We start from the raw sequence: 47,958 nt of genomic DNA on the forward strand, positions 1-47,958 counted from the left end.
CGTCGGCGGTGACGCCGAAGCCGCCGATGGTGCCGGCGACGTGCGTGCCGTGCTCACCGCAGGCCAGCGGGTTCGGGTCCGGCTTCGGGGTGGTCTTGCCGGGCGTCGCGGCGTCGTAGTCGTCGCCGACGAGGTCGGTGCCGCCGACCACCTTGGCGCTCGGGAACAGCGGGGTCGGCTTGGTGCTGTCGACGCTCTTGTAGGCCGCCTGCGTGCCGGGGCCGCCGAAGTCGGCGTGGGTGTAGTCGATGCCGTCGTCGATGACGCCGACGCGGACGCCGTCACCGAACTTGCCGGTCTGCTGCCACGCGGCGAGCGTGTTGGTCAGCAGCTCGGCGCTGGCGTTGGTGCGGGTCTTCGGCACGACCGTGCGCACCGAAACGACGTCCGCGCGCTTCGCGACCTCACGCAGCTTCGCGGCGTCCGCGGTGACGACCACGCCGGGGACGGCGTTGGCGGTCTGGGTGACGGCCTGCGGCTGGGCGCCGGCCGTGCGCAGCTGGCCGAGCACGGAGGTCACCGCGGCGGCGGTGTCGTCCTTCGCGGCGCGAGCGGCCCGCTTCGCCTGCTCCTTGCCCCGCGGCTGGGCGTCGGTGAACGCGTCGACGGCGGGCTTCTTGGCCAGCTCGACGAACGCGGTGACGCGGCCCTGCGCGGCGGCCAGCCGCGGCGCGACCTTGCCCTGCAGCTTCGTGTCGTCGATCTTCGCCGAGCTCACGCCGTCGGCCAGCGGTACATCTTGATTAGGCACAGTGGCCGCACTCGCCACCGGCGCGCCGAGCGCGGCGGCCAGCACCACGGCGAAGGCCGCCGTCGTGGCGCGGGCGGGTAAGCGGGATCTGCTCATGAGTCGGCCCCTTACTCGAGGTCTGGACCCGAACCTGCCAGCCGCTCCTAGCACCCCCGACGGTGAAGCACGGCGACCGCGCCGTGCCCTCGACGGCGCGTGGTTCAACCTCGCGGAGAGAACCTAATGCCCCAAAACACCTACTTAGGTAGGCAAAGAAGTCCGTTATGTGAATGTGATTGCCGATGGGCTCGGCAGTCGTGCACCGCAACGACCTCGCGTTAAGTCCGCTGCGCGACGGTCCGGTGACGCTGTTCTGGCGGCCGCGGCTGTGGACGTCCGATCGCGACATGCATGCCGCCGGGCTCGCGATCGTCTTCACCGGCTACGACGCGTACGTCCTCTTCGAACAGGTCGGCGCTTCGCCGGTGGGCTGGAACCGCGCCGAGTGGGCGAACGCGAACCGAGGGCCCGGAAAGCGCCGGAAGGCCCCCGCACCTGACCGGGTGCGGGGGCCTTCGGAAAGCGCGGAACGTCAGCCGAGGTCGACGGCGCGGATCGTGTGCGCGCCCACCGAGGCGCCGATCGGCTCCAGCAGGTGCGCGTCGATGTGGCGGTCGACGCGCAGCAGCATCACGGCGTCGGAGCCGTCGGTCGTCTGGCTGATCTGCGCGGCCTCGATGTTGATGCCGGCCTCGCCGAGCAGCGTGCCGACGCGGCCCATCACGCCCGGGCGGTCCGGGTACTCGACCAGCAGGACGGTGCCTTCGGCACGCAGGTCGAAGCCGCGGCCGTTGACCTCGACGAGCTTCTCGACCTCGTCCAGGCCGGTGACCGAACCGGACACCGTCAGCGCCGTGCCGTCGGCGTACGCCGAGCGGACGGTGACCAGGCTGCGGAACTTGGGGCTCTCCGGCTCGGTCGTCAGGTGCACCTGGACGCCGAGCTTCTCGGCGAGCTGCGGTGCGTTGACGAACGTGACCTGGTCCTCGACCACACCGGTGAACACGCCGCGCAGCGCGGCGAGCTGCAGCACGCCGGTGTCCTCGCTGGAGATCTCGCCCTTGACGACGACGTCGACCGTGCTCGGTGCCTTCGGGTTCAGCGCGGTGAGCAGCATGCCGAGCTTCTGCACGAGCGACAGGTACGGGCGGACGTGCTCGCCGACCGCGCCGCCGCCGGAGACGTTCACCGCGTCCGGCACGAAGTCGCCGCGCAGGGCCAGCAGCACCGACTTGGCGACGTCGGTGCCCGCGCGGTCCTGCGCCTCGGCGGTGGAGGCGCCCAGGTGCGGGGTGACGACGACGTTCTCCAGCTCGAACAGCGGGCTGGACGTGGTCGGCTCGGTGACGAAGACGTCGACCCCGGCGCCGCCGACGTGGCCCGAGCGCAGCGCGTCGGCCAGGTCCTGCTCGACGATCAGCCCACCGCGGGCGGCGTTCACGATGATGACGCCCGGCTTGGTCTTCTTCAGCGCCTCGGCGTCGATGAGGCCCTTGGTCTCCGGGGTCTTCGGCAGGTGGATGGAGATCGCGTCGGCGCGGGTCAGCAGCTCGTCGAGGGTGACGAGCTCGATGCCCAGCTGCGCGGCGCGGGCGGCCGAGACGTAGGGGTCGTACGCGATGAGCTTGGTGTCGAACGCGGCGAGGCGCTGCGCGAACAGCTGGCCGATCTTGCCGAGGCCGACCACGCCGACGGTCTTGCCCTGCAGCTCGACGCCGGAGAACGAGCTGCGCTTCCACTCGCCGCCGCGCAGGCTCTGGTCGGCGGCCGGGATGCGGCGCGCGACCGAGAGCAGCAGCGCCACGGCGTGCTCGGCGGCGGAGACGATGTTCGACGTCGGGGCGTTCACGACGAGGACACCGCGCTCGGTGCCCGCGGGCACCTCGACGTTGTCCAGGCCGACACCGGCCCGGGCGACGACCTTGAGCTGGGTCGTGGCGGCGAAGACCTCGGCGTCGACCTTGGTCGCGGACCGGACCAGGAGCGCGTCGGCGCTCTTCACCGCCTCCAGCAGCGCGGCTCGGTCCGTGCCGTCGACGTGCCGGACCTCCACCTCGTCACCGAACACACTCAGCACGGAGGGGGCGAGCTTCTCCGCGATGAGGACGACGGGTTTGCTGGGCTTGCTCACGATGCGGCTCCCACTATCTGGTCATTTCCAGGACGCTCTGTGGTGACAGACGGTCTCAGCACGTCGTTGTGCCCCGGTCGAGCGGGAGTTTAACGCGCAGGACCACGTCCTGGCTTCCCATGGTGTTAACTCGCCCGTAATCCCTCGAAAACAAGAGCCAGGAGGCGCTGCATGCCCGCGTCGCCGGGCAGGTGCGGCCCCGCCCAGGATGCCGCGTGCAGCAACAGAAGCAGCTCGTGCGTGGTGACGTCGGCGCGCAGCTCCCCCGCCGCCTGCGCACGTTCCACCAGCTGGGACGCCGCGTCCCGCATGGCGTGACACGAAGCGTACAAGCGGGACGTCTCGTCGTTGAGCGCGTCGGCGGTCAGCTCGGCCAGGCCGCGGAAGGTGCCGGTGGTGTCGCCGAGCCCGAGCAGCCACGCCTGCAGCGCCTCGAGCGGCGCCGGGTCGGTGAGCAGCTCGCGCGCCCGCTCGGCCTGACCGTCGAACCGGGCCCGCAGCAGCGTCTCGAGCAGGGCGTCCCGGGTCGGGAAGTGCCGGTAGAGCGTGCCGATGCCGACGCCGGCCCGGCGGGCGACGTCCTCCAGCGACGCCTCGACGCCGTGTTCGGCGAAGGCTCGCTGCGCCTCCTCCAGGAGGCGTTCGTAGTTGCGGCGGGCGTCCGCGCGCATCGGCTTGACTTCGGTCATCGCCCTTCCGAGCCTACCGGGTAGCCAATCGGAGGCTGCCTCCGTATATTAACCGGAGGCAGCCTCACATTACTGGAGGGAACGAGGATGACCCTGATCGAAGACACCCGGGCGCGGCTCGGCGCCATCGGCGCCTGGTTGCCGAGCGCCCCGCTGGCCCCGCCACCCGACGTCGAGCGCGCGGCCACCCGCCGGCTCGCCGAGCTCGGCTACCGCTCGGTCTGGAGCGGCGAAGGCCCCGGCAGCCGCGAGGTGTTCGCCCACTTCGGCGACCTGCTCGCGTCGGTGCCGGACGTCGTGCTCGGTACCGGCATCGCCAACCTCTGGGCCCGGCCCGGGATCACCGCCGAGAAGGGCGGCGCCACGCTCGCCCAGGCCCACCCCGGCCGGTTCGTACTCGGCATCGGCGTCGGGCACCGGTTCCAGGCCACGAAGCTCGGCGAGGAGTACCGGCCGCTCGACCGGATGCGGGCCTACCTGTCCGAAATGGACGCGGTCGCCGCGGAAAACCCTTCCCCGGTGGCGTTTCCGCGGGTGCTGGCCGCCGTCGGGCCGAAGATGCTGGCCCTATCCCGCGACCAAGCCGACGGCGCACACCCGTTCGCCCAGCCCGTCAGCCACACGCCGTACGCGCGGGAGATCCTCGGACCGGACAAGCTGCTGATCCCGCAGCAAACGGTGCTGCTCGGCACCCGCGAGGACGCGCGCGCAAGCGTCCGGAAGCGCGTGGCGCTCTCGCGCGAGCACCGCATCGAGGCCTACCTCGCGGGCTGGAAACGGCTCGGGTACACCGATGCCGACATCACCGGCCCGAGCGACCGGTTCGTCGACGACCTCGTCCTGTGGGGTGACGCGGGAACCATCGCGAAACGCCTGGACGAGCTGCTCGACGCGGGCGCGGACCACGTGCTGCTGACGCCGTCCGCGGCCACCTTCGAGTCCACTGTGGACGTCCTGGCCGAGCTGGCCCCGGCGGTGGTCCGGTGAGCGTCGGAATCTGGCAGTTCTTCGACGGCGACCCGATCGGCGCCGTGCGCGAGACGGCCGCCGAGGTCGAAGAACTCGGCTTCACGCAGCTGTGGTTCGGCGAGTACGCCGGGAGGGAGGCGTTCACCCAGGCGGCGCTGCTGCTCGCGGCGACGTCGGAACTCGTGGTGGCCACCGGGATCGCCCGGTTCGACCAGCGTTCCCCGCTCGCCGCGGAAGGGGCCGTCCGGGCGCTGGGCGAGGCCTATCCTGGCCGGTTCATCGCGGGCATCGGCGGGCACCGCCCGGGCCCGCGGCCGCTGGCCGCGATCCGCGACTACCTGGACGGCATGGACGCGGCCGAGCTGCCCGGGCAACCACAGCCGTCACCGCGGCCGCTCAGGCTGCTCGCCGCGCTCGGCCCTCGCGCTCTCGACCTGTCGGCCGAGCGGGCGGACGGCGCCCACCCGTACTTCGTCCCGCCGGAGCACACGGCGCTGGCGCGGGAGCGGCTCGGCCCGGGCAAGTACCTGGCCGTCGAGCAGGCCGTGGTCCTGGACGGCTCGCGGGAGGTGGCCCGCGAGCACGTCGCCGGGTACCTGCAGCTCGCCGCGCACCACCGGTCGAACCTCCGCCGGCTCGGCTTCACCGACGAGGACCTGACCGGCGGCGGCAGCGACCGCCTGGTCGACGCCCTGGTCGCGACGGGCGAGCAGGCCGCGGCCGACCGGATCCGGGCCCACCTCGACGCCGGCGCCGACCACGTCTGCGTCCAGGTCCTGGCCCGCACGGAAAAGTCCTACCGCCACCTGGCCACCCTCGTCCCGTAACCGAACGGACGACACGCGTACGCGCGCGGACGACACGCGTACCCGGCTGGACGACACGAGGCAAGCGGGCTCGCGGACCGTGTCGTCCGCCTGCGTACGCGTGTCGTCCGGTCAGGTGCGCGTGTCGTCCATCGGGGTACGCTGGCGGGACGCGGTGAGGGCCGCGTCCCGTCCGCGGAAAGGGCCGAGCCCACCCCCGCACCACCGCACCACCAGCTCCGCACCTCCTTTCCTGCCCGGTGCCGGCGGACCACGGGCGTCGAGGGAAGGAAGGCACCATGGGCACGCTGCCCGCCAAACCCAGCCTGGATCAGCTGCGCAAACGCGCGAAGGACCTCGCACGCGCCGAAGCCGTGAAGCTGTCCGAAGCGCAGTTCCGGATCGCGCGGGAGCACGGCTTCCCGAGCTGGCCGAAGCTGCAGGCGTACGTCCGGCGCGTCATCGAGCACGGCGAAACCCTGCAGCACCCGTACCACGAAGACGTCGAGTACTACGCCGGGCGCGCGGTCGGCCTGCTCGCGTCCGCCGAGGACGAGACGCCCGGCGCGCGCGAGCCGTTCGACCGCTGGAACCAGCCACTGACCCGGGACGGCGCCCGCGTGGTCGTCGCCCGCGAGCATGGTTTCGTTTCCTGGAAGACACTCCGCGAGTACGTCAAGTCTCTTGTGGACAGTGGCGAGCCGTTCGCACGGGCGTACCGCGCGGTCGAGGCGAAGGATCCCGAGGCTCTCGAAACGCTCCTCGGCGAGTTCCCGGGCCTCGTCACCGCGCGCGGCACCAACGGCAACGACCTGCTCGGCATGGCCGGCGCGACCGGCGACGAGCGGCTCAGCCGGGTCCTGCTCGACCACGGCGCGGACCCGTCGCACGGGAACGTTCACGGCTGGACGCCGCTGCACCAGGCCACCTACAGCAACCAGGCGCGGCTCGTCGACCTCCTGCTCGACGCGGGCGCGCCGGTCGCCGTCTCCGCGCGCGGAGACGGCGGCACTCCCCTGGTCGTCGCGTTGTTCTGGGGGCACCGCAGGGCGGCGGAGAAGCTGGCGGCCCGGGATCTCGCCCCCGGCAACCTGCGCGTCGCGGCCGGGCTCGGCCACGCCGCGCTCCTCGACGAGCTGCTGAAACCGGACGGGACGCTCAGCCGTGCCGCGGGTGAGCACCGCGGGTTCTACCGCCCGCACAGCGGCTTCCCGGCCTGGCGCCCCGGCGACGACCCGGCGGAGGTCCGCGACGAAGCCCTGGCCTGGGCGGCCCGCAACGACCGCGCCGACGCCCTGCGCACGCTCGTCGCCCGCGGCGCCCGCCTCGACGCCGACGTCTACCGCGGCACGGCCCTGACCTGGGCAGCCGCGTTCGGCAAGCTCGCGGCGGTCCGGACGTTGCTCGACCTCGGCGCCGACGTGAACCACGCGGGCACGTTCGGCGGCCCGAGCCACGGCGAAGGCGCCACCGCCCTGCACCTGGCCGCGCAGTCCGGGCACCTCGACGTGATCCGGGTGCTCGTCGAGGGCGGCGCCGACCTCACCGTGCGGGACGCGCTCTTCGACAGCACGCCGGAGTCCTGGGCCGAGCACTGCGACCAGCCGGCCGCGAAGGAGCTGCTGCGGTCCCTGTAGACAACCGGAGTCTGTAGTCCGTATCGTCGAGACGGACTACAGACTCCGTTTTGCCCACTGGGAGGACCCATGACCACACCCCGCGACGTGTTCGCCGCGCTGTCCGACGGCATCGCCGAAGGACGGTTCAGCGAGCTTTCCGCGCTCTACGCCGAGGACACCGTCGTCGAGCACCCCCAGGCCGTGCCGCGGCCGACCCGCCTCGACGGCCGCGCGGCCGTCCACGAGCGGTTCACCGGCGCCCTGGCCGGGGCGGTCCGGCTCAAGCGCAAGAACGTGGTCGTCCACGAGACCACGGACCCCGAGGTGATCGTCGCCGAATACGACTACGACGCCGAGTCGGCGGAAACCGGCAAGACCGACGTCACGGCCAACATCCAGGTCCTGCGGATCCGCGACGGCCTGATCGTCCATTCCCGCGACTACCACGACTACCTGCGGCTCGCCGCGATCCGCGACGGCGTCGGCCAGCTGCCGATGGCCTACGAACAGGCGCCGCCGCGCGAGCTCTCACCGGTCACCCCGGAGAGCGCGAACAGCGTGTTCGAGCAGCTCGTGTTCGGCGTCGCGGGCGCCCGGTGGGACGAGCTGCCCGAGCTGTACGCCGAGGAAACCCACGTGACGCACCCGTTCCTGCCGGGCTCGGGCGTGGTGCGGACGCGCGACGAGCTGCGCGAGCACTTCGAGGCGGGCAAGAAGCTCAACCCCGGCTTCTCGGTGGCGGACCTGGTCACCTACCGGACCACGGACCCGGAGGTGCTGGTCGGCGAGTTCGCCTACCAGGGCGAACACGCGGGCCGGCCAGTGCGGATCGCGAACATCTTCGTCCTGCGGATCCGTGACGGCCTGATCGTCGAATCCCGCGACTACGGCGACCACCTCGGCATCGCCGGGGACCTCGGGCAAATCCCCGAGCTGGCCGCCCGCCTGGGCGCCTAGGCCTCCGGGAGCTCGAACTCGCCGTCGCGGACGCCCAGCACGAACGCTTCCCACTCCGAAGGGGTGAAGACGAGCACCGTGCCGTCCGGTTCCGTCGACTTCCGCATCGCGACGTAGGTGACACCGTCGGTGTGCGGGACGAACGCGTATTCGACGACCTCGTCGAGGGTGACGCCCTCGGGCTCGGCGCGGATCCACTCGGCCTCGGTGAAGTCCAGGTGGTGCCGGATGTGCGCCTTGTCGTCGGCCGGCTGCTCACTCATGCCACCAGCGTAACCACCCGGGCACCGAACGCAGTGAAGGGGACGCCCGACCCGGACGTCCCCTTCACCGAGCTACGACACTCAGGCGGTCTCGGTGATCGGCCGGTCCACCCACGACATCAGGTCGCGCAGCTTCTTGCCGGTCGCCTCGATCGGGTGCTGGTTGCCCTGCTCCTCGAGCTTGGTGAAGTTCGGCCGGCCGGCCTCGTCCTCGGCGACCCACTCGCGGGCGAACGTGCCGTCCTGGATCTCGCCGAGGATCTTCTTCATCTCTTCCTTGACCGCCGGCGAGATGACGCGCGGGCCGCGGGTCAGGTCGCCGTACTCGGCGGTGTCGGAGATCGAGTAGCGCTGGCGCGCGATGCCGCCCTCGTACATCAGGTCGACGATCAGCTTCAGCTCGTGCAGCACCTCGAAGTAGGCGATCTCCGGGGCGTAACCGGCCTCGGTGAGCACCTCGAAACCGGTCTGCACCAGCGCGGACGCGCCACCGCAGAGCACGGCCTGCTCGCCGAAGAGGTCGGTCTCGGTCTCCTCGGTGAAGGTCGTCTTGATGACGCCCGCACGCGCGCCGCCGATGGCCGCGGCGTAGGACAGGGCGAGCGCCTGCGCGTTGCCGGTGGCGTCCTGCTCGACCGCGATGAGCGCCGGGACGCCCTTGCCGTCGACGAACTGGCGGCGGACCAGGTGGCCCGGGCCCTTCGGGGCGACCATGGCGACGTCGACGTTCGCCGGCGGCTTGATCAGGTCGTACCGGATGTTGAAGCCGTGCCCGAAGAAGATCGCGTCGCCGTCCTTGAGGTTCGGCGCGATGTCCTGCTCGTAGATGAAGCGCTGCTTCGTGTCCGGCGCCAGGATCATGATCAGGTCGGCCTCGGCCGACGCCTCGGCCGGGGTGAGCACGCGCAGGCCCTGCTCCTCGGCCTTCGCCCGCGACTTGGACCCCTCGGGCAGGCCGATGCGGACGTCGACGCCGGAGTCGCGCAGGCTCAGCGAGTGGGCGTGGCCCTGGCTGCCGTAGCCGATGACAGCGACCTTGCGCCCCTGGATGATCGAGAGGTCGGCGTCGTCGTCGTAGAAGATTTCCACTGCCATGGGGGTTACTGCTTCCTTTCCTGACTTACTTTCTCAACGCGGTGATGTGGCGGTGATGGAACGGGCGCCCCGCCCCACCGCGACCATGCCTGACTGCACCAGCTCGCGGATGCCATACGGCTCCAGCATCCGCAGCAGCGCACCGATCTTGTCGGACGTCCCGGTGGCTTCGACGGTGAGTGCCTCCGGGGAGACGTCGACCACCTTGGCCCGGAAGAGCTGGACGGTTTCGAGGACCTGGCTACGCACGGTGTTGTCGGCGCGCACCTTGACCAGCAGCAGTTCGCGCTGCACGGCGGTCGACTGCTCCAGCTCGACTATTTTGATCACATTGACCAGTTTGTTGAGCTGCTTGGTCACCTGCTCGAGCGGTAGCTCTTCGACGGCGACCACGATCGTCATGCGGGACACCTCGGGGTTCTCCGTGGGCCCGACGGCGAGGGACTCGATGTTGAAACCGCGCCGGGAGAACAGGCCCGAGACGCGCGCGAGCACACCCGGCTTGTTCTCGACCAGGACACTCAGCGTGTGGACGCTCATCTCAGCGCTCACCTTCCCCAGCGGCTTCCGCGGCGGCCTCGGTCGTCTCCACCGAAACCTCGTCGTCGTCGAACAGCGGCCGGATGCCCCGGACCGCCATGATCTCGTCGTTGCCGGTCCCGGCCGCGACCATCGGCCACACCTGGGCATCCTTCCCCACGACGAAGTCGATCACGACGGGGCGGTCGTTGATCTCCATCGCACGGCGGATGGTGGCGTCGACGTCTTCCTTCGTCTCGCAGCGCAGGCCGGCGCAGCCCAGGGCCTCGGCCAGCAGCACGAAGTCCGGGATCCGGTGCTTGTGCGTGCCGAGGTCGGTGTTGGAGTACCGCTCCGAGTAGAAGAGGTTCTGCCACTGCCGGACCATGCCCAGGTTGCCGTTGTTGATGACGGCGACCTTGATCGGCGCGCCCTCGATGGCGCAGGTGGCCAGCTCCTGGTTGGTCATCTGGAAGCAGCCGTCGCCGTCGATCGCCCACACCGGGGTGCCGGGGACGCCGAACTGCGCGCCCATCGCCGCGGGCACCGCGTAGCCCATGGTGCCGAGGCCGCCGGAGTTGATCCAGGTGCGCGGGTTCTCGTACTTGACGAACTGCGCGGCCCACATCTGGTGCTGCCCGACGCCGGCGGCGTACACCGCGTCCGGGCCGACGAGCTGGCCGATCCGCTCGATGACGTACTGCGGCGACAGCGAACCGTCGTCGGGCCACTCGTAGCCGGCCGGGTAGTTGGTGCGCCAGTCCTCGGCCTGGGTCCACCAGTCGGCGAGGTCGGGCTTGCCGCCGTGGTCGAATTCCGACTGCACGGCGGTGATCAGCTCGCCGATGATCTCCTTGCAGTCGCCCACGATCGGGACGTCGGCCTTGCGGTTCTTCGAGATCTCGGCCGGGTCGATGTCGGCGTGCACGATCGCGGCGTCCGGCGCGAAGGAGGACAGCTGGCCGGTGACGCGGTCGTCGAACCGGGCCCCGAGCGCGATCAGCAGGTCGGCGCGCTGCATCGCGGCGACCGCGGCGACCGTGCCGTGCATGCCCGGCATGCCGAGGTGCTGCGGGTGCGAGTCGGGGAACGCGCCGCGCGCCATCAGCGTGGTGACGACCGGGATGCCGGTCAGCTCGGCGAGCTCCTTCAGCTGCTCGTGCGCCTCGGCCTTGATCACGCCGCCGCCGACGTACAGCACCGGGCGGCGCGACTTCGCGATGAGCTTCGCGGCTTCGCGGACCTGCTTGCCGTGCGGGCGCAACGTCGGGCGGTAGCCCGGCAGCCGCAGCTCGGTCGGCCAGGAGAACGAGGTCATCTCCTGCAGCACGTCCTTGGGGATGTCCACCAGGACCGGGCCGGGCCGGCCCGTGGACGCCAGGTGGAACGCCTCGGCGATGGTCCGCGGGATCTCCGCGGGGTCCGTGACGAGGAAGTTGTGCTTGGTGATCGGCATGGTGATGCCGCAGATGTCGGCTTCCTGGAACGCGTCGGTGCCGATCAGCGCCCGGCTCTGCTGGCCGGTGATGGCCACGACCGGGACGGAGTCCATGTTCGCGTCGGCCAGCGGGGTGACCAGGTTGGTCGCGCCGGGGCCGGAGGTCGCCATGCAGACGCCGACCTTGCCGGTGGCCTGCGCGTAACCGGTGGCCGCGTGGCCGGCGCCCTGCTCGTGGCGGACCAGGATGTGGCGGACCTTCGTCGAGTCCAGCAGCGGGTCGTAGGCCGGCAGGATGGTGCCGCCGGGAATGCCGAAGACCACCTCGGCGCCGACCGCCTCGAGCGAGCGCACGAGGGACTGCGCGCCGGTGACGCGCACCGGGGTTCCCGCCGGTGGCGCCGGCTTCGGACGTGCTCCGGGCGCGCCGGGCGTGGGGCCCGGCTTCGTCGGATTTGTGGCACTGGTCATCGGGTCTGCCTCGTGGGTCTCGGTGTCACTCGTTCGGGTCGGTTTTGTGCGGTGGGGCCAGGAATCTCTTGCCTCGGGCAACAAAAAACCCTCGCCGACCGTAAGGTCGCACGAGGGTCGCGCGTCGACGCAGCGGAAAGTCTTCCCTAAGCGTCGACGCGCTTGGGAAGTACGAGGCCGGTCAGCGGTGTCACGCTGGTGACGCTAGTCCGAAGGTCTCTCAGGTGTCAACTCTGCGGGACGGTGAGTCCGCATGGTGGACACGAGCGCGGCGCGTGTCACGTCCGCGCCGACCCGGTTCCCGGTGCTCAGGCCGGGCGGTGCACCATTTCGGCGTGGCCGAAAAAGAGCAGGACGAAGGCCGGAAGGCCGTCTTCCGCATCCCCCGCACGTCGTTCATGGCGATCGCGCTCCTCACCGTCTGCGTGACGCCGATCGCGCTCGGGGAGATCCCGTACCTGCAGTGGCTGTACGTCTTCCCGATCGCGCTGGCGGTGTTCGTGATCCGCACCCGCACCGTCGCGACCCGCAAGGGCCTGGCGACGCGCACGATGTTCGGCCACCGAGACGTGCCGTGGTCGGCGTTGAAGGGCCTGGCGATCACGAAGCGGGCGCGCGTCCAGGCCGTGCTGACGGACGACACGAAGGTGCCGCTGCCGACCGTCCGTACCCGGCACCTGCCGGTGTTGTCGCTGGTGAGCGAGGGCCTGGTCGCCGACCCGAGCGGCCTGCTGGACGCGCAGGACGTCAAGCCGGCCAAGCCCGAGACGTCGCCCAGCGAGTAACCCCACGGCGGGGCGGCCTCGCCCGAAGGTCTAAATTGGTAGGACCAGTTTCTGCGGAGCGTCCCGAACCTCCGCCTGGCCACCATCCGACCTGGGAGTTCGCCGTGCCGCCTCTCCGTTCCCGGACCACCACCCACGGCCGCAACGCGGCGGGCGCGCGCTCGCTCTGGCGCGCCACCGGCATGACCGACAGCGACTTCGGCAAGCCGATCGTGGCGATCGCCAACTCCTACACGCAGTTCGTGCCCGGCCACGTGCACCTCAAGGACCTCGGCGAGATCGTCGCCGGCGCGGTCAAGGAGGCCGGCGGCGTCGCGCGCGAGTTCCACACCATCGCCGTCGACGACGGCATCGCGATGGGCCACTCCGGCATGCTCTACTCGCTGCCCTCGCGCGAGATCATCGCCGACTCGGTCGAGTACATGGTCAACGCGCACCAGGCCGACGCGCTCGTCTGCATCTCCAACTGCGACAAGATCACCCCGGGCATGCTGAACGCCGCGATGCGGCTGAACATCCCGGTGGTGTTCGTCTCCGGCGGGCCGATGGAGGCCGGCAAGGCCGTCGTCGTGGGCGGCGTCGCGCAGGCCCCGACCGACCTGATCACCGCGATCGCCGCGTCGGCCAGCCCCGAGGTCGACGAGGACGGGCTCGGCATCGTCGAGCGTTCGGCTTGCCCGACCTGCGGTTCGTGCTCCGGCATGTTCACCGCGAACTCGATGAACTGCCTGACCGAGGCCCTCGGGTTGTCGCTTCCCGGCAACGGCTCGACGCTGGCCACGCACGCCGCGCGTCGCGCGCTGTTCGAGGAGGCCGGCCGGACGGTCGTCGAGCTCTGCCGCAGCTGGTACGAAAACGACGACGCCTCGGTGCTGCCGCGCTCGATCGCGTCGAAGGCGGCGTTCGAGAACGCGATGGCCCTCGACATGGCGATGGGCGGCTCGACCAACACGGTGCTGCACATCCTCGCCGCCGCCCAGGAGGGCGAGGTCGACTTCACGATCGACGACATCGACGCGATCGGCCGCCGGGTCCCCTGCCTGTCCAAGGTGGCACCGAACTCCGACTACCACATGGAAGACGTCCACCGCGCCGGCGGAATCCCGGCGATCCTGGGCGAGCTGTACCGCGGCGGGCTGCTCAACACGGACGTCCGCTCGGTGCACTCCCCCGACATCGAGTCCTGGCTTTCCGCCTGGGACATCCGGGCCTCGTCGCCTTCTTCTGAAGCCGTGGAGCTGTTCCACGCGGCACCGGGCGGCGTCCGCACGACACAGGCGTTCTCGACGTCGAACCGCTGGTCGTCCCTGGACACCGACGCGGCAGGCGGCTGCATCCGCGACGTCGAGCACGCGTACACGAAGGACGGTGGCCTGGCCATCCTGCGCGGCAACCTCGCCGAGAACGGCGCGGTGATCAAGTCCGCGGGCATCGACGAAGAGCTGTGGCACTTCGAAGGCCCGGCGCGGGTGCTGGAGAGCCAGGAGGAGGCCGTGTCGGCGATCCTCAAGAAGGAGATCCAGCCGGGCGAGGTCCTGGTCATCCGCTACGAAGGCCCCGCGGGTGGCCCGGGCATGCAGGAAATGCTGCACCCGACGGCGTTCCTCAAGGGTTCGGGCCTGGGCAAGAAGTGCGCGTTGATCACGGACGGCCGCTTCTCGGGCGGCTCGTCGGGCATCTCGGTCGGCCACATCTCCCCGGAGGCGGCGGCGGGCGGCCTGATCGCGCTGGTCGAAACCGGCGACAGGATCGTCCTGGACGTCCACGAGCGCCGCCTGGAACTGCTGGTGGACCCGGAAATCCTGGCGGAACGCCGCTCGAAGATGGAGACGTCCGAGCGCCCCTGGCAGCCAAAGGAGCGCGAACGCCCGATCACGGCCGCCCTGCGCGCCTACGCCCGCATGGCCACCTCGGCCGACACGGGCGCGGTCCGCGACCCGAACAAGTAAGCCTCAGCTGCGTGAAGGCCGTCCCGGTTCCCTGGGGCGGCCTTTGCTCTTTCTCGACCACTCCTGGAGCCGCGCAGTCCGGCCGCCCCTGGCCAACGGGGCGGCCTTTCGCAGTGCCCGAGCTTGTTCCTCGGCCAGCCTTCGCGGGTTCCAACCGCCGTCACGCCGCCCGGGCACCCTCCTCGGCCGAATTCTCAGCCCGGCGCCGGGGGGACCCCCGTTTTCCACGCTACCGGCGACCACCGACGAATCCGCGCCCAGCAGCCGAGTTGTCCACAGCCCGCGATCGCGACCCGGACTTGTCCACAGGGCTACCGGGTCAGCACGATGACCACGACCGAAGCCGCGGCGGCGAGCAGCAGGCTCACCAGACCCAGCGGCAGCGGCCGTCGGCGCCACGGCGTGTTCCGCTCCAGCGAGATCGGCCCGGCCCCGGTGAACAGCAGGCCCAACGCGCTGAGACCGAGCACCAGCTCGAGTTCGAAGCCCTGGCCCTGTCCCTCGAAGAACCCGCCGTGGAACTTCGCGTACACGGCGTTCGCGGCCACTCCCAGCAGGCCCGCCGCGGCCAGCGGCGTGAACAGCCCGACGACCACGAGCACCCCGCCGCCGAGCTCGGTGATGCCGGTGATCCACGACAGCAGCGTCGTCTGCTTGTGGTAGCCGAACGTCTCCAGCATCCGCGCGAACCCGCCGATGCCCGGCCCGCCGAACAGACCGAACAGGTGCTGCAGACCGTGCGCGCCCATGGTCACGCCGAGCGCCAGCCGCAGGATCAGCAGGCCGAGCCCCAGCCCGCCCTGGCGAGGACCGTCGTCGGCCGGCCCGTTGTCCTCGACCCCCGACAGGACGCTGGTGGGCTGCTGCGAGTAGTCGTCTGCACTGGTCACGCGCGAAGGGTAGGGGATCCGCGCGGGCCTGGCGAGGCAGCGCGCCGCGCTCAGTACTCCCCGTGCACGAGGTTGTCCGGAAGTTCACCACCGGCGTACCGCGCGATCTCGGCCGCGGCGACGGCGTAGGACCGCCCCCGCACACCGCGCACGGACCCGCCGATGTGCGGCGTCAGCAGTAGTCCCGGAACGGTCCACAACGGGTGCCCGGCGGGTGGCGGCTCCGGATCCGTGACGTCGAGCGCGGCCCGCAACCGGCCCGTGGTCAGTTCGGCGACCAGGGCGTCGGTGACTACGACGCTGCCTCGCGCGACATTGACCAGCACCGCGCCGTCCCGCATCTCGGCCAGGAACCCGGCGTCCACCATCCCGCGGGTCCGCGAGGTCAGCGGCACCATCAGCACGACGGCGTCGTGGAGCCCGAGCAGCCCGGGCAGCTCCTGGACGCCGTGCACGCCCTCCCGGGCGGTCAGCCCGACCATGGTGCAGCGCGCGTCGAAAGGTTTCAGCCGGCGCCGCAGGTGCTGCCCGAGGTCGCCGGCGCCGATGACGAGCACGCGTTTGCCCTGCAGCGTGTCGGCGGTCTGCCGCGCCCAGCGTCCCTCGCGGCGGGCGTCGGCGAAGACGTCGAACTTGCGATAAATCGACAACAGCGCGGCGACGACCCATTCGGCGGTGCTGCCGCCGTGCGCGCCCCGGCAGGTGGAGAGCAGGACGCCGTCGGGCACGTTGCCGATCCAGTCCTCGGCACCGGCGGACAGCAGCTGGATCAGCTTCAGGTTCGGCAGTGTTCGCCACAGCTCGTCGCCGGCGCGGTGCTTGCCCGGGATGAGCACCTCGGCCTTCGCGGCTTCTGGCGGCACCGGCTCGCCCCACTGGTAGCGAACCGGGAGCACGCGCGGCACCTCGGCCAGCACGGACAGCCCTTCGTCGTCGGGCACCAGCACGGTCAGCGTCATGATCGCCACGGTAATCGAGGAGTACTCACCCATGGTTCACGCACCGGCACCTAGGCTTGGGGATCATGCGAACCCCGTACCGGTCGGCTCTGCTGGCGATCCTGGCTTGTGGCGCCCTGCTGCCCGCCGGTTGTGCGCGGTTCGACGACACCGCGGCGGGCCAGACGTTCAGCCCCGCCCCCGTGGCCAGCCCCGAATCACCCCCCGAGGTCCAGGGCCCGGGCGCGGACTCCGGCGGCGACGGCAGGCAGAGCCGCCCGGGCCAGCCGTCCGCGACGATCCCGCCGCCGCAGGGTTGCAAGGATTTCGACGAGACGGTGATCGCGACCTGCCTGGACACGGTGGCCGCGGTGGCCGGCCTGCCGGGTGACGGGTCCACGCCGAGCGCCCTCGCGGGCGAGCGCAAGAGCGGCCGCGTCATGCTGGCCACCGCCGGCAAGGACGCCACGGAGTTCGCGAAGCTCGACGTCCAGGCGGCCGGCGACGGCGGCCTGACGGGCCTCGCCCTTTCGCCGTCGTACGTCGAGGACCAGCTCGTGTTCGCTTATGTGACGACGGCGACGGACAACCGCGTCGTCCGCTTCGCGAAGGGCCAGGCGCCGAAGCCGGTGCTCACGGGCATCCCGAAGGGCGCGACCGGCAACCGCGGCACGCTGGCGACGGACAATCGCGGCGCCCTCCTGGTCGCGACGGGCGACGCGGGCAACCCGAATGCGGCGGCCGACCCGGCGTCGCTGGCGGGCAAGGTCCTGCGGATCGACACGTCCGGCAAGGCAGCGGCGGGCAACCCCAGCGGGGCCTTGGCGGTGGCCGCGGGCCTCCATGCCCCCGGCGGCCTCTGCGCCTCGGCCGACGGCGGCCGCGTCTGGGTCACCGACCGGCTCGCCGACAAGGACGCCCTGTACCGGGTCCAGGCCGGCCGGCCGCTCACGGCCCCGGCGTGGACGTGGCCGGACAAGCCGGGCGTGGCGGGTTGCGCGGATTTCGTCGACGCCAACGGCTCGGTCTCGGTGGGCATGTCCCTGGCCGGCAACCTCCAGAACCTCCCGGTGACGGCCGACGGCGCGGTCAGCGGCAAGCCGACGATCAGCCTCGACGGCAAGACGGGCAAACCGCCGGTCACGTACGGCCGCCTCGCGGGGATCAGCATGATCAACCCGCAGATGGCCGTGGCGGGAACGGTCAACAAGGACGGCGGAACCCCGGTCTCGAGCGACGACCGGGTGGTCCTGATCACGCCGTCCACCTCCGGCGGCGGCAACGGCAAGGACTGACCCGTCCGGGCCAGATCACTGCACCAGCAGCGGTGCGGAACACCCCAAGCGACCTCGTCCGCACCATCGTCGGCTAAATCGGTTCGGCCTGCGTTCCCGGCTTCGCAGCGGCCCACCGCGCGGCGGCGGGATACTGCCTCAACGCCGTCCAGTACGACCGATGGGGCAGCGAGCTGGCCGACAAGGCGTACGAAATGCACCACCGGCCCGATGTAAGGTGCCTCGGTGACCGACCCGTTCCAGTTCGAGAAGGCCGCACTCCTCACCGACGACCCGATGTTCTGCGCGCCGGACGAGGCGGTGTCCGCCTGGCGGGAACTGGCCGAGGCAGCACGGGCGGAGCTCACCAGGATGGGGTTCGCGGCAACCGTCCTCGACCGGTTCAGCGCGGGCCGGCCGCCGGCCGGCGCGCAGATCCTCGTCAACGACATCCAGCCGTTCGGCGTCACGCTGGATTGGCACGCTCCGGTCGAAGACGAGGAGTCCTACCGCACGCACCTGCTGCGGCAGGACTCCGAAGATCCGTTCGTCGGCTACGTGATCACGGCAGGCGAACTGATCGCCCGCTCGTTGCTGGAAGTCGTGCGGGCGGCCGGCTTCCGGACGCTCGTCGACCATGAAGAGCGCCAGACCTACCACTACCGCGTCCTCGAAGCACCGCGGTTCCCCCTGCACTGACCTACGCCAGCGGCTTCAGCTCTACGCGCCGTCCCTCCGCCGACGACGTCAACCCGGCCTCCGCGAGCTGCAACCCGCGTGCCGCCGAGAAGAAGTCGTAGCGGTGCTGCCGCCCGGCGACGACGTCCCGGACGAACTCCTCCCACTGCGCCTTGAAGCCGTTGTCGAACTCGGCGTTGTCCGGCACCTCCTGCCACTGCTCGCGGAAGGGCTCGGTGGCCGGCAGATCCGGGTTCCACACGGGCTTCGGCGTCGCCGAGCGGTGCTGGACGCGGCAGCGCCGCAGCCCGGCGACGGCGCTGCCCTCGGTGCCGTCGACCTGGAACTCGACCAGCTCGTCCCGGAACACGCGCGTCGACCACGACGAGTTGATCTGCGCGATCGCCCCCGATTCGAGTTCGAAGATCCCGTACGCGGCGTCGTCGGCCGTCGCCGCGTACTCCTCGCCCTGCTCGTCCCACCGGCGTGGGATGTGCGTGGTCGCTTTCGCGGTCACGGCCGAAACCCGGCCGAAGAGGTTCTCCAGCACGTAGTTCCAGTGGCAGAACATGTCGAGCACGATCCCGCCGCCGTCCTCGGCTCGATAGTTCCAACTGGGCCTCTGTGCATCTTGCCAGTCGCCTTCGAACACCCAGTAGCCGAATTCGCCGCGAACGGAAAGAATCCGCCCGAAAAAGCCGCCATCCACCAGTCGCCGCACCTTCCGCAGCCCGGGCAGGAACAGTTTGTCGTGCACGACGCCGTGACAGATCCCGGCGTCCCGCGCCAGCCCCGCCAGCTCCAGCGCCGCCGGCAACGTCTCGGCCAACGGCTTCTCGGCGTAGACGTGCTTGCCCGCGGCGATCGCCGCGCGGACCGACGGCTCACGCGCCGACGTCAGCTGCGCGTCGAAGTAGATCTGCACGTCGTCGAGGGCCGAGGCGACGTCGGTGGTCCACGCGGTCAAGCCGTGCCGGTCGGCGAGCTCCTTGACCCTGGCGGCGGTGCGCCCGGCGAGGATCGGCTCGAGCTGCACCCGGGTGCCGTCCGGCAGCGCCACGCCGCCCTGTTCGCGGATCGCCAGCACCGACCGCAGCAGGTGCTGCCGGTACCCCATCCGGCCGGTGACCCCGTTGAGCAGCACTCCGATGGTCTGGTTCATCAACTACGGCCTTCCACGTCGATGGCTGAACCCCCGCCGTACGGCGCGGTCACACCGGGTATGTCGTATTCGGCGCGCCGTCCGCACATGCCGTAGCCGTCGGGATTGGACGGCGTCGCGACCCGGACCCCCGACTGCTCGAGGTGGCTCCCGTCGCCGTCGGCGAGCGCCTTGAGGTGCGCGCCGGTCAGCTCGGCGGCCTTCAGCGCCCCGGCCTGCCACCGCGGCACCCACTCCCCGATCTTCGGCGCGACGAGCGCCACGGCCGCTCGGTGGAACGCCCGCAACGGCTCCGAGTCGCCGTCCAGCAGCGCCTCCCGCAACGGCAGATAGCCACGAATCGCCAGGTCACGGCGTTGCCGAGCCGCGTCGTCGGTTTTCGGCAACGCCGCGGCCTCGGCGTAGGCGGCGGGGTCGGCGAGCACCGTGGGCGAAAAGGTGAACACGGCGTCGCCGGCCTCGGGCAGGCCGCTGTTCTGCATGAGCACGGTGACGCGCAGGTCGCCGCCCTGCACCATCCGGTGCACGGTGCCCGGCGCGAACCACGCGATCACCCCGGGCTCCAGCGCCGTTTCGTCGTAGCCGCCGACGCTCAGCGTCTGGACGGCGCCACGCCCACCCGTGACGACGTACGCCTCGGTGCACGCGAGGTGCAGGTGCGGGCTGCCACCGCAGACGCCGTCTTCGGCCGCCCAGTCGTAGGCCCGTAGGTGGGAGACGCCGATGCCACCCGGAAGGGGGAATTCGTCCATGACTGCCTTTCAGAACCCGTGGGTGTCGAGATAGCCGGTGACGCGGTCGCGGTCCCAGGCGCCGTCGGCGACGACGACCCGGTACCGATAGGCGAAGCTCTCCCCCGGCGGCAGGGCGAATTCCTCGAAGAACGCCCACGAGAACGCCACGGTGGGCGTGTCCCGGGAACGGACGAACCAGTGCGACTCGTGGATGGCGGCGTCGTTCTCCGGCGCGTGCGCGAACACGAGCGTCGAATGCGCGTCGACGTCGTCGTGTTCGCCGACGAACGCCAGCCACGGCGCCTGCCGGCCCATCATCTCCTCGCCGCCCAGGTCGCCCGGCCCGAGGATGCGGCCGCCGCTGAACTCGCGCGGCCCGCGCCAGTGCAGCCCGGTGTATCCGGCCATCTCGCGGCCGGCGGTGGTCGGGCTGCCGAACGCGAGCGGGGTGTCGCGGATGTTGGTCAGCTCGATCGCCCAGTCGATGGCCCAGGCACCCTCGTCCGGCTCGACCGAGTGGACGACGATGTCGCGCCGCTCGCGCGCCCACTCCTCGCCGCTGTTGGCGACCCAGGTGAGCTGCTCGGTGAAGGTCAGCCGATCGCCGTCGACGGTGAAGCCGGCGAACCCGTCGTGCCGCATCGAGCCGACGCGTTCCGGCAGGTCCTGGTACCAATCGCCGGGCACGTAGGTGTGGCCGCCCCAGAAGTTCTGCCCGGACAGGTGACTCGACGTCATCTGCAGGCCCTTGTGCCAGCGGTGATCGGCGGGGCGGTACCCGCTGACGCGCCGCCCGCCCAGGGTGCGCAACGGGTGGGTGTAGGGCTTTCGGGACTCGTAGGCCACGGGGTCGGGCTTGTACACATAGGACATCAGCTGGACCCCGCCGGCTTCGACGGCGACGTGGTCGCCGTGCCGATGGGTGACGGTGATCGCCGCACTCACACGCGCGCTCCTTCCCTCTCGACTCCCTGACCGATGCCGGCCATCGACCGGTAGAAGGGATCACCGGGCACGATCTCGCCCCGGCACACCCCGGCTCCGGTGAAAGCCGACTTGTAGAGCGCCGCGACGAGCTCCAGCACCTGCCGCCCGTCCGCCCCGCTACAGGGCGGCCGCCGCCCGGCCCGGTAGGCGGCCAGGACCGGCGCGAACGCGGCGGTGTGCGAGCTGGCGACGTCGTCAGGCGGGCTGGACCAGCGTGTCGTCCGATCGGCGACCACGTGCGGCGCCGGGGTGTAGCGCCAGTCCTTGCCGCGGTAGCCGTAGAGGTGGGTGAGCTCGACGGTCGCGTTCTCACAGTCGATCCGGATCCGGCTCACCTCGTCCGGGGACAGCACGCTGTTGACCACGGTCGCCAGCGCGCCCGACTCGAACCGGACGAGCGCGGTGGAGACGTCCTCGGTCTCGACGTCGTGCACCAGCCGCGCGGTCATCGCCCGCACTTCGGCCCAGTCGCCGAGCAGGTGGAGCAGGAGGTCCATCTGGTGGATCCCGTGGCCCATGGCCGGACCGCCGCCCTCGGTCGCCCACTTCCCCCGCCACGGCACGGCGTAGTAAGCGGCGTCGCGGTACCAGGTCGTCTGGCAGTGCGCGACAAGCGGCCGGCCGAGCTCCCCGTCCGCGAGCAACGTCCGGAAGTGCGCAGCGGCAGAGCCGAACCGATGCTGGAACACGAAAGCGGCGTACGGCCCACCTTCCCGCTCGGCGGCGACGATCTCGTCGTACTCGGCCAGTGACCGGCACGGCGGTTTCTCGCACCACGCCCAGGCGCCGCTCTTGAGCACCTTCTTGACCTGCTCGACGTGCAGCCCGGGCGGAGTGCAGACCGAGACGAGGTCGGGCTCCTGCTCGGCAAGCAGGGTGTCGAGGTCCTGATAAGGCACGGCGCCCACGGCCTCGGCACAGAACGCGGCGGCGCGCGTTTCGTCGACATCCGCGACAGCCACCACATCGACGTCGTCACGATGGGCTTCGTAAGCAGCCCAGTGACTTTTCGCGATCCCACCAGCACCGACGACGGCGACGCGTAAGCGCTTTCCGTCGGGCATCTCGGACCTCCTCCCTCGACGACGACGTCCGGCAGACACACTCCGCACTCCCCGCAGCGCAGTCCCTTCGACCGTCGCAGAAAGCGCTTTCTCACGCAACAGCCCAATACACTGTCAACGTTGTCAGCACCTGCCGCACAACCGGAACGGACGAGACCTGACCCGAGCGTGATCGACCGGCCACGGCTCCAGCGGCAGAAGCTATGTCCGGCGATCACCGACGCATGCAGCGGACGGCGTTTTGCGAGCCGTAAGGACGTCTACGTGAGCTGGGAAAGGCCGGGTCGCCGGCCACTTGTCGTGCTGGCTGAACTCCCGGCTCGTGCGTCCAGCCACACTCGCGGTGCCCCACGATCCGATCTCTCGGGCGTTTGCGGGTCATCCAGCCAGCCACCGCGGTCCGTCTCATCGACAGTCAGCGACGGCTACCCGCGAGAAGGCACCTTGGCCGTTCAGCGGCTCTTGCCGCGCAGGCTACGTTTCCGCGGCTGCCGGCTTTCGGCGCGCATCGCCCGCATGTCCAGGAAGGCGACCACGCCAGACGCGACAGCGGCAAACATCCCGAGGAACCGGCCGAAGCCGGGGCCGATGGCGATGCCGGCGGCGTCGAAGATGCCGCGCTGGTCGGCGTCGAACTCCCAGTCCAGGGTGAGCCAGCCGATCACCATCAGCAGCACCGACGCCGCGGCGACGACCAGCCACAGGTGCGGCAGGCCGCTGATCCGCACCCGCCGGACTCGCCCGAAAACGACCACGGCCAACCCGGCCAGAAGTAACGGCAGTGGCGGGCACCAGGCGAAGAAGCTCGAGTCCCACGCGTCGCGGACGACCTCGTTGTGCGGCAGCTGCGAGAGGATGTCCTCGATGTCCGGCTTGTTGGTGCTGAGCGTGGTCCACGGCAGGAACGTCGAACCCAGCGCGAGCAGCCCGGCCGCCAAGCCGAGCCACTCGCGCCAGGTGACGCTTTTGACGGAAAACGGCTGTGTCATGAAGCGGTCAGGAACCGACGCGCTCGATGATCAGCTCGCGGACCCGCTTGGCGTCGGCCTGCCCCTTGGTCGCCTTCATGACCGCGCCGACGATCGCGCCCGCCGCGGCCACCTTGCCGCCGCGGATCTTCTCCGCGACGTCCGGCTGCCCGGCCAGTGCCTCGTCGATCGCCGCGAGCAGCGCCGAGTCGTCCGAGACGACCTTCAGCCCGCGCTTCTCGACGACCTCACGCGGCGAACCCTCGCCGGCGAGCACGCCCTGGACGACCTCCTTGGCGAGCTTGTTCGTCAGCTCGCCGGACGTCACCAGCCCGATGACCTCGGCCACTTGCGCCGGGCTGATGGCCAGATCGGCCAGCTCGACCTCGCGGGTGTTGGCCTCCTGGGCGAGCGTGTTGACCCACCAGCCGCGGGCCTCGTCCGGCGTCGCGCCGGCCTCGACCGTGGCCGCGACGAGGTCCACCGCGCCGACGTTCAGCAGGTCACGCAGGGCTTCGTCGGAAAGCGACCACTCCTGCTGGATCCGCTTGCGACGCTCGGACGGCATCTCCGGCAGCGTCCCGCGCAGCTCCTCGACCCACTCTCGCGACGGCGCGATCGGGACCAGGTCGGGCTCCGGGAAGTACCGGTAGTCCTCGGCGGTCTCTTTGGTGCGGCCGGGCGACGTCGAGCCGTCGGCCTCCTGGAAGTGCCGCGTCTCCTGCTTGATCGACCCGCCGTCGGCGAGGATCGCCGCCTGCCGGGTCATCTCGTACCGCACCGCGCGCTCGACGCTGCGCAGCGAGTTGACGTTCTTCGTCTCGGTGCGGGTGCCGAAATCGGTCGCGTCCTTCGCCATCAGCGAGACGTTCGCGTCGCAGCGCAGCGAGCCCTGGTCCATCCGGACGTCGGACACGTCGAGCGCGCTCAGCAGGTCCCGCAGCGCGGACACGTACGCCCGCGCGACCTCGGGAGCCCGCTCGCCGGTGCCCTCGATCGTCTTGGTGACGATCTCGATCAGCGGCACGCCGGCCCGGTTGTAGTCGAGCAGCGAGTGCTCGGCACCGTGGATCCGGCCGGTGGCGCCACCGACGTGCAGCGACTTGCCCGTGTCCTCCTCCATGTGCGCGCGCTCGATCTCGACGCGCACGATCTCGCCGTCGTCGAGCGTGACGTCGAGGTAGCCGTTGAACGCGATCGGCTCGTCGTACTGCGACGTCTGGAAGTTCTTCGGCATGTCCGGGTAGAAGTAGTTCTTCCGGGCGAACCGGCACCACTCGGCGATCTCGCAGTTCAGCGCGAGGCCGATCCGGATCGCACCCTCGACGGCCTTGCCGTTGACCACCGGCAGCGCGCCCGGCATGCCGAGGCAGGTCGGGCACACCTTCGTGTTCGGCTCGCCGCCGAACTCGTTGGCGCAGCCGCAGAACATCTTCGTGTTGGTGTTCAGCTCGACGTGCACTTCGAGCCCGAGCACCGGGTCGAAGCGTTCGATGACGTCGGCGTAGTCCATCAACTCGGCCACGGCAGTCACTTCGTTCCTCCCAGCTCCGGGACCTTGTGGACCAGCGAACCACCGGCGGCGGCGTCGCGGGCGGCCTCGTAGGCGGCGCCGACCCGGTAGAGCCGGTCGTCGGCGAGCGCCGGGGCCATGATCTGCAGGCCGACCGGCAGGCCGTCCTCGTCGGACAGCCCGCTCGGCACGCTCATCGCGGCGTTGCCGGCCAGGTTCGACGGGATGGTGCACAGGTCGGCGAGGTACATCGCCATCGGGTCGTCGACGCGCTCGCCGATCTTGAACGCCGTGGTCGGCGTCGTGGGCGAAACAAGGACGTCGACCTTCTCGAAGGCCGAAGCGAAGTCACGCGTGATCAGCGTGCGCACCTTCTGCGCCGAGCCGTAGTACGCGTCGTAGTAGCCCGACGACAACGCGTACGTGCCGAGCATGATCCGGCGCTTGACCTCGGCGCCGAAGCCCTTCTCGCGCGTCAGCGACATGACCTCTTCGGCGCTGTGCGTGCCGTCGTCGGCGACGCGCAGGCCGTAGCGCATGGCGTCGAACCGGGCCAGGTTCGAGGAGCACTCGCTCGGCGCGATCAGGTAGTACGCCGGCAGCGCGTAGGTGAAGTGCGGGCACGAGACCTCGACGACCTCTGCACCGAGCGCGCGCAGCTGCTCGACCGCGGCCTCGAAGGATCGCAGGACGCCCGGCTGGTAGCCGTCGCCGCCGAACTCCTTCACGACGCCGACGCGGACGCCCGACAGGTCGCCGTTCGCACCCTGCCGGGCCGCGGCGACGACCGGCGGAACCGGCGCATCGATGGACGTCGAGTCCATCGGGTCGTGACCGGCGATGACCTCGTGCAGCAGCGCGGCGTCGAGCACCGTGCGGGCGCATGGCCCGGCCTGGTCGAGCGACGACGAAAAAGCGACGAGGCCGTAGCGCGACACGCCGCCGTAGGTCGGCTTGACGCCGACGGTGCCGGTGACCGAGCCGGGCTGCCGGATCGAGCCACCGGTGTCGGTGCCGATGGCGAGGGCGGCTTCGAAGGCCGCGATCGACGCCGACGAGCCACCGCCGGAGCCACCCGGGATACGGGCGTGGTCCCACGGGTTGTGCGTCGGGCCGTACGCCGAGTTCTCGGTCGACGACCCCATGGCGAACTCGTCCATGTTGGTCTTGCCGAGGATGACGACGCCGGCTTCGCGCAGCTTGCGCGTCACGGTCGCGTCGTACGGCGGGATCCAGCCTTCGAGCGTTTTCGAACCACAGGTCGTCGGGATGCCCTCCGTGGTGAGGACGTCCTTCAGCGCGAGCGGCACACCGGCCAGCGGCGACGCGGGCGCCTGGCCTCCGGCGATGCCCTCGTCGACGGCCTTGGCCGCGGCCAGCGCGCCTTCGGTGTCGACGTGCAGGAACGCGTGGACGTGGTCGTCCACCTCGGCGATCCGGTCCAGGTGGGCCTGCGTGACCTCGACCGCGGACACCTCGCGCGTGTGGATCTTCTCCGCCAGCTCCGCGGCGGTCAGCTTGATCAGCTCGGTCACTGCTCTTCCCCCAGAATCCGCGGCACCCGGAACCGGCCCTCTTCGGCGGCCGGCGCGCCGGCCAGGGCCTGCTGCTGCGTGAGCCCGGGACGGACGACGTCCTGCCGGAAGACGTTCGTCAGCGGCACGGCGTGCGACGTCGGCGGCACGTCGGCGGCGGCGACCTCGCTCACCTTGGCCACCGAGTCCAGGATCTGGTCGAGCTGGCCGGCGAAGACGTCGATCTCGTCGTCGGTCACGGCCAGCCTGGCCAGCTTCGCGAGGTGCGCGACCTCGTCTCGGGAAATGTTGGGCACGCGGGTGACTCCCGGGTTGTGCTGTGCGGGTTGTCTCGGAAGCTGCAAGTCTATGGTGGCGGCGTGGGCGGACTCGACTGGGTTACGCCCGGCGCAAACCGAGTGCCGTCCGGCGACACCGACGTCCCGCCCGGCGGACAGTGGGTCCCGCGGGCCGGGTGGGTCTGTCACAATCGGCGACCGGCATCGAGCGTCCCACGGCAAGGCTGGGACGCCAGAGGTGAGAGGGGCGCGTGGTGTCGTTCCTGATCCGGGTCCTCCTTCCGGACAGCCCGGGGACCCTCGGCGCGGTCGCCACGGCCCTCGGCACGGTAGGCGCCGACATTCTCAGCGTGGACGTCGTCGAACGCGGCACCGGCCTGGCCGTCGACGACCTGGTCGTCGAGCTCCCCTCGGGCCGGCTCCCCGACGCGCTGATCACGGCGGCGGAGAGCGTCGAAGGCGTCGAGGTGGACGCGGTCCGCCCGTACGCGGGTGTGCTCGACACCCATCGTGAGCTCGAACTCGTCGAAGAGATCGCCGCGCGGCCGAAGACCGGCCTCGACATCCTCGCCGAGGGCGTGCCCCGCATCGTGCGCGCCGGCTGGGCGATGGTCGTCGAACACGCCGAAACCGGCGCGGTCCGGCTGGCGTCGTCGAGCGCGGCTCCCGAAACGCCGATCACCGACCTGCCCTGGCTGCCGCTCGAGCGCGCGACGGTGCTCGACAGCGAGGAGGCCTGGATCCCGGAGACGTGGAAGGAGCTCGGCACCGAGCTGGCCGCGACCCCCCTCGGCAAGCCGGGCAAGGCGCTGCTGGTGGCTCGCCCCGGCGGCCCGAACTTCCGCGCCGCCGAGGTCGCCCGGCTCGCCCACCTGGCGGGAATCGTCGCGGTCGTCCTCGACGGCTGAGCGCCGTAGCCCGAAACGACGACACCGAGCCCTCGGCATGTCCGCGGCCGGTTTTCGACGACGGCTCGCCAGGCCCTGATCAGATGTCGATCTGGTACGCGATCAGCGTGATGTGCGGGAACGGCCGCCAGTCGCGCTCGGGCAGGCGCGTGAACCCGAGACGCTCGTAGAGCCGGTGCGCGGCGTGCATGCCGTCGAGGCTGCTCAGCACCACCTTCCGCAGTCCCGACGCCCGAGCGCGATCGAGCACGGCCTTCGTCAGCGCCTCCCCGACCCCGCGGCCACGCGCGGACGGCGCCACCGCGAGCATCCGGAACTCCAGCTCACCCGCGCGTGAGATCTCGGCGTACGCCGAGCCCGGCCGCACGATGGTCACGCAGCCGAGCACCTCCCCCGCCGCGGCGACGGCGACGAGCACCTCGGCCAGCTCGACCCGGCGCGCGATGTCCCGCAGCTCCGCGTCGTACCCGACGTCGCCGGCCAAATGGCCGTCCACGTCGTAGGCCTGAACCGTGACCTCGCCCGCCGCGCCGTACTCCTCCGGCCGCGGCGGCCGGATCTCGACGTCACTCATCCGTCTCCCCAGACTCGTCTTCGGTGGTCTCGTCACCGGTGGGCAGCGCCACCTCCTGCGCCGCCTCGGGCCCGCGCTCCAGCAGGACGCGGAAACCGGACTCGTCCAGCACCGGCACCTTCAGCTGGACCGCCTTGTCGTACTTCGAACCAGGCGCGTCCCCGACGACGACGAACGCCGTCTTCTTCGAGACCGACCCGGCCGCCTTGCCGCCGCGGGCCATGATGAACTCCTTGGCCTCGTCGCGGGAGAACCCGTCGAGCGAGCCCGTCACCACGATCGACAAGCCCTCGAGGTTGCGCGGGATCGACTCGTCACGCTCCTCCTCCATCCGCACGCCGGAGCGTCGCCACTTTTCGACGATCTCGCGGTGCCAGTCGACCTCGAACCACTCCAGGGTCGCGCGCGCGATGGTCGGGCCGACGCCGTCGACGTCCGCGAGCTCCTCCTCGGTGGCCTGCTCGATCCGCTCGACCGAGCCGAACTCGCGGGCCAGCGCCTGCGCCGCTGTCGGCCCGACGTGCCGGATCGACAGCGCGACCAGCACCTTCCACAGCGGCCGGTCCTTCGCCGCGTCGAGGTTGGCGAGCAGCTTTCGCGCGTTGGCGGACAACTCGCTGGCCTTGGTGCGGAACAGCTCGACCTCGGACAGGCTGTCCTCGTTCAGGTCGAAAACGTCACCCTCGTCCGCGACCACCCTCGCGTCCAGAAGCGCGACAGCCGCCTCGTAACCGAGGACCTCGATGTCGAAAGCGCCGCGGCCGGCCAGGTGGAAGAGCCGCTCCCGCAGCTGCGCCGGGCAGAACCGGGTGTTCGGGCAGCGGATGTCCTTGTCGCCTTCCTTCTGGTAGGCGAGCTCCGTGCCGCATTCCGGGCAGTGGGTGGGCATGACGAACTCCCGCTCGTCGCCCTTGCGCGCGTCGACCACCGGCCCGAGGACCTCGGGGATGACGTCGCCCGCCTTGCGGATGACGATCCGGTCGCCGATCAGCACGCCCTTGCGCTTGACCTCCTCCCCGTTGTGGAGGGTGGCCCTGGCGACGGTCGACCCCGCGACCTTGACCGGCTCGGTGACCGCGAACGGCGTCACGCGCCCGGTCCGGCCGACGCCGACCTGGATGTCCAGCAGCGTCGTGATCGCCTCTTCCGGCGGGTACTTGTACGCGATCGCCCATCGCGGCGCGCGCGACGTCGTGCCCAGCCGCCGCTGCAGCGTCACCTGGTCGACCTTGATGACGACGCCGTCGATCTCGTGCTCGGCGTCGTGGCGGTGTTCGCCCCAGTAGGCGATGTGCTCGGTCAGCTCGTCAGCCGTCGTCAGGACCTTGCTGTGCGGCGACACCGGCAGGCCCCACGCGGCCAGCGCGTCGTACGCCTCCGACTGGCGCTGCGGCTCGAAGCCCGCGCGCTTGCCGAGCCCGTGGCAGATCAACCGCAGCCGGCGCTCTCTCGTGATCTTGGGGTCCTTCTGCCGCAGCGACCCGGCCGCGGTGTTGCGCGGGTTCGCGTACGGCGGCTTACCCGCTTCGACCATCTTCGCGTTCAGCTCGAGGAAGTCCTCGACACGGAAGTAGACCTCGCCGCGCACCTCGACCAGGGCGGGCACCGGGAACTGGTCGGTGGCGGTGAGCGTCTCCGGCACCTGCTCCAGCGTGCGCATGTTCAGCGTCACGTCTTCGCCGGTGCGGCCGTCACCCCGGGTGAGCGCCCGGGTGAGCTGGCCGTTTTCGTACAGGAGGTTGATCGCCAGGCCGTCGATCTTCAGCTCCGCGAGGAACTCGGTGCGGCCGACCTCCTTCTCGACGCGCTCCACCCACGCCAGGAACTCGTCCCGGTCGAAGACGTTGTCCAGGCTGAGCATGCGCTCGAGGTGGTCGTACGCGGTGAACTCGGTCGAGAACGTGCCCCCGACCCGCTGCGTCGGCGACTCGGGGGTGACCAGCGCGGGATGCGCGTCTTCGATCGCCTGCAGCTCGCCGAGCAGCTCGTCGAACTGCCCGTCGGAGACGATCGGCGAGTCCAGGACGTAGTAGCGGAACTGGTGGTTGCGCAGTTCCTCGGCGAGCGCGCTGTGGCGCTCACGCACGTCGGCCGGGACGTCGGTGACGTCCTCGGCGGCCTCCGGGGCGTCCACCGCCGCGATGTGGTCCTGGGGAAGGTCTGTGCTGCTCACGGGTGGTAACCCTAGTCGGCGGCACCGACATTTTCGGGCGTCCCGCCGCCGAGCGCGCGAACCAGTTCACGGAACTCCAAAAGGGTGATCGCGCCCGCCGGCTCGGTCTCCGCGGTCTCGACACGCCGTAGTCGTTCGGCGGCCAGACGTTCACCCAATGTGGCGTCGAGGGGCAGGAACGTCATGGTCAGCCGCGCGGCCTCGTCGAGGTGCCGGAAGCCGGGGTGGAAGACGGCGACGTCGACGACGTCGTCCTCCACCTGAGCGACGACCCGGACGTCGGCCAGCGAGATCCGGTGCTCACCGAGGTTGACGGTCACCTCGGTCGGATCGGGCACCGGCGGGACCGAGTCGTGGTACTCCCAGATGGCGTCGTCCGGCGGCGCGGCGGCGCGCCACGCGTCAGTGAACGGCCGCAGTTCCGGGTCCTCCTGGCCGGTCACGACCAGGGCGTAGATCGACCGGCGACCACGTTCGAGCGAGAAGTGCAGCCGGGGGTGCAGCGCCTCGACCAGCTGGCAGAGCTCGTGCTCGACCCGGTGCGGCTCGCCCCCGCCGAGCGCCGCGCTGACCATCGGGAGCAGGTCGTACCAGCCCTGCCAGAACGTCTCCGCGGCGACCGCCGGGTCTTCCGGCACGTGCTGCTCCGGCCACGCGGTGCGCGGGTCGGGCGGATCGGCGGCGGTGCTCTTGCGGCGGAACAGGCGCATGGCTATCGGTGATCCTCGTTCGGTCGGCTTCCCGCCACGCTACTTGGCGTGCCGCGCCGACGTCGGCGAGTTGCCGGATTCCGTCACCACCCTTCCGGTGGCTCCACGAAGGCCTTGCCGAGGTCGCGGGACAACGCGAGAGCCCGGCGCATCCAGTCCGGCGTCGCACCGGCGAGACCGCAGGCGGGGGTCGGCACGGCGCGTTCGGCCAGGACGCTGCGGTTGAAACCGAGCCGGCTCGCCAGCCGGAACGGCGCCTCGCCGACGTCCTTCAGGGTCAGGGGGGTGGACGGGGCCGTGGTCGGAATCGCGCCCATGAACAGCGTCGCGCCGCTGTCCCACACCTCGCCGATCTCGTCGAGGAACGCGGCGGACGAGCCGTCGAGTGCCCTGAGGTCGAACGCCAGGGCGTCCGCGCCGGCCTCACGCAGCAGACCGAGCGGCGGTTCCGCGGCGCAGCAGTGCACGATCACGGGCTGGCCGGTGATCGCACGCGCGCCTTCGATGACGGTGGCGAGCAGGTCACGGGCCTCGGGCTCAGGGACCGCCGCGACGTTCCCGTAACCGGACGGCGTCGACAGCCCTCCGGCCAGCACCGTGGGCAGCGAGGGGTCGTCGAACTGGACGACCACGGGTGCGCCGGTCCTGGACCGGACCTCCTCGACGTGCTCGGCGAGGCCGTCGAGCAGGGAGGCCGTGAAGTCCCGCAGCGCGCCGCGGTCGGTGAGGACCCGGTGGCCGCGGGGTAGCTCGATCCCCGCGCCGAGCGTCCAGGGCCCGGCGAGCTGGACCTTGAAGACCGGCGGCGTGACCCCGGCCTTCTCGCGGGCTTCCTGCACCGCGTCCAGATCCCAGCGAAGGAGGTCGACGGCCCGGCGGTGGTCGTGCCCCGGCCGCGCGGCGACGCGGTAGCCGCTCGGCACGACCTCGACGGCCAGGTCCACCAGCAGCGCCGCCGTCCGCCCGAGCATGTCCGCGCCGACGCCACGGGCGGGCAACTCCGGCACGTGCGGGAAGTCCGGCAGCTCGCCGAACACGACCGCCGCCGCCTCCGCGGGGTCCGTGCCGGGCATCGAGCCGATCGCCGTTGCGGCCCCGCTGGGCCAAAGTCGTTCGCTCACAACCCGGATTGTGGTCGACCACCGGCCGCCGACGCCGACCGGGCCACCGCACCGGATCCCGCGGAGGCGGACATTCGCCGCATTTCTCTTTCCCCGACCCGTGAGCGCGCCCACGCGGATAGGCTGCCCGGTCATGACGAGTTCGCCACCGCAACCGGGCTGGTACCCCGACTCGCGGGACCCGCGGCTGCACCGCTGGTGGGACGGCCAGGCCTGGACCGCCAACACACGTCCGGCCCAGCAGGTGCCGCCGAGCGACTCCGAGCCGATCGAGCTGGACATCGAGCGAGCCCACGACCCGGCGCGCATCCAGAACCAGGTCGGCCGCGCCACCCGCGGCCGCGGTGGCGCGCGGACCGGCGGCGGGACGCTGTTCACCGAGCCGGTCCTGGTGGTGAACCAGCGCGCCAAGCTGATCGAGATGGCCAACGAGTTCGGTGTCTTCGACCAGAACGGCACCCGGATCGGCGGAGTCGTCGAGGTCGGCCAGAGCACGCTGAAGAAGGCGATCCGGCTCCTGACCAACTACGACCAGTTCCTGACACACAAGTTCGAGGTCCGCGACGCCAACCACAGCACGGTGCTGAAGGTGACCCGGCCGGCCAAGGTGTTCAAGTCCCGGTTCCTCGTCACCCGAGCCGACGAGACCCCGATCGGCGAGATCGTCCAGGAGAACGTCTTCGGGAAGATCCGCTTCGGCTTCCTCGTCGACGGCCGTCCGGTCGGCGGAATCTTCGCCGAGAACTGGCGGGCCTGGAACTTCTCCATCCGGGACCACGCCGACACCGAGGTCGCTCGGGTGACCAAGACCTGGGGCGGGTTCATCAAGGCCGCCTTCACCACGGCCGACAACTACGTCGTCGAGATCCCCCACCCGCTGCCGGATCCGCTGGCCAGCATGGTGGTCGCCGCGGCCCTCACGATCGACACCGCCCTGAAACAGGACACCGACTGACCTAGTGACCGGCGTCTCATCTCCTCCCGGTGGACAGCGGGCCCGGCACGGCTCAGGGTGAAGAAAAGGCCGGGACGCCGGAGTCTCGCCGGGACGGAGGTCACCGTGGAACCGTTGCCGGAAAGCAGCGACCGGATCTGGACCGAACCCGGGATCTACGAGGTGTCGGCGGGCGTCTACCGGATCCCGTTGCCGCTGCCCAACGACGGCCTTCGTGCGGTGAACGTCTACGCGGTCACGGACGGCAAGAAGCTGGTCCTGGTCGATTCCGGCTGGGCATTGGACGTGGCCCGTCAACAGCTGACGGACGCCCTCGGCGGGATCGGTGCCGAGCTCGCCGACGTCAGCGAGTTCCTGGTGACTCACGTCCACCGCGACCACTATTCGCAGGCGGTCGTGCTCCGCCGTGAGTTCGGTTCGAAGATCGCGCTCGGCCAGGACGAAGAACCGTCGCTGAAGGTTTCCGGCAACCCCGACCGGCTGCCGATGGAAGCCCAGGTCGACCTCCTCTTCAAGGCCGGCGCCGCCGGTGTGGTCGAAGCCCTGGGCCGCGAGTTCGGCACCAATCGGCGCCACCGGGAAGCCGATCTGTGGGAAGCGCCCGACGAGTGGCTGACACCAGGCCGCCGATCGATCATGCCCGGACGCGAGTTCGACATCGTCGCCACCCCGGGACACACGAGCGGACACGTCGTCTTCGTCGACGACACGGCCAACCTGTTGTTCTCCGGCGACCACGTGCTGCCGCACATCACTCCGTCCATCGGGTTCCAGCCTGTGCCGGCCGAGTTGCCCCTGAACGACTTCATGGATTCGCTGCGCCTGGTGCGCTCCATGCCTGACCGTCGCATGCTTCCCGCCCACGGTCCGGTGTCCGAGAGCGTGCACACACGTGTCGACGAACTGCTGGAACACCACCGCGAACGCCTCGAGACCATGGGCGGGCAAATCGCTGCCGGCGCGAGCACCGCGTTCGAAGCCGCCGACCGGACCGGATGGACCCGCCGCAACCGCAAGCTGTCCGAAATGGACTCGTTCAACCAGATGCTCGCCGTCCTGGAAACCGCGGCACATCTCGACCTCCTGGTTTCGCAGGGCAGACTGAACGCGCAGACGGTCGACGGAGTCCGGCACTACACGGTGCCCTGAGGACTTCCTGCATACTGGGCGCAATGGATGTCATAAGACGCGCGAGGGCGACGGACATCGAGGCGCTCGTGCGCCTGTTCGACGCACCGGGCGGGCCGCTGGCAGCCGCACTTCGCGAGCTCACAAGCACCCCGCACGTCACGCTCGTCGTAGCGGAGGACGACAACGGCGTCGTCGGCACCGCGCAACTGACGGTGACGCGCGGGCTGGCCTGGGACGGCGCGACCCGTGGCCACCTGGAAGGCATCCGCGCCGCCCGCCGGGGAGTGACGAGCGCCCTTCTGAGCTGGGGCATCGACGAAGCCCGCCGACGTGGCTGCACCCGCCTCCACCTGGACTCGGGCCTCGCCCGCGCCGACCTGCGAGACTTCTACGCGCGCTTCGGTTTCGAACACAGCTATCAAGGATTCACCCGCGCGCTGTGATACTGACACTGTGACCGACCACATCATCCGCAAAGCACGGCGCGACGACGTCGAAGCGATAGTGCACATGCTGGCGGACGACCAGCTCGGCGCGACCCGCGACGATCCCGCCGATCTTGTCCCGTACCTGCAAGCATTCGACGACATCGACGCGGATCCGAACCAGCTCCTGGTCGTCGTCGTGTCTGGTGACCAAGCCGTCGGAACGCTGCAACTCACCATGATTCCGGGCTTGGCGAGGCGCGGTGCCCTGCGCGGCCAGATAGAGGCTGTGCGAATCCGCGCGGATCATCGGGGATCCGGCCTCGGCGCCGACCTCATCCAGTGGGCGATCGACGAATCGCGCCGACGCGGGTGCGCTCTTGTTCAGCTCACCTCGGACACCTCCAGGACACAGGCACACCGATTCTACGAGCGCCTCGGTTTCGAGCCGACCCACACCGGGTTCAAGCTGAAGCTCTGAACGGCCCTCAGCTTGATTGTCCAAATAGGACAATAGGCAGTCATTGCGCTCTCCAATGCGGGACGAAACAGATCCACACACGCCGACCATTCCGAACTGGTCCCGGCCTGTCAAGCCGCGGAGAGCGCGAAAGGACCGTTCGTGCCCTCCGCGGTAATTTCCTTGAAAAGTGCCGTACGGTCGCACTCATGTCACCTTCGCAGCCACTTCACAAGCTCAACTCCGCGACCGATTCCCAGCACGCCGACGACGCCTTTCCGTTGGTGCTGAGGTTGGTTCGCGCGAACCCGGATACGTTGCAGCACATGAAGGACGACCAAGTCGTCGACCTGATTCGTGACACCGACGCCGAGATCTCCAAGCTTCAAGCACTACAGCTGAGAGCCATCGCCGACCTCAGCGTGCGTCGGAGACGGGCGCCCAGCACAGCTTCGGAGGTGGCGTTGGCTTTGTCCATAACGGAACACCGGGCCAGCGCCATCGTTTCCGCGGCCAACGCGCTGATCGCCCGGCTTCCCCGCATGCTCAACCTGATGGACGACGGCAGGCTGGACCTCTATCGCGCCATGAAGGTCACCGACGCCACGGCTTGGCTTTCCGGCGACTACGTGCGTGTCGTCGATGAAGCGCTCGAAGAACGGGTTCCTGGACGGAACGCCACCCAAGTCCGCCGGGCGGCGGCCTACGCCGCCGCGAAAGCCGACCCTCAAGGCGCCGCAAGCCGCACCGAGCAGAAACTCATGGAACGACGATTCAGCCTGCACCACCAAGACGCCGCAGTGACTCACCTGTCGATCAACAACGCTCCGACCGAGAGGGCGACCGCCGCCTACGCCCGCATCGACCAGGCTGCCCGAGCGCTGAAGACGCCCGGAGAGACGCGAACGCTGGACCAGCTCCGAGCCGACGTTGCCATGGACCTGTTGCTCAGCGGCACGGGTGGGCCGACCGCGCGGACCGAGGTGTTCTTGCACGTGGATCTGGCCACCTACCTGAGCCTGAACGACCTACCGGCAACGTTGGCCGGCCGCGGCCCGATCGCGGCATCGGTTGCCCGTCGCATCATCAGTGGGCCCGGCACAACGCTGAGACGGGTTCTCACCGACCCGCGTACCGGTCAGGTGGTCGAGCTGTCACCGACGCACTACCCGCTCGATCCGGCACACGACGAGTTCATCCGCGTCCGGGACCAGGAGTGCCGGCAGCCCGGGTGCACACGCCCTGCCCAGAGCTGCGGAATCGAGCCGACTCAAGCATCAGGTGGGGGTGAGGTCGTCGCGTATCAGCCGGTCACCTTCTGCTCCCGCCATCGCAAGCTGAAGGATCAGCCCGGCTGGAACTACGAGGTCGCCCCCGACGGCACGGTAAAAGTCGCGACACCGACCGGCCGCGTTCGCACCACAACGCCACCGTCGATGCATCCGACCCGCCGACGAGCGAGCCGATCCCACAAGAAGCCGAGAACGTGACGAGACGTCAGCGCGTACCCGAGATCTTCGCGCTACCCAGGACGATGTCGCCGCCTTCGGCATCCGGCCGGTAGAGCACGGCAACCTGGCCGGGAGCGACCCCGCGCAAAGGTTCACGGAGCTGCAGGGTCATGGTGTCCGAGTCCACGTCGGCGACGGCATCGACGATGCCGCCGTGAGCCCGCACCTGGACGACACACTCAGTCGGCTCGGTCAGCGGACGTCCGCTCGGCCAGATCGCCCGATCCGCCTCGATCACCTTGATGCCGAGGCCGGCGGCGGAACCTACCTTGACTGAACCGGACACCGGCTCCAAGGACAGGACGTAGCGAGGGCGACCGTCCGGCGCCGGGGCGTCGATACCAAGCCCCTTGCGCTGACCAATGGTGAACCCGTGCACGCCTGTGTGCTGGCCAAGCACTGCGCCGGTCTCCGCGTCGACGAGCTCGCCGGGTCGCTGCCCCAGCCGGTTCTCCAGGAACTTCTTGGTGTCGCCGTCCGGGATGAAGCAGATGTCGTGACTGTCGGGCTTGTTCGCGACGGACAGGCCCCGCCGCTCCGCCTCGGCCCGAACGTCGGTCTTCCACGAGTCGCCGAGCGGGAACATCGCGTGACTGAGCTGGTCCGGAGTAAGAGATGCGAGAACGTAGGACTGATCCTTGCCACTGTCCGCACTGCGGCGCAGCTCAGGCACGCCGTCTACCACGGACAGGCGTGCATAGTGACCGGTCGCGACCGCGTCGAAGCCGAGGGCCATCGCCTTCTCGAGGAGAGCTTCGAACTTGATCTTCTCGTTGCAGGTGACGCAGGGATTCGGGGTACGGCCGGCGGCATATTCGCCGACGAAAGTCTCCACGACCTCTTCGGTGAACCGCTCCGCGAAATCCCAGATGTAGAAGGGGATCCCGAGGATGTCCGCGGCCCGCCTGGCGTCGTGCGAATCTTCGATCGTGCAACACCCGCGCGAACCGGTTCGCAGAGTGCCGGGCTTGGCCGACAACGCCAGGTGTACGCCGACGACGTCGTGCCCGGCGTCGACCGCGCGCGCCGCGGCGACCGCCGAATCCACTCCTCCGCTCATCGCGGCCAAAACCCGCATTGCCTTACACCTCTTGCTTCTGGGTCTGCTTGCGCATTCCGGCGAGCCCGGCCTGCCGTGCGCGTGTGACGACACCGCCGATTTCGGCTGCAACCGCCTCGATGTCGGCGGCGGTGGACGTGTGGCCGAGAGAGAACCTGAGCGAGCCACGGGCAGCTGCTGGGTCGGCGCCCATAGCGAGCAACACATGGCTCGGCTGCGCTACGCCTGCGGTGCAAGCCGATCCCGTCGAACACTCGATGCCCTTGGCGTCGAGCAGCATCAGCAGGCTGTCGCCGGCGCATCCGGGGAAGGTGAAATGGACGTGACTGGGAAGCCGCTCGCCCTCTCCCCCGTTGAGGACGGCGTCGGGCACCTCGCGGTGGATCGCCTCGATGAGCCCATCGCGCAGATCCTCGACACGCTTCGCATATTCGGCCCGGGTAGCGCTGCTGGATCGGACCGCGGCTGCGAAGCTAAAGATCGCGGGGACATCCAAGGTGCCGGAGCGGACGCTGCGTTCCTGGCCACCACCGTGCAACAGGGGCACGCAGGTCACATCGCGGCCGAGAAGGAGGGCTCCGATGCCGAAGGGACCGCCGAGCTTGTGGCCGGTCAATGTGAGCGCAGCAGCTCCGCTGGCCGTGAAATCGACCGGGACCGCGCCGACCGCCTGGACAGCGTCCGTGTGCAGCGGAATGTCGAACTCGGCGCAGATCGCGGCCAATTCCGGGATCGGATTGATCGTGCCGACCTCGTTGTTCGCCCACATCACCGTCGCCAGGGCCACGCTTTCGGGATCCGTGGCGATAGCGGCGCGGAGCACGTCGGGCGACACACGGCCTTGGCTGTCCACGTCTAGCAGAGTGATCTCGGCGTCGCAGCGAGCTTCGAGCCATTCCACGGTGTCGAGCACCGCGTGGTGCTCGGCGGCACCGCACAGGATGCGGCGGCGCTGCTCCTGCTCGTCGTGGCGGGCCCAGTAGATGCCCTTGAGGGCGAGGTTGTCGCTTTCGGTGCCGCCGCCGGTGAAAATCACCTCGGAGGGGCGGGCTCCCAAAGCGTCGGCGATCGTCTCGCGGGCTTCCTCGACCATCCGGCGAGCGCGCCGGCCCGAGGAATGCAGCGCTGAGGCGTTGCCCACGGTGGACAGCGCCTCGGTCATCGCCGCTATGGCTTCGGGCAACATCGGAGTGGTCGCCGCGTGGTCGAGATAGGTCATCGCTCCTTCAGGGTAGTCCGCTCCAGCGCGTGACGATGCTCGCCCTGGACCCTGAAGTGGGCTGTCACACCTTCGACGGCCAGCGCCCGGTCAGCCGGACGCCCACCAGAGCGAGCGCCACCAAAGCGACCGTGAGCAGGGCCATCGCCGGCGATGGGTTGAGGACTGACCCCACCAGGCCGAGCAGAACGCCGCCCAGGCCGATGAGCAGAGCACAGCCGACCCAGTCCGCGAGCTGCATCGCCGAGGTGTTGAATCCGCGCTCACCCTCGGGCGAGTAGCGGAGCAGGAGAACCGAGATCGCGGGCATCGCGGTTCCCATGCCCGCGCCGCCGACCGCGCAGGCCACGAACGCCGTCCAAGCGGGGAACCAGGGCTGCGAGACCAGGCCGAAGCAGACCAGGCCGGCAGCCACGAGCCAGAAGCCGGTGCGCAGTGATGCCTCCTTCGACCAGTTGAGGTAGCGGCCTTGGGCTGCCGATGCCGCGGACCAGCCCAGCGCCGTGATCGTCAGGGGCAGGCCGGCGAGGGCTGGGCTGTAGCCGTGGACCGCGCTCATCGTCAGGGGCAGGTATGCCTCCATCCCGGCGTACGCGCCGGCGATCAACGCCCGGGAGGCGACGACCGTCGGGAGGCCTCGGCGGGAGGTCAGCGTCCCCGCCGGGAGCAGCTTGCGGAGGGCGTAGCCGAGGGCGATCAGCCCGACCGTGCCGTAGCCGAGCGCGAGGAGTGACTGGTGCTGAGCGGCCCAGGTCAGGGCGGCGACGCCGATGGCGGCGATGACCGCCTGGATCACGCCGGCGCGTGGGCCGCCCGTGGCGGGGACGTGCGCGGGCAGGCGGCGGACGACCACCATCAGCATCGTCACGCCGATGACCACGAGCGGGACGAGGCCGAGGAACACCCAGCGCCAGCCGACGCTGACCGTCAGGAACCCGGCCACCGACGGGCCGATGACCGCGGGTAAGACCCAGGCGGCGGCGTTCGCGGCGTAGATCACCGGACGCTCGCGGTCGGTGAACGTCAGCGCGATCAGGAGCGAGACGGAGACCAGTAGCAGCCCTGAGCCGAAGCCCTGGAGAGCGCGGCCGAGCAGCAGCGTCGGCATGCCGGTCGCCGTCCCCGCGACGAGCAAGCCGGCCGCGAACAGAGCCGGACCTGCGAGCAGAGCCGGTGCCGGGCCTCGGCGATCACCGAGTCGGCCTGACAGGACCGTCGCGACCACGCTCGAGATCAGGAAGATTGTGAACGGCCACGAGTACAGGGACTGCCCGTGCAGGTCGGCGACCAGGGTCGGCATTGCCGTCGCAACGCCCATGTTCTCGAACGCGACCAGGGTGACCACGAGCAGCAGCGCGATGGTGGTCAGCCGGTGGTCGGCGCTCCAGAGCACACTGCGGCGAACGGGTGCGGGGTCGACGGTCGAGGTCATGATCAGCAGCCTGCAACCTCCAGCCCCCTGGAGGTCAAGCCGATTTCAGGCGGAGTACCGCGTCGGCGGCTCCAGACGCAGGTCGCGGGCCAGGGCAGCGGCCTCGCCGCGGGAGGTCACGTCCAGCTTGTCGAGGATGTTGCGGACGTGGAACTTCACCGTGTGCTCGCTGAGCTGCAGCTGCTCGGCGATCTGCCGGTTGCGCAGGCCCTGGGAGATTCCCGACAAGACCTCGAGCTCGCGCGGGTTGAGCCGGTCGAGCGGGCGCAGTTCCGGTGGTTCGGCCACGCCGAGGGGCAGGACCGCGGTGACCGTCGTCCCCCAGCCCGGGACCGCGTCGACCTCCCAGTGGCCGCCCAGCGTCGTGAGGCGTTCCGTCAGGCCGCCGGCCGGGACCGCGGCGGCGACCTCGGGGTTGTCGTCGCGGACCGTGATGCGGACGACCGAGCCGTCCAGTCGCCAGGACGCCCGCAGGCGCGTGGTCGCCGGACGGTCCAGGGCCGTGAGGACCAGGCCGCGGGTCAACGTCCGGGCGGTGTGGGCGATGTCCTGGGCGAGCGAGCCGTCGCCGACCGGGCTGACCAGGTCGATGTCGACGTCCGTGTGCCGGACCAGGTCGGCGAGCTGCTCCCTGAGCACGGCGAACGCCGTGTCCGCCGGCTCCGCGGACAGGGCCTGGTCGCGGTCGACGACGCCCTTGAGCTCCAGCAGCGCATCCGCCGCGAGGTCGACCGCGGTTCGCCGGGCGGCGGCGTCGGGCAGGCGGCTGGACCGGAGCACCGCCAGGAGGGTCGTCAGGGTCGTCGCGTGGGTCTGGCCGAGGTCGGTGATCGCCTGCGCCCGCGCGCCGGCCGCGGCGAGGTTGCTGGCCAGAACCTCCGGGCCCGGATCCGTCGCGCGCTGGCCTGCGTCCGTGCTCAGGATGTGCCACAGCCGGGCGGCCAGCTCCAGCTCGGTGGACGGCGGCTCCATGGCCGTCGGCACCACGGCGAGCACCGCTCCCCGGCCGACCGGCGGCGACGACGCGAGCAGGACGAGACGGCGTTCGACGCCACCCAGGACGCCGTCGACGACCAGGGCCGTGCCCGGCTCGCTGCGGTCGACCAGCCGCTGCAGCTCGGCGCTCGTCACCGCCTGGGCGATCGCCGGGTCACCGACCACCTTGAGCGGACTGCGCGGGCAGTCCCCCGTCTGCATCGCCGCGGCCCGGTGCGGGACCAGCCCTCCCAGCTCGATGGAGAACTGGGTGAGCAGCTGGGGGCGCGGCGCCGACAACAGCCGTTCGACGACGTCGAGCACGTGTCGCGGATCCGACCAGGAAGCGTCCATGGCTCCAAACTAGGCGCGCTCGCGCACCAGCCGCCTGCTCGTCCGGCTAGTGAACACTGCTCGTCCGAGTGGTTCGGCGAGGACGCCGGGCGAGTTGACTCTGCGGAGAGGACATTCGAACCGAAGGTCCCGAAATCGAGGAGCGCAGACGACACCATGCGAGCTATCACCTTCGCCGAGTACGGCGGGCCGGACGTCCTGAAGCTGTCGGAAGTTCCGACGCCGGAGCCCGGTCCCGGGCAGGTACGGGTGGCCGTGCGGGCCGCCGGGATCAATCCGCTCGACTGGAAGATCCGCGGCGGCGGGATGGCGCAGAACTTCCCCGTCGACTTCCCCCACACCCCCGGGTTCGAGGTCGCCGGGGTCGTCGACGCCGTCGGTGACGGCGCCGGCTTCGCCGTGGGCGACGAGGTCTTCGGCTGGTCCGAGACCGGGTCCTACGCCGAATACGCCCTGGGGAAAACGCTTGCGCCGAAGCCCGCGAGCCTCTCGTGGGCCGACGCCGTGGCGCTGCCGGTCGCCGGTGAGACGGCCCTTCGCGTCCTGAACCTGCTCGAGGTCCGCGAGGGCGAGACGCTGCTGATCCACGGCGCCAGCGGCACCGTGGGCCGGTTCGCGGCGCAGGTCGCCATCGCGAAGGGGCTGACCGTCCTCGGCACCGGTGGCAGCCGAAGCCTCGACGACCTGAAGTCCCTCGGCGTCGTCCCGATCCTCTACGGCGACGGCTGGGAGGAGCGGGTCCGCGAAGCCGCGTCGGGCTCGGTCGACGCCGTTTTCGACACCTCCGGGCACGGCGTCCTGCCGGGCTCGGTCGAGCTGCGGGGCTCCCAGGATCGGATCATCACGATCGCCGACGCCGCGGCGTTCGAGCTGGGGCTGACGTTCTCCAGCGGCGGCGAGCAGTCGCGTGAGGTCCTCGAGGGAATCGCCGGCTGGGTGACCGATCGCGGCGTCACCATCGCGCACGGCAAGAGCTACCCGCTCGCCGACGCGGCCGCCGCCCAGACGGAGAGCGAAGGCGGGCACCCCGGCGGGAAGCTGACGCTGACCGTCAGCTGAACGCGAGACGGGCCTGTCGCCGGATATCGGCAACAGGCCCGTCCGCAAGCCGACCAGGGCCTGCCGCCGGATCGCGGCGGCAGACCCCGGATCACTTCGCGGGAGGCGAAGCCAGGGAGGGCGCGGCGTGAGTGGCCGCGGCCCGGGGAACCACCACGTCGGACGACGCGGCCGGAGCCGAAGGCGCGACCTGCGGACGCGGGGTGCGCCGACGCTGCTGGCCCGGGATCTTGACCGTTCCGAGTGCGGAATGAACGGCCGCCTCCGCCAGCGCGGCCAGTTCGTGGCGGGTCTCCGCGCGGCCCGGCGCGATCTCCGGGCAGATGTGGACCTCCAGCACCAGGCCGCGCAGCGCGGCGACCCGGCGCAGGGACGCGATCAGCGACTCCGGCCCGATGAACGCGGGGCGGCTGGTCTCGCGGCCGTCGGCGAGGCGGTAGCGCAGGGCGATCGGGCGGACCGGGACACCGCCGTCGATGGCCGCCTGGAACGTCGCGGTCGTGAACCGGCCGGACGCCAGCCCGCACCACGTGGTGCCTTCGGGGGTGACGCTCACCAGCGAGCCCGAGCGCAGCGCGTCGGCCAGCTCGGCCATCGTGGCGGGCAGCGTCCTCAGCCGCTCGCGGTCGAGGAAGATGCTGCCGCCGCGGCGGACCAGGCCGCCCAGCACCGGCCAGCCCGCGATCTCCTTCTTGGCCAGCGCGCGCATCGGCCGCAGGGCGTTGATCGCGACGATGTCCAGCCAGGAGATGTGGTTGTTGACCACCAGCGCGCCACGGCCGGCGGCCGCGGTGCGGAAGTCTTCGCCGCCGCGGATGTCCAGCCGCACGCCGAAGGCGCGCAGCACGCCGTGGAAGATCAGCCGGACCAGCCGCTCGCGGCCTCGGCCGCGGGCGACGAGAAGCAGCGGCGAGGCCAGCATCGCCGAAAAGACGACCACGATCGCCGAGACGAACCGCAGCACTCGTCGCGGGAAAGCGACCACGGGGTCGCCACCGGTCAAGCAGTCGTCGCCACAGGGCGACGTCGGCATCCAGGAGTGGCTCATACCTGGACCCCGAGGAAGAACTTCAGGTAGCGCTCGTCGACGTTGTGCAGGTCGAGCACGACGAAGAAGTCCGCGACACCGAAATCGGCATCGAGCGCCGGCGGACCGTAGACCTTGGCGCCGAGCCGGATGTACCCCTTGATCAGCGGCGGCAGCGTGGCCCGCGCCGGGCGTTCGATCCCGGACGTGTCCCACGGGATCAGCGGCGAGACGCGCGTCGCCTCGTCCGAGTAGTGCTTGGTGCGCAGGACGTCCCAGACGCCCGCGGCGAACGAGCCGCCGTCCACCAGCGGGACCGACGCGCAGCCGGCGAGGTAGCGGTGACCCGACAGCAGCATGTACCGGGCGATCCCGGCCCAGACCAGGCTGACGACGGCGCCGCTGCGGTGGTCGGGGTGCACGCACGAACGGCCGGTTTCGACCAGGGAGGGCCGCAGGGCGTCGAGCGCGCTCAGGTCGAACTCGCTGTCGGCGTAGAGCTTCCCGGCCTGGACGGCGCGGTCCGGCGGCAGCATCCGGTAGCAGCCGACGATGTCGCCCGTGTTGTCGTCGCGGACGACGAGGTGGTCGCAGAACTCGTCGAACTCGTCGATGTCGAGACCGGGGCGCGGGGAATGGAGCTTCGCGCCCATCTCCTCCGCGAAAACCTGGTGCCGCAGCCGCTGCGCCGCGACCACTTCGTCGTTCGCGTGGGCGACGAGAAGGGAGTAGCGAGGGGCGTCCGCGGGAAGCTCGGAACCCGCCTGATCAGTGCTGACGAGGAGCTGTGACGTCGTCATGGTCAAGGTGTACCCGGGCGTAGGAAACCGCGGAGAGTGCCATCCGATGACCGATTAGTGCACGTTCAGTTAATTGCGGGTTCTCAGGCTCTTCTCAGGTCCTGGAGACGCGCGAAGGGCCTTCCAGGACGTCCCGGAAGGCCCTTCTGGACCGAGGATCAGCCCTTGCGCTTCTCGACCGCTTCGGTCAGCTGCGGCGCGACGTTGAACAGGTCGCCGACGATGCCGAAGTCGGCGATCTCGAAGATCGGCGCCTCGGCGTCCTTGTTGACGGCGATGATCGTCTTCGACGTCTGCATGCCGGCGCGGTGCTGGATCGCGCCGGAGATGCCGAGCGCGATGTACAGCTGCGGCGACACGGTCTTGCCGGTCTGGCCCACCTGGAACTGCGCCGGGTAGTAGCCGGAGTCGACGGCGGCACGGGAGGCGCCGACGGCCGCGCCGAGCGAGTCGGCCAGCTTCTCGACGACGTCGAACTTCTCCGCCGAGCCGACACCACGGCCACCGGAGACCACGATCGAGGCCTCGGTCAGCTCCGGACGGTCACCGCCGGTCACCGGCTCGATGCCGGTGATCTTGGTGGCCTTCGCCGCGTCGGTTGCGGGAATCTCGACGGTCTCCACGGCCGCCGCACCCTCGGCGGGCTCGGCCTCGACGGCACCCGGGCGGATCGAGACGACCGGGACGCCCTTCGACGCCTTGGACTTCACCGAGAACGCGCCACCGAAGATCGACTGGTCGATCACGCCGTCGCCGTTGACGCCGACGGCGTCGTAGATCAGGCCGGAGCCGAGCCGGACGGCCAGGCGCGCGGCCACCTCCTTGCCCTCACCGCTGGCGGTGACGAGCACGGCGGCCGGGGACGCCTGCTGCGCCAGCGCGGCGAGCACGTCCACCTTCGGCGTGACCAGGTAGTTCGCGGCGTCGTCGCCTTCGGCGACATACACCTTGGCGGCGCCGTGCGCGGCCAGGGACTCCTTGGCCTTGGCCGCGGTGCCGGTCGGGCCGACGACGACGGCCGACGGCTCACCGAGCGCGCGGGCCGCGGTCAGCAGCTCCAGCGTGACCTTCTTGACCTCACCGTCGACGTGGTCGACGAGGACGAGTACTTCAGCCATTGTTCTACTTCCTCCTCGAACCCTTGTCAGATGAGCTTCTGGCCGACCAGGTACTCGGCGACCTTCGTGCCGCCGTCGCCCTCGTCCTCGACCTTCTCGCCGGCGGTGCGCGGCGGCTTCGGCGAGGCTTCGGTGACCGTGGACCAGGCGTTGGCCAGGCCGACCTCGCCCGCGTCGACACCCAGGTCGGCGATGGTGAAGGTCTCGACCGGCTTCTTCTTCGCGGCCATGATGCCCTTGAAGGACGGGTAGCGCGGCTCGTTGATCTTCTCGCCGACGCTGACCACCGCGGGCAGGCTCGCCTCGAGGCGGGTGAGGCCGTCCTCGGTCTCGCGGACGGCCTTAATGGTGGTGCCGTCGACGGTGACCTCACGCGCGTAGGTGACCTGCGGCAGGCCGAGCAGCTCGGCGAGGATCGCCGGGACGGCGCCGCCGCGGCCGTCGGAGGACTCGTTGCCGGCGATGATCAGGTCGTAACCCTCGACCTTGCCGATCGCGGCGGCGATGACCTTCGCGGTGGCGATGGCGTCGGAGCCGTGCAGCGCCTCGTCGGAGACGTGGATGGCCTTGTCGGCGCCCATGGACAGCGCCTTGCGGATCGCGTCGGTCGCGCGGTCGGGGCCGACCGAGATCACGGTGACCTCGCCCTCGCCGGCTTCCTTGATCTTCAGGGCTTCTTCGACGGCCTTCTCGTTGATCTCATCGAGCACGGCGTCGGCGGATTCACGGTCAAGGGTGTGGTCGGCCCCGCTGAGCTTGCGCTCCGAGTAGGTGTCCGGTACCTGCTTGACCAGGACAACGATGTTGGTCATGGGTCTTCTTCGACCTCCCGGTTGTGGCCCGCGGACGCACCACGGGTCAGTGCTCTACTGGCCGGTAGATTAGGGCCATTCCGCCGTCAGGACCCGCCGAGGTGACGCCATTCACCTGGATGCGCAATCTAGTGGGACCATCGTCCCAGTAGTCGACCGGTTACCCCACCTGAACCGCCGTTCGTCCGATCGGACCAACCTCGGCCTACTCGCAGTAGGCCGTTAGGGGTTAACCTCCGGCACCATGCCAGCGCGCATCGCCGTCGTCACCGACTCCAGCTCGTGCCTTCCCGACCTCGTCGCCGCCCGCTGGGCCATCGGCGTCGTGCAGATCCAGCTCAACATGGGAAGCCACTTCGACGACGAAAACCGCTTCGACCGCGGCAAGGTCATCGACACGATGAGAGCCGGGCAGGTGATCACCACGTCGCCCCCGGATCCGGGGGCGTTCTTCTGGACCTACCAGGAGGCCGCGGCCTGCGGCGCCACCGCGATCGTCAGCATCCACCTCTCCGGTCGCATGTCCGACACCGTCCGCGCGGCCCGGGAGGCCGCCCAGCAGGTCCGCATCCCCGTGCACGTCCTCGACAGCCGCACCACCGGGATGAGCCTCGGCTTCGCGGCCATCGCCGCGGCCCGGGCGGCCGCCTCCGGCGGGGACGCCGCCCGGGTCATCGAAGCCGCGGAACGCCGGTACCTGACGAGCACCGAGTTCATCTACGTCGACACGCTGGAGTACCTCCGCCGCGGCGGGCGGATCGGCGCCGCGCAGGCGACGGTCGGTACCGCGTTCTCCATCAAGCCGCTGCTCACGGTCAAGGACGGCGAGGTCGCGCCGCTCGCCCGCGTCCCCGGCACGCGGCGGGCGCTGGCCAAGATGGTCGACCTCGCGGTGCGGAAGTCGGGCGGCTTCCGCGTCGACATCGCCGTGACCCGGTTCGGCGCCAGCGATCACGAACTCGAGATCGGCCGGCAGATCGAGCGTCGCGTGTCCGGGATGGCCGAGAGCATGGTCGTCGAAGCGAGCACGGTGATCGGCGCGCACCTCGGCCCGGGCGCGCTCGGCATCACGGTGTCGCCGGTGGACTGACCCGGCGCGCGGGGATCAGCAGCAGCACGATCGGCACCACGGCGCCCAGTCCCGTCGTCGCGATGATGAGAACCTGATCAATTTGATCGAAATGCGACACGTGGCCGAGGTGGTAGAGGAAGTGCGGCAGGCCGAACAGCAGGGCCGCGACCCCGGCCAGCCGCGCCACGGCTGTGGTGCCGATCACGGCGGCCCCGATCAGCAGCGCCGCGAGGGCCAGGTTGAGGCCGCCGAAGTCGCGCAGGAGGTGCTCGTTGAAGGGCCCGTCCATCGAGACCCAGCCCGTTCGGAAACCGGGAAAGTCCTGGTAGAAGCCGGTCGGCGTGATCAGTGGCCAGATTCCGGTCACGGCCTCGACGACGCCGAAGAACACGAGGAGTACGCGGGTGATGGTCCGTTGCATGACCACGGAACGAGACGGCCGTGCCGGACGTGACACCGCTAGGGTCGCGGACGTGACCACCCCAGCCACCCGGGCCGAGGCGCTGCACCTGACCGGCGAACGGACCGTGCCCGGCATCGCCGTCGAGAATTACTGGTTC

46 protein-coding genes and 1 pseudogene (1 of these 47 cut by a window edge) are annotated in these 47,958 nt (G+C 70.4%); 17 read left to right on the forward strand and 30 right to left on the reverse strand.

Annotated features, from left to right (window positions below):
* From VA596_RS31970 to VA596_RS31980, 3 genes are all read right to left on the reverse strand, one after another.
* Positions 1-847, reverse strand: partial view of a S8 family peptidase gene (locus VA596_RS31970; protein WP_323331924.1) — the 5' end (the start) only. 2,531 nt of this gene lie to the left of the window's left edge; the window shows 847 of its 3,378 coding nt (coding positions 1-847); its start codon is at positions 845-847; its stop codon lies off the left edge, out of view.
* 475 nt (positions 848-1,322) lie between these two features.
* On the reverse strand, positions 1,323-2,921 hold the full coding sequence (gene serA, locus VA596_RS31975) for a phosphoglycerate dehydrogenase (RefSeq protein WP_323331925.1): 1,599 nt from the start codon (positions 2,919-2,921) through the stop codon (positions 1,323-1,325).
* A 125-nt stretch (positions 2,922-3,046) separates the two neighbouring features.
* Positions 3,047-3,610, reverse strand: a complete 564-nt coding sequence (locus VA596_RS31980) for a TetR/AcrR family transcriptional regulator (RefSeq protein ID WP_323331926.1) — start codon at positions 3,608-3,610, stop codon at positions 3,047-3,049.
* 87 nt (positions 3,611-3,697) lie between these two features.
* Between VA596_RS31980 and VA596_RS31985 the strand changes: the two genes are divergently transcribed.
* From VA596_RS31985 to VA596_RS32000, 4 genes are all read left to right on the forward strand, one after another.
* The gene (locus VA596_RS31985) at positions 3,698-4,597 is read left to right on the forward strand and encodes a TIGR03620 family F420-dependent LLM class oxidoreductase (protein ID WP_323331927.1); all 900 of its coding nucleotides are present in this window, start codon (positions 3,698-3,700) and stop codon (positions 4,595-4,597) included.
* Positions 4,594-5,406 (forward strand): TIGR03620 family F420-dependent LLM class oxidoreductase, encoded by an 813-nt coding sequence (locus VA596_RS31990; RefSeq protein ID WP_323331928.1) that lies wholly within the window; start codon positions 4,594-4,596, stop codon positions 5,404-5,406. Before VA596_RS31985 ends, VA596_RS31990 begins: the two co-directional genes overlap by 4 nt.
* A gap of 278 nt (positions 5,407-5,684) precedes the next feature.
* Positions 5,685-7,022 (forward strand): ankyrin repeat domain-containing protein, encoded by a 1,338-nt coding sequence (locus tag VA596_RS31995; protein ID WP_323331929.1) that lies wholly within the window; start codon positions 5,685-5,687, stop codon positions 7,020-7,022.
* A 69-nt stretch (positions 7,023-7,091) separates the two neighbouring features.
* Positions 7,092-7,961: a nuclear transport factor 2 family protein gene (locus VA596_RS32000; RefSeq protein WP_323331930.1), complete on the forward strand. Its 870-nt coding sequence runs from the start codon at positions 7,092-7,094 to the stop codon at positions 7,959-7,961.
* Here VA596_RS32000 and VA596_RS32005 read toward each other — a convergent pair.
* The 4 genes from VA596_RS32005 to VA596_RS32020 form a co-directional block, all read right to left on the reverse strand.
* A complete protein-coding gene (locus VA596_RS32005; protein WP_323331931.1) occupies positions 7,958-8,224 on the reverse strand; it encodes a DUF397 domain-containing protein in 267 nt (88 codons plus the stop codon). The genes VA596_RS32000 and VA596_RS32005 overlap by 4 nt on opposite strands.
* A gap of 81 nt (positions 8,225-8,305) precedes the next feature.
* A complete protein-coding gene (ilvC, locus tag VA596_RS32010; RefSeq protein WP_323331932.1) occupies positions 8,306-9,319 on the reverse strand; it encodes a ketol-acid reductoisomerase in 1,014 nt (337 codons plus the stop codon).
* A 33-nt stretch (positions 9,320-9,352) separates the two neighbouring features.
* Positions 9,353-9,859: an acetolactate synthase small subunit gene (gene ilvN / locus VA596_RS32015; protein ID WP_003080760.1), complete on the reverse strand. Its 507-nt coding sequence runs from the start codon at positions 9,857-9,859 to the stop codon at positions 9,353-9,355.
* A gap of 1 nt (position 9,860) precedes the next feature.
* Entirely contained in the window at positions 9,861-11,657 is a 1,797-nt protein-coding gene (locus VA596_RS32020; RefSeq protein ID WP_323331933.1) for an acetolactate synthase large subunit, read from the reverse strand.
* Positions 11,658-12,082: 425 nt separating this feature from the next.
* Here VA596_RS32020 and VA596_RS32025 point away from each other — a divergent pair, with 425 nt between their 5' ends.
* Together VA596_RS32025 and ilvD are read left to right on the forward strand one after the other, a co-directional pair.
* Complete coding sequence (locus VA596_RS32025; protein ID WP_323331934.1) at positions 12,083-12,532, forward strand: PH domain-containing protein; 450 nt, start codon at positions 12,083-12,085, stop codon at positions 12,530-12,532.
* Between the two features lie 104 nt (positions 12,533-12,636).
* Positions 12,637-14,481: a dihydroxy-acid dehydratase gene (gene ilvD / locus VA596_RS32030; protein WP_323331935.1), complete on the forward strand. Its 1,845-nt coding sequence runs from the start codon at positions 12,637-12,639 to the stop codon at positions 14,479-14,481.
* Positions 14,482-14,792: 311 nt separating this feature from the next.
* Here ilvD and VA596_RS32035 read toward each other — a convergent pair whose 3' ends face one another.
* Together VA596_RS32035 and VA596_RS32040 are read right to left on the reverse strand one after the other, a co-directional pair.
* Positions 14,793-15,371, reverse strand: coding sequence for a DoxX family membrane protein (locus VA596_RS32035; protein ID WP_323331936.1), 579 nt, complete (start codon positions 15,369-15,371; stop codon positions 14,793-14,795).
* A 50-nt stretch (positions 15,372-15,421) separates the two neighbouring features.
* The gene (locus tag VA596_RS32040) at positions 15,422-16,330 is read right to left on the reverse strand and encodes a 2-hydroxyacid dehydrogenase (RefSeq protein WP_323331937.1); all 909 of its coding nucleotides are present in this window, start codon (positions 16,328-16,330) and stop codon (positions 15,422-15,424) included.
* 65 nt (positions 16,331-16,395) lie between these two features.
* On the opposite strand from VA596_RS32040, the gene VA596_RS32045 reads away from it, so the two are divergent.
* Positions 16,396-17,604, forward strand: coding sequence for a PQQ-dependent sugar dehydrogenase (locus tag VA596_RS32045; protein ID WP_323331938.1), 1,209 nt, complete (start codon positions 16,396-16,398; stop codon positions 17,602-17,604).
* A 225-nt stretch (positions 17,605-17,829) separates the two neighbouring features.
* Positions 17,830-18,282 (forward strand): hypothetical protein, encoded by a 453-nt coding sequence (locus tag VA596_RS32050; protein ID WP_323331939.1) that lies wholly within the window; start codon positions 17,830-17,832, stop codon positions 18,280-18,282.
* Position 18,283: 1 nt separating this feature from the next.
* Here VA596_RS32050 and VA596_RS32055 read toward each other — a convergent pair whose 3' ends face one another.
* The 8 genes from VA596_RS32055 to gatC form a co-directional block, all read right to left on the reverse strand.
* Entirely contained in the window at positions 18,284-19,423 is a 1,140-nt protein-coding gene (locus tag VA596_RS32055; RefSeq protein ID WP_323331940.1) for a Gfo/Idh/MocA family protein, read from the reverse strand.
* Positions 19,423-20,175 (reverse strand): cupin domain-containing protein, encoded by a 753-nt coding sequence (locus tag VA596_RS32060; protein ID WP_323331941.1) that lies wholly within the window; start codon positions 20,173-20,175, stop codon positions 19,423-19,425. Before VA596_RS32060 ends, VA596_RS32055 begins: the two co-directional genes overlap by 1 nt.
* A 9-nt stretch (positions 20,176-20,184) precedes the next feature.
* Entirely contained in the window at positions 20,185-21,102 is a 918-nt protein-coding gene (locus tag VA596_RS32065; protein ID WP_323331942.1) for a DUF6807 domain-containing protein, read from the reverse strand.
* Positions 21,099-22,208, reverse strand: coding sequence for a Gfo/Idh/MocA family protein (locus VA596_RS32070; protein ID WP_323331943.1), 1,110 nt, complete (start codon positions 22,206-22,208; stop codon positions 21,099-21,101). The genes VA596_RS32065 and VA596_RS32070 overlap by 4 nt, the downstream gene beginning before the upstream one ends.
* Positions 22,209-22,660: 452 nt before the next feature.
* Positions 22,661-23,197 (reverse strand): hypothetical protein, encoded by a 537-nt coding sequence (locus VA596_RS32075; protein ID WP_323331944.1) that lies wholly within the window; start codon positions 23,195-23,197, stop codon positions 22,661-22,663.
* Positions 23,198-23,204: 7 nt separating this feature from the next.
* A complete protein-coding gene (gene gatB, locus VA596_RS32080) occupies positions 23,205-24,710 on the reverse strand; it encodes an Asp-tRNA(Asn)/Glu-tRNA(Gln) amidotransferase subunit GatB (protein ID WP_323331945.1) in 1,506 nt (501 codons plus the stop codon).
* Positions 24,707-26,224 carry an Asp-tRNA(Asn)/Glu-tRNA(Gln) amidotransferase subunit GatA gene (gatA, locus tag VA596_RS32085; RefSeq protein ID WP_323331946.1) on the reverse strand — a complete coding sequence of 506 codons (1,518 nt, stop codon included), beginning with the start codon at positions 26,222-26,224 and terminating at the stop codon, positions 24,707-24,709. The genes gatB and gatA overlap by 4 nt, the downstream gene beginning before the upstream one ends.
* Positions 26,221-26,520, reverse strand: a complete 300-nt coding sequence (gene gatC / locus VA596_RS32090; RefSeq protein ID WP_323331947.1) for an Asp-tRNA(Asn)/Glu-tRNA(Gln) amidotransferase subunit GatC — start codon at positions 26,518-26,520, stop codon at positions 26,221-26,223. Before gatC ends, gatA begins: the two co-directional genes overlap by 4 nt.
* A gap of 236 nt (positions 26,521-26,756) precedes the next feature.
* Here gatC and VA596_RS32095 point away from each other — a divergent pair, with 236 nt between their 5' ends.
* Positions 26,757-27,410: an ACT domain-containing protein gene (locus tag VA596_RS32095; protein WP_323331948.1), complete on the forward strand. Its 654-nt coding sequence runs from the start codon at positions 26,757-26,759 to the stop codon at positions 27,408-27,410.
* Positions 27,411-27,489: 79 nt separating this feature from the next.
* On the opposite strand, the gene VA596_RS32100 is transcribed toward VA596_RS32095, so the two are convergent.
* From VA596_RS32100 to VA596_RS32115, 4 genes are all read right to left on the reverse strand, one after another.
* Complete coding sequence (locus VA596_RS32100) at positions 27,490-27,984, reverse strand: GNAT family N-acetyltransferase (protein ID WP_323331949.1); 495 nt, start codon at positions 27,982-27,984, stop codon at positions 27,490-27,492.
* Complete coding sequence (gene ligA, locus VA596_RS32105; RefSeq protein WP_323331950.1) at positions 27,977-30,157, reverse strand: NAD-dependent DNA ligase LigA; 2,181 nt, start codon at positions 30,155-30,157, stop codon at positions 27,977-27,979. Before ligA ends, VA596_RS32100 begins: the two co-directional genes overlap by 8 nt.
* Before the next feature lie 11 nt (positions 30,158-30,168).
* Entirely contained in the window at positions 30,169-30,867 is a 699-nt protein-coding gene (locus VA596_RS32110) for a hypothetical protein (RefSeq protein WP_323331951.1), read from the reverse strand.
* A gap of 83 nt (positions 30,868-30,950) precedes the next feature.
* Entirely contained in the window at positions 30,951-31,988 is a 1,038-nt protein-coding gene (locus VA596_RS32115; protein ID WP_323331952.1) for a methionine synthase, read from the reverse strand.
* 133 nt (positions 31,989-32,121) lie between these two features.
* Here VA596_RS32115 and VA596_RS32120 point away from each other — a divergent pair, with 133 nt between their 5' ends.
* The 5 genes from VA596_RS32120 (at position 32,122) to VA596_RS32140 (ending at position 36,449) form a co-directional block, all read left to right on the forward strand.
* Complete coding sequence (locus VA596_RS32120; protein ID WP_323331953.1) at positions 32,122-32,943, forward strand: phospholipid scramblase-related protein; 822 nt, start codon at positions 32,122-32,124, stop codon at positions 32,941-32,943.
* Positions 32,944-33,048: 105 nt separating this feature from the next.
* Positions 33,049-34,092: an MBL fold metallo-hydrolase gene (locus VA596_RS32125; protein ID WP_323331954.1), complete on the forward strand. Its 1,044-nt coding sequence runs from the start codon at positions 33,049-33,051 to the stop codon at positions 34,090-34,092.
* A gap of 68 nt (positions 34,093-34,160) precedes the next feature.
* Entirely contained in the window at positions 34,161-34,517 is a 357-nt protein-coding gene (locus VA596_RS32130) for a GNAT family N-acetyltransferase (protein ID WP_323331955.1), read from the forward strand.
* A 10-nt stretch (positions 34,518-34,527) separates the two neighbouring features.
* Positions 34,528-34,980, forward strand: a complete 453-nt coding sequence (locus VA596_RS32135; RefSeq protein WP_323331956.1) for a GNAT family N-acetyltransferase — start codon at positions 34,528-34,530, stop codon at positions 34,978-34,980.
* A 188-nt stretch (positions 34,981-35,168) separates the two neighbouring features.
* Positions 35,169-36,449, forward strand: a complete 1,281-nt coding sequence (locus tag VA596_RS32140) for a DUF222 domain-containing protein (RefSeq protein WP_323331957.1) — start codon at positions 35,169-35,171, stop codon at positions 36,447-36,449.
* Positions 36,450-36,456: 7 nt separating this feature from the next.
* Here VA596_RS32140 and mnmA read toward each other — a convergent pair whose 3' ends face one another.
* From mnmA to VA596_RS32160, 4 genes are all read right to left on the reverse strand, one after another.
* Positions 36,457-37,548: a tRNA 2-thiouridine(34) synthase MnmA gene (gene mnmA, locus VA596_RS32145; RefSeq protein ID WP_323331958.1), complete on the reverse strand. Its 1,092-nt coding sequence runs from the start codon at positions 37,546-37,548 to the stop codon at positions 36,457-36,459.
* A gap of 4 nt (positions 37,549-37,552) precedes the next feature.
* Positions 37,553-38,749 (reverse strand): cysteine desulfurase family protein, encoded by a 1,197-nt coding sequence (locus VA596_RS32150; protein ID WP_323331959.1) that lies wholly within the window; start codon positions 38,747-38,749, stop codon positions 37,553-37,555.
* A gap of 64 nt (positions 38,750-38,813) precedes the next feature.
* Positions 38,814-40,181, reverse strand: a complete 1,368-nt coding sequence (locus VA596_RS32155) for an MFS transporter (protein ID WP_323331960.1) — start codon at positions 40,179-40,181, stop codon at positions 38,814-38,816.
* A gap of 45 nt (positions 40,182-40,226) precedes the next feature.
* Positions 40,227-41,510 (reverse strand): response regulator transcription factor, encoded by a 1,284-nt coding sequence (locus tag VA596_RS32160; RefSeq protein WP_323331961.1) that lies wholly within the window; start codon positions 41,508-41,510, stop codon positions 40,227-40,229.
* Between the two features lie 156 nt (positions 41,511-41,666).
* Here VA596_RS32160 and VA596_RS32165 point away from each other — a divergent pair, with 156 nt between their 5' ends.
* A complete protein-coding gene (locus VA596_RS32165) occupies positions 41,667-42,569 on the forward strand; it encodes an NADP-dependent oxidoreductase (RefSeq protein ID WP_323331962.1) in 903 nt (300 codons plus the stop codon).
* 91 nt (positions 42,570-42,660) lie between these two features.
* On the opposite strand, the gene VA596_RS32170 is transcribed toward VA596_RS32165, so the two are convergent.
* The 4 genes from VA596_RS32170 to VA596_RS32185 all read right to left on the reverse strand — a co-directional run bounded on the left by VA596_RS32170 (position 42,661) and on the right by VA596_RS32185 (position 46,326).
* The gene (locus VA596_RS32170) at positions 42,661-43,617 is read right to left on the reverse strand and encodes a lysophospholipid acyltransferase family protein (protein ID WP_323331963.1); all 957 of its coding nucleotides are present in this window, start codon (positions 43,615-43,617) and stop codon (positions 42,661-42,663) included.
* Complete coding sequence (locus VA596_RS32175; RefSeq protein ID WP_323331964.1) at positions 43,614-44,396, reverse strand: GNAT family N-acetyltransferase; 783 nt, start codon at positions 44,394-44,396, stop codon at positions 43,614-43,616. The genes VA596_RS32170 and VA596_RS32175 overlap by 4 nt, the downstream gene beginning before the upstream one ends.
* Positions 44,397-44,554: 158 nt before the next feature.
* The gene (locus VA596_RS32180; protein WP_323331965.1) at positions 44,555-45,514 is read right to left on the reverse strand and encodes an electron transfer flavoprotein subunit alpha/FixB family protein; all 960 of its coding nucleotides are present in this window, start codon (positions 45,512-45,514) and stop codon (positions 44,555-44,557) included.
* 26 nt (positions 45,515-45,540) lie between these two features.
* Complete coding sequence (locus tag VA596_RS32185) at positions 45,541-46,326, reverse strand: electron transfer flavoprotein subunit beta/FixA family protein (protein WP_323331966.1); 786 nt, start codon at positions 46,324-46,326, stop codon at positions 45,541-45,543.
* A 244-nt stretch (positions 46,327-46,570) separates the two neighbouring features.
* Here VA596_RS32185 and VA596_RS32190 point away from each other — a divergent pair, with 244 nt between their 5' ends.
* Entirely contained in the window at positions 46,571-47,416 is an 846-nt protein-coding gene (locus VA596_RS32190; protein WP_323331967.1) for a DegV family protein, read from the forward strand.
* Here VA596_RS32190 and VA596_RS32195 read toward each other — a convergent pair.
* Complete coding sequence (locus VA596_RS32195) at positions 47,394-47,819, reverse strand: hypothetical protein (protein ID WP_323331968.1); 426 nt, start codon at positions 47,817-47,819, stop codon at positions 47,394-47,396. The two genes, VA596_RS32190 and VA596_RS32195, sit on opposite strands and share 23 nt — an antisense overlap.
* Between VA596_RS32195 and VA596_RS32200 the strand changes: the two are divergent.
* Positions 47,818-47,958: pseudogene (locus tag VA596_RS32200) on the forward strand (SAM-dependent methyltransferase); the annotation flags it as partial. The gene VA596_RS32195 and the pseudogene VA596_RS32200 sit on opposite strands and share 2 nt — an antisense overlap.

This window comes from Amycolatopsis heterodermiae (assembly GCF_034929455.1).
Lineage (GTDB): Bacteria > Actinomycetota > Actinomycetes > Mycobacteriales > Pseudonocardiaceae > Amycolatopsis > Amycolatopsis heterodermiae.

Coding starts and splice junctions, on each gene's coding strand:
- VA596_RS32000 (WP_323331930.1), top strand. CDS start 7,092: ATGACCACACCCCGCGACGTGTTCGCCGCGCTGTCCGACGGCATCGCC.
- VA596_RS32155 (WP_323331960.1), bottom strand. CDS start 40,181: ATGACCTCGACCGTCGACCCCGCACCCGTTCGCCGCAGTGTGCTCTGG.
- VA596_RS32195 (WP_323331968.1), bottom strand. CDS start 47,819: ATGCAACGGACCATCACCCGCGTACTCCTCGTGTTCTTCGGCGTCGTC.
- VA596_RS32175 (WP_323331964.1), bottom strand. CDS start 44,396: ATGACGACGTCACAGCTCCTCGTCAGCACTGATCAGGCGGGTTCCGAG.
- VA596_RS32180 (WP_323331965.1), bottom strand. CDS start 45,514: ATGGCTGAAGTACTCGTCCTCGTCGACCACGTCGACGGTGAGGTCAAG.
- VA596_RS32120 (WP_323331953.1), top strand. CDS start 32,122: ATGACGAGTTCGCCACCGCAACCGGGCTGGTACCCCGACTCGCGGGAC.
- VA596_RS31995 (WP_323331929.1), top strand. CDS start 5,685: ATGGGCACGCTGCCCGCCAAACCCAGCCTGGATCAGCTGCGCAAACGC.
- VA596_RS32075 (WP_323331944.1), bottom strand. CDS start 23,197: ATGACACAGCCGTTTTCCGTCAAAAGCGTCACCTGGCGCGAGTGGCTC.
- VA596_RS32110 (WP_323331951.1), bottom strand. CDS start 30,867: ATGCGCCTGTTCCGCCGCAAGAGCACCGCCGCCGATCCGCCCGACCCG.
- VA596_RS32005 (WP_323331931.1), bottom strand. CDS start 8,224: ATGAGTGAGCAGCCGGCCGACGACAAGGCGCACATCCGGCACCACCTG.
- VA596_RS32060 (WP_323331941.1), bottom strand. CDS start 20,175: ATGGACGAATTCCCCCTTCCGGGTGGCATCGGCGTCTCCCACCTACGG.
- VA596_RS32045 (WP_323331938.1), top strand. CDS start 16,396: ATGCGAACCCCGTACCGGTCGGCTCTGCTGGCGATCCTGGCTTGTGGC.
- VA596_RS32040 (WP_323331937.1), bottom strand. CDS start 16,330: ATGACGCTGACCGTGCTGGTGCCCGACGACGAAGGGCTGTCCGTGCTG.
- VA596_RS32100 (WP_323331949.1), bottom strand. CDS start 27,984: ATGAGTGACGTCGAGATCCGGCCGCCGCGGCCGGAGGAGTACGGCGCG.
- VA596_RS32160 (WP_323331961.1), bottom strand. CDS start 41,510: ATGGACGCTTCCTGGTCGGATCCGCGACACGTGCTCGACGTCGTCGAA.
- VA596_RS32190 (WP_323331967.1), top strand. CDS start 46,571: ATGCCAGCGCGCATCGCCGTCGTCACCGACTCCAGCTCGTGCCTTCCC.
- ilvN (WP_003080760.1), bottom strand. CDS start 9,859: ATGAGCGTCCACACGCTGAGTGTCCTGGTCGAGAACAAGCCGGGTGTG.
- VA596_RS32165 (WP_323331962.1), top strand. CDS start 41,667: ATGCGAGCTATCACCTTCGCCGAGTACGGCGGGCCGGACGTCCTGAAG.
- VA596_RS32150 (WP_323331959.1), bottom strand. CDS start 38,749: ATGACCTATCTCGACCACGCGGCGACCACTCCGATGTTGCCCGAAGCC.
- VA596_RS32185 (WP_323331966.1), bottom strand. CDS start 46,326: ATGACCAACATCGTTGTCCTGGTCAAGCAGGTACCGGACACCTACTCG.
- ilvC (WP_323331932.1), bottom strand. CDS start 9,319: ATGGCAGTGGAAATCTTCTACGACGACGACGCCGACCTCTCGATCATC.
- VA596_RS31985 (WP_323331927.1), top strand. CDS start 3,698: ATGACCCTGATCGAAGACACCCGGGCGCGGCTCGGCGCCATCGGCGCC.
- mnmA (WP_323331958.1), bottom strand. CDS start 37,548: ATGCGGGTTTTGGCCGCGATGAGCGGAGGAGTGGATTCGGCGGTCGCC.
- VA596_RS32070 (WP_323331943.1), bottom strand. CDS start 22,208: ATGCCCGACGGAAAGCGCTTACGCGTCGCCGTCGTCGGTGCTGGTGGG.
- VA596_RS32170 (WP_323331963.1), bottom strand. CDS start 43,617: ATGAGCCACTCCTGGATGCCGACGTCGCCCTGTGGCGACGACTGCTTG.
- VA596_RS31980 (WP_323331926.1), bottom strand. CDS start 3,610: ATGACCGAAGTCAAGCCGATGCGCGCGGACGCCCGCCGCAACTACGAA.
- VA596_RS32140 (WP_323331957.1), top strand. CDS start 35,169: ATGTCACCTTCGCAGCCACTTCACAAGCTCAACTCCGCGACCGATTCC.
- VA596_RS32055 (WP_323331940.1), bottom strand. CDS start 19,423: ATGAACCAGACCATCGGAGTGCTGCTCAACGGGGTCACCGGCCGGATG.